Origin of the sequence: Ruania albidiflava DSM 18029 (assembly GCF_000421225.1) — a bacterium.
GTDB lineage: Bacteria > Actinomycetota > Actinomycetes > Actinomycetales > Beutenbergiaceae > Ruania > Ruania albidiflava.
The window spans coordinates 54,964-112,634 of the sequence record NZ_ATWL01000007.1; the positions used below are offsets into that span (position 1 = coordinate 54,964).

49 protein-coding genes (2 of these 49 only partly in view) are annotated in these 57,671 nt (G+C 70.9%); 35 read left to right on the forward strand and 14 right to left on the reverse strand.

The features are described from left to right. A protein-coding gene (locus tag K338_RS21775; RefSeq protein WP_022918028.1) for a sulfatase family protein crosses the window boundary here: on the forward strand, positions 1 to 1,354 show its 3' portion. 125 nt of this gene lie to the left of the window's left edge; 1,354 of the gene's 1,479 nt are visible here — the last part of the coding sequence; the start codon falls outside the window, past its left edge; its stop codon occupies positions 1,352 to 1,354. Positions 1,355 to 1,440: 86 nt separating this feature from the next. Here the strand turns inward: K338_RS21775 and K338_RS0109970 are convergent, their stop codons facing one another. Both K338_RS0109970 and K338_RS0109975 read right to left on the reverse strand, forming a co-directional pair. Next, the gene (locus tag K338_RS0109970; protein WP_022918029.1) at positions 1,441 to 2,676 is read right to left on the reverse strand and encodes a CynX/NimT family MFS transporter; all 1,236 of its coding nucleotides are present in this window, start codon (positions 2,674 to 2,676) and stop codon (positions 1,441 to 1,443) included. An 8-nt stretch (positions 2,677 to 2,684) separates the two neighbouring features. Beyond that, complete coding sequence (locus K338_RS0109975; protein WP_022918030.1) at positions 2,685 to 3,188, reverse strand: nucleoside deaminase; 504 nt, start codon at positions 3,186 to 3,188, stop codon at positions 2,685 to 2,687. Positions 3,189 to 3,214: 26 nt separating this feature from the next. Between K338_RS0109975 and K338_RS21780 the strand changes: the two genes are divergently transcribed. The 3 genes from K338_RS21780 to K338_RS0110000 all read left to right on the forward strand — a co-directional run bounded on the left by K338_RS21780 (position 3,215) and on the right by K338_RS0110000 (position 6,109). Continuing rightward, positions 3,215 to 4,411, forward strand: a complete 1,197-nt coding sequence (locus K338_RS21780; protein WP_040653526.1) for an MFS transporter — start codon at positions 3,215 to 3,217, stop codon at positions 4,409 to 4,411. A 295-nt stretch (positions 4,412 to 4,706) separates the two neighbouring features. Then, positions 4,707 to 5,051, forward strand: coding sequence for a DUF488 domain-containing protein (locus K338_RS0109995; protein ID WP_022918034.1), 345 nt, complete (start codon positions 4,707 to 4,709; stop codon positions 5,049 to 5,051). Then, positions 5,048 to 6,109 carry a pirin family protein gene (locus K338_RS0110000; RefSeq protein ID WP_022918035.1) on the forward strand — a complete coding sequence of 354 codons (1,062 nt, stop codon included), beginning with the start codon at positions 5,048 to 5,050 and terminating at the stop codon, positions 6,107 to 6,109. The genes K338_RS0109995 and K338_RS0110000 overlap by 4 nt, the downstream gene beginning before the upstream one ends. A 24-nt stretch (positions 6,110 to 6,133) precedes the next feature. Here the strand turns inward: K338_RS0110000 and K338_RS21785 are convergent, their stop codons facing one another. Then, a complete protein-coding gene (locus K338_RS21785; RefSeq protein ID WP_022918036.1) occupies positions 6,134 to 6,700 on the reverse strand; it encodes a YbjQ family protein in 567 nt (188 codons plus the stop codon). 158 nt (positions 6,701 to 6,858) lie between these two features. On the opposite strand from K338_RS21785, the gene K338_RS0110010 reads away from it, so the two are divergent. The 3 genes from K338_RS0110010 (at position 6,859) to K338_RS0110020 (ending at position 10,103) form a co-directional block, all read left to right on the forward strand. Beyond that, on the forward strand, positions 6,859 to 8,025 hold the full coding sequence (locus K338_RS0110010) for a Gfo/Idh/MocA family protein (RefSeq protein ID WP_022918037.1): 1,167 nt from the start codon (positions 6,859 to 6,861) through the stop codon (positions 8,023 to 8,025). A 207-nt stretch (positions 8,026 to 8,232) separates the two neighbouring features. Then, positions 8,233 to 9,618, forward strand: coding sequence for a dihydrolipoyl dehydrogenase family protein (locus K338_RS0110015; RefSeq protein ID WP_022918038.1), 1,386 nt, complete (start codon positions 8,233 to 8,235; stop codon positions 9,616 to 9,618). 68 nt (positions 9,619 to 9,686) lie between these two features. Next, positions 9,687 to 10,103 carry a QcrA and Rieske domain-containing protein gene (locus K338_RS0110020; protein WP_022918039.1) on the forward strand — a complete coding sequence of 139 codons (417 nt, stop codon included), beginning with the start codon at positions 9,687 to 9,689 and terminating at the stop codon, positions 10,101 to 10,103. 19 nt (positions 10,104 to 10,122) lie between these two features. Here K338_RS0110020 and K338_RS0110025 read toward each other — a convergent pair whose 3' ends face one another. Beyond that, the gene (locus K338_RS0110025) at positions 10,123 to 11,574 is read right to left on the reverse strand and encodes a helix-turn-helix domain-containing protein (RefSeq protein WP_022918040.1); all 1,452 of its coding nucleotides are present in this window, start codon (positions 11,572 to 11,574) and stop codon (positions 10,123 to 10,125) included. A 127-nt stretch (positions 11,575 to 11,701) separates the two neighbouring features. On the opposite strand from K338_RS0110025, the gene K338_RS0110030 reads away from it, so the two are divergent. Continuing rightward, positions 11,702 to 13,606 (forward strand): phosphoenolpyruvate carboxykinase (GTP), encoded by a 1,905-nt coding sequence (locus tag K338_RS0110030; RefSeq protein ID WP_022918041.1) that lies wholly within the window; start codon positions 11,702 to 11,704, stop codon positions 13,604 to 13,606. 18 nt (positions 13,607 to 13,624) lie between these two features. Here K338_RS0110030 and K338_RS0110035 read toward each other — a convergent pair whose 3' ends face one another. After that, on the reverse strand, positions 13,625 to 14,287 hold the full coding sequence (locus K338_RS0110035; RefSeq protein ID WP_022918042.1) for a DsbA family oxidoreductase: 663 nt from the start codon (positions 14,285 to 14,287) through the stop codon (positions 13,625 to 13,627). Positions 14,288 to 14,330: 43 nt separating this feature from the next. Then, entirely contained in the window at positions 14,331 to 16,982 is a 2,652-nt protein-coding gene (locus K338_RS0110040; protein ID WP_022918043.1) for an HNH endonuclease signature motif containing protein, read from the reverse strand. Between the two features lie 225 nt (positions 16,983 to 17,207). On the opposite strand from K338_RS0110040, the gene K338_RS25540 reads away from it, so the two are divergent. Further along, positions 17,208 to 17,744 carry a hypothetical protein gene (locus K338_RS25540; protein ID WP_022918044.1) on the forward strand — a complete coding sequence of 179 codons (537 nt, stop codon included), beginning with the start codon at positions 17,208 to 17,210 and terminating at the stop codon, positions 17,742 to 17,744. A 136-nt stretch (positions 17,745 to 17,880) separates the two neighbouring features. Here the strand turns inward: K338_RS25540 and K338_RS0110050 are convergent, their stop codons facing one another. After that, positions 17,881 to 18,720 (reverse strand): LysR substrate-binding domain-containing protein, encoded by an 840-nt coding sequence (locus tag K338_RS0110050; protein WP_022918045.1) that lies wholly within the window; start codon positions 18,718 to 18,720, stop codon positions 17,881 to 17,883. A 241-nt stretch (positions 18,721 to 18,961) separates the two neighbouring features. On the opposite strand from K338_RS0110050, the gene K338_RS21790 reads away from it, so the two are divergent. Beyond that, positions 18,962 to 20,554 carry an MFS transporter gene (locus tag K338_RS21790; protein WP_245542939.1) on the forward strand — a complete coding sequence of 531 codons (1,593 nt, stop codon included), beginning with the start codon at positions 18,962 to 18,964 and terminating at the stop codon, positions 20,552 to 20,554. Positions 20,555 to 20,581: 27 nt separating this feature from the next. Here the strand turns inward: K338_RS21790 and K338_RS0110060 are convergent, their stop codons facing one another. Then, positions 20,582 to 23,041: an ATP-dependent DNA ligase gene (locus K338_RS0110060; RefSeq protein WP_022918047.1), complete on the reverse strand. Its 2,460-nt coding sequence runs from the start codon at positions 23,039 to 23,041 to the stop codon at positions 20,582 to 20,584. Between the two features lie 109 nt (positions 23,042 to 23,150). On the opposite strand from K338_RS0110060, the gene ku reads away from it, so the two are divergent. The 13 genes from ku to K338_RS0110125 all read left to right on the forward strand — a co-directional run bounded on the left by ku (position 23,151) and on the right by K338_RS0110125 (position 37,544). After that, positions 23,151 to 24,101: a non-homologous end joining protein Ku gene (gene ku / locus K338_RS0110065; RefSeq protein WP_022918048.1), complete on the forward strand. Its 951-nt coding sequence runs from the start codon at positions 23,151 to 23,153 to the stop codon at positions 24,099 to 24,101. 192 nt (positions 24,102 to 24,293) lie between these two features. Next, positions 24,294 to 26,138 carry an ABC transporter ATP-binding protein gene (locus K338_RS0110070; RefSeq protein WP_027286684.1) on the forward strand — a complete coding sequence of 615 codons (1,845 nt, stop codon included), beginning with the start codon at positions 24,294 to 24,296 and terminating at the stop codon, positions 26,136 to 26,138. Beyond that, entirely contained in the window at positions 26,138 to 27,955 is a 1,818-nt protein-coding gene (locus K338_RS0110075) for an ABC transporter ATP-binding protein (RefSeq protein WP_022918050.1), read from the forward strand. The genes K338_RS0110070 and K338_RS0110075 overlap by 1 nt, the downstream gene beginning before the upstream one ends. A 24-nt stretch (positions 27,956 to 27,979) precedes the next feature. Continuing rightward, positions 27,980 to 28,666 (forward strand): hypothetical protein, encoded by a 687-nt coding sequence (locus K338_RS21795; RefSeq protein WP_022918051.1) that lies wholly within the window; start codon positions 27,980 to 27,982, stop codon positions 28,664 to 28,666. A 53-nt stretch (positions 28,667 to 28,719) separates the two neighbouring features. Beyond that, positions 28,720 to 30,387, forward strand: a complete 1,668-nt coding sequence (locus K338_RS0110085) for a hypothetical protein (RefSeq protein ID WP_027286685.1) — start codon at positions 28,720 to 28,722, stop codon at positions 30,385 to 30,387. Then, entirely contained in the window at positions 30,384 to 32,231 is a 1,848-nt protein-coding gene (locus K338_RS24460; RefSeq protein ID WP_022918053.1) for a metallophosphoesterase family protein, read from the forward strand. Before K338_RS0110085 ends, K338_RS24460 begins: the two co-directional genes overlap by 4 nt. Before the next feature lie 40 nt (positions 32,232 to 32,271). Continuing rightward, the gene (locus K338_RS0110095) at positions 32,272 to 32,955 is read left to right on the forward strand and encodes a vitamin K epoxide reductase family protein (protein WP_022918054.1); all 684 of its coding nucleotides are present in this window, start codon (positions 32,272 to 32,274) and stop codon (positions 32,953 to 32,955) included. Further along, positions 32,955 to 33,677: a metal-dependent transcriptional regulator gene (locus K338_RS21810; protein WP_022918055.1), complete on the forward strand. Its 723-nt coding sequence runs from the start codon at positions 32,955 to 32,957 to the stop codon at positions 33,675 to 33,677. Before K338_RS0110095 ends, K338_RS21810 begins: the two co-directional genes overlap by 1 nt. Before the next feature lie 57 nt (positions 33,678 to 33,734). Next, positions 33,735 to 34,208 (forward strand): hypothetical protein, encoded by a 474-nt coding sequence (locus tag K338_RS0110105; RefSeq protein WP_157612346.1) that lies wholly within the window; start codon positions 33,735 to 33,737, stop codon positions 34,206 to 34,208. A 178-nt stretch (positions 34,209 to 34,386) separates the two neighbouring features. Next, positions 34,387 to 34,764, forward strand: a complete 378-nt coding sequence (locus tag K338_RS0110110; protein WP_157612347.1) for a hypothetical protein — start codon at positions 34,387 to 34,389, stop codon at positions 34,762 to 34,764. A gap of 38 nt (positions 34,765 to 34,802) precedes the next feature. Continuing rightward, positions 34,803 to 35,837 carry a peptidoglycan-binding domain-containing protein gene (locus tag K338_RS0110115; protein WP_169579542.1) on the forward strand — a complete coding sequence of 345 codons (1,035 nt, stop codon included), beginning with the start codon at positions 34,803 to 34,805 and terminating at the stop codon, positions 35,835 to 35,837. Next, positions 35,822 to 36,508, forward strand: a complete 687-nt coding sequence (locus tag K338_RS21815) for an ABC transporter ATP-binding protein (protein WP_022918059.1) — start codon at positions 35,822 to 35,824, stop codon at positions 36,506 to 36,508. Before K338_RS0110115 ends, K338_RS21815 begins: the two co-directional genes overlap by 16 nt. Continuing rightward, complete coding sequence (locus K338_RS0110125; RefSeq protein WP_022918060.1) at positions 36,495 to 37,544, forward strand: hypothetical protein; 1,050 nt, start codon at positions 36,495 to 36,497, stop codon at positions 37,542 to 37,544. Before K338_RS21815 ends, K338_RS0110125 begins: the two co-directional genes overlap by 14 nt. Here K338_RS0110125 and larB read toward each other — a convergent pair. From larB to K338_RS0110150, 5 genes are all read right to left on the reverse strand, one after another. After that, positions 37,541 to 38,227 carry a nickel pincer cofactor biosynthesis protein LarB gene (gene larB / locus K338_RS0110130; RefSeq protein WP_022918061.1) on the reverse strand — a complete coding sequence of 229 codons (687 nt, stop codon included), beginning with the start codon at positions 38,225 to 38,227 and terminating at the stop codon, positions 37,541 to 37,543. The genes K338_RS0110125 and larB overlap by 4 nt on opposite strands. Then, positions 38,224 to 39,144 (reverse strand): ATP-dependent sacrificial sulfur transferase LarE, encoded by a 921-nt coding sequence (gene larE, locus K338_RS0110135; protein ID WP_022918062.1) that lies wholly within the window; start codon positions 39,142 to 39,144, stop codon positions 38,224 to 38,226. Before larE ends, larB begins: the two co-directional genes overlap by 4 nt. A 5-nt stretch (positions 39,145 to 39,149) precedes the next feature. Next, complete coding sequence (gndA, locus tag K338_RS0110140; RefSeq protein WP_022918063.1) at positions 39,150 to 40,592, reverse strand: NADP-dependent phosphogluconate dehydrogenase; 1,443 nt, start codon at positions 40,590 to 40,592, stop codon at positions 39,150 to 39,152. Positions 40,593 to 40,690: 98 nt separating this feature from the next. Next, on the reverse strand, positions 40,691 to 41,731 hold the full coding sequence (locus tag K338_RS0110145; RefSeq protein WP_022918064.1) for a Gfo/Idh/MocA family protein: 1,041 nt from the start codon (positions 41,729 to 41,731) through the stop codon (positions 40,691 to 40,693). Next, entirely contained in the window at positions 41,728 to 42,552 is an 825-nt protein-coding gene (locus K338_RS0110150; protein WP_022918065.1) for a sugar phosphate isomerase/epimerase family protein, read from the reverse strand. Before K338_RS0110150 ends, K338_RS0110145 begins: the two co-directional genes overlap by 4 nt. A 122-nt stretch (positions 42,553 to 42,674) precedes the next feature. On the opposite strand from K338_RS0110150, the gene K338_RS0110155 reads away from it, so the two are divergent. The 7 genes from K338_RS0110155 to K338_RS21835 all read left to right on the forward strand — a co-directional run bounded on the left by K338_RS0110155 (position 42,675) and on the right by K338_RS21835 (position 50,029). Beyond that, positions 42,675 to 43,688, forward strand: a complete 1,014-nt coding sequence (locus K338_RS0110155) for a LacI family DNA-binding transcriptional regulator (RefSeq protein ID WP_022918066.1) — start codon at positions 42,675 to 42,677, stop codon at positions 43,686 to 43,688. A gap of 70 nt (positions 43,689 to 43,758) precedes the next feature. Next, complete coding sequence (gene uxaC / locus K338_RS0110160; protein ID WP_040653578.1) at positions 43,759 to 45,180, forward strand: glucuronate isomerase; 1,422 nt, start codon at positions 43,759 to 43,761, stop codon at positions 45,178 to 45,180. Between the two features lie 8 nt (positions 45,181 to 45,188). Continuing rightward, positions 45,189 to 46,580, forward strand: coding sequence for a mannitol dehydrogenase family protein (locus tag K338_RS0110165; RefSeq protein WP_022918068.1), 1,392 nt, complete (start codon positions 45,189 to 45,191; stop codon positions 46,578 to 46,580). A 103-nt stretch (positions 46,581 to 46,683) separates the two neighbouring features. Then, complete coding sequence (locus K338_RS21820) at positions 46,684 to 47,625, forward strand: PDDEXK family nuclease (RefSeq protein WP_084480927.1); 942 nt, start codon at positions 46,684 to 46,686, stop codon at positions 47,623 to 47,625. Between the two features lie 175 nt (positions 47,626 to 47,800). Next, on the forward strand, positions 47,801 to 48,934 hold the full coding sequence (locus tag K338_RS21825) for an LLM class flavin-dependent oxidoreductase (protein ID WP_022918069.1): 1,134 nt from the start codon (positions 47,801 to 47,803) through the stop codon (positions 48,932 to 48,934). 31 nt (positions 48,935 to 48,965) lie between these two features. Further along, positions 48,966 to 49,442, forward strand: a complete 477-nt coding sequence (locus tag K338_RS21830; RefSeq protein WP_022918070.1) for a MarR family winged helix-turn-helix transcriptional regulator — start codon at positions 48,966 to 48,968, stop codon at positions 49,440 to 49,442. Next, positions 49,439 to 50,029 carry a CE1759 family FMN reductase gene (locus tag K338_RS21835; protein WP_022918071.1) on the forward strand — a complete coding sequence of 197 codons (591 nt, stop codon included), beginning with the start codon at positions 49,439 to 49,441 and terminating at the stop codon, positions 50,027 to 50,029. Before K338_RS21830 ends, K338_RS21835 begins: the two co-directional genes overlap by 4 nt. Positions 50,030 to 50,104: 75 nt before the next feature. Here the strand turns inward: K338_RS21835 and K338_RS0110190 are convergent, their stop codons facing one another. Then, the gene (locus tag K338_RS0110190) at positions 50,105 to 50,545 is read right to left on the reverse strand and encodes a Dps family protein (protein ID WP_022918072.1); all 441 of its coding nucleotides are present in this window, start codon (positions 50,543 to 50,545) and stop codon (positions 50,105 to 50,107) included. Between the two features lie 219 nt (positions 50,546 to 50,764). Between K338_RS0110190 and leuS the strand changes: the two genes are divergently transcribed. The 5 genes from leuS to holA all read left to right on the forward strand — a co-directional run. Continuing rightward, on the forward strand, positions 50,765 to 53,683 hold the full coding sequence (gene leuS, locus K338_RS0110195) for a leucine--tRNA ligase (protein WP_022918073.1): 2,919 nt from the start codon (positions 50,765 to 50,767) through the stop codon (positions 53,681 to 53,683). Positions 53,684 to 53,708: 25 nt separating this feature from the next. Further along, on the forward strand, positions 53,709 to 54,299 hold the full coding sequence (locus K338_RS0110200; protein WP_022918074.1) for a hypothetical protein: 591 nt from the start codon (positions 53,709 to 53,711) through the stop codon (positions 54,297 to 54,299). 120 nt (positions 54,300 to 54,419) lie between these two features. Further along, positions 54,420 to 55,220 (forward strand): ComEA family DNA-binding protein, encoded by an 801-nt coding sequence (locus K338_RS0110205; protein WP_245542940.1) that lies wholly within the window; start codon positions 54,420 to 54,422, stop codon positions 55,218 to 55,220. Beyond that, the gene (locus K338_RS21840; RefSeq protein ID WP_022918076.1) at positions 55,217 to 56,638 is read left to right on the forward strand and encodes a ComEC/Rec2 family competence protein; all 1,422 of its coding nucleotides are present in this window, start codon (positions 55,217 to 55,219) and stop codon (positions 56,636 to 56,638) included. Before K338_RS0110205 ends, K338_RS21840 begins: the two co-directional genes overlap by 4 nt. A 124-nt stretch (positions 56,639 to 56,762) precedes the next feature. Continuing rightward, a protein-coding gene (gene holA / locus K338_RS0110215; protein WP_027286693.1) for a DNA polymerase III subunit delta crosses the window boundary here: on the forward strand, positions 56,763 to 57,671 show its 5' portion. The gene runs 129 nt beyond the window's last position; only the first 909 of its 1,038 coding nucleotides appear in the window; it begins with the start codon at positions 56,763 to 56,765; its stop codon lies beyond the right edge, outside the window.

The following is a 57,671-nucleotide window of genomic DNA, read 5'->3' on the forward strand; positions in this document are numbered from 1 at the left end:
GATGGACGCGGTCTACTGCACGAACTCGATCTGCACCCCTTCGCGGGCGAGCATCCTCAGCGGTACCTACAGCCACGTGAACGGCTGCCCGTCGATCTTCTCCGAGTTCGACTACCGGGTGCCCACCTACGTCCAGGCCCTGCAGCGGGACGGGTACGCCACCGCACTGTTCGGCAAGTGGCACCTGGGGGAGTCCGAGGCGGCACAGCCGCGAGGGTTCGACGCCTGGCAGGTGTTCCCTGGGCAGGGCGAGTACGTGGACCCGCAGATGTACACCGCCGAGGGTTCCCGGGTGGTGCCCGGGTATGCCACGGACATCGTCACCGAGCTGAGTCTGGACTGGCTCTCCTCGGTGCCGCAGGACCAGCCGTTCTGCCTGATGGTGCACCACAAGGCACCGCACCGTCCCTGGGTGCCGCACCCCCGGCACCAGGACCTGTACCCGGCCGGCACCATCCCGGAGCCGGACACCCTGCTCGACGACCACGCCACCCGCAGCCGGGCCGTGCAGGAGGTGCGGATGACCATCGCTGACGACCTCACCAGCGACGACATCAAGGAAGAGGTCCCCGCCGAGCTCCGCGGGCCGGAGCAGACCGAGGCCCGTGCCCGGTGGAAGTACCAGCGCTACATGCGCGACTACCTGCAGACCATCCAGGCGATCGACGACGGTGTCGGGCGGTTGCTGGACCATCTCGACGAGCACGGGCTGGCGGAGAACACCGTGGTGGTCTACACCTCCGACCAGGGCTTCTTCCTCGGCGACCACGGCTGGTTCGACAAGAGGCTGATGTTCGACCAGTCGCTGCAGATGCCGATGCTGGTCCGCTGGCCCGCCGAGATCCCGGCCGGCACGCGGTGCGAGGCGGTGGTCACCAACGTCGACTTCGCTGCCACCTTCCTGGACATCTGCGGGCTGTCGCCGCAGCAGGCGCTGCCCGCTCAGCAGGGACGCAGCTTCCGGGACCTGCTCCGCGGTGCGCAGGTGCCGGACTGGCCGGAGACGATGTACTACCGGTACTGGGAGCACGACGACCCGAACCACCACGTGCCCGCGCACTACGGGGTGCGCAGCAAGCGGTACAAGTACATCCACTACTACGGTGACGGACTGGGTTCACCGGGTTCCTCCGAGCACCGCTTCCCTGAGGAGCTCGAGCTCTACGACCTGGAACGCGACCCTGAGGAGCTGTGCAACGTCGTCGACGATCCCGCCTACGCCGACGTGCTGGCGCAGATGCGCGCCGAGCTGGCCCGGCTGCAGGAACGCTACGGCGACCTGCCCTACCAGGGCCCGCACACGCCACGACCGGACTGGAGCACCGGGGTGCAGCACTTCAGCGGCACCGCCTGAGGTCGGGCCTGGGGGCGCCGGGCCAGTCGCGGCCGGGAGGTCCGGCCAGCCACGGCCCGGACCTCAGGCCAGCCGCGGCCCGGACCTCAGGCCAGCCGCGGCCGGGCCGCGCCGTAGGCGGAGACCAGCTGCACCAGCTGCAGGCACAGCAGCACCGCCAGCGGGGTGGTCCAGCTGCCGGTGACATCGTGCAGCGCACCGAGCACGAACGGTCCGAGGGCGGCGAGCAGGTAGCCGAAGGACTGCGCCATCCCGGACAGCGACGCTGCGTGCCGGTGGTTGCGGGTGCGCAGGCTGAAGGAAGCCAGGCAGAACACGATCCATGAGCCCAGCGCCATCCCGATCAGCATCGACCACAGCAACGCCCAGGCGGGTAGCAGCAGCATCCCGGCCAGCCCGGTGACGTTCAGTGGCACCAGCACTGCGACCAGCCCGCGCTGGTCCCGCTGCCAGCGCTGCAGCACCGCCGCAGTGGTCAGGTTGCCGACGATCCCACACAGCTGCAGCACGCTCAGGTGCACCCCGGCCGCGTTCGCGCTGATCCCCTGGGCCTGCTCGATCTCCGGCCACCAGGTGATCACCACGTAGTACAACGTGGACTGGGTGCCCATCGCCACGGTGATCATCCACGCGGTGGGGGAGCGCCAGGGGGACCAGCGGTGCTCGCCGCCGGTGCTGCTGGCGGCGCTGCTGGCCGTGCCGACTGGCTGCCGGAGCGCCTTGACCGAGGTGCTGCCACGCAACCGGGGACTGAACACTGCGAACGCGATCAGAGCGAGCCCGGCCCACATCCCCAGGGCCAACCGCCAGGTGGCGTCCGTCCACCCGGCCACCGGCACCGCGACCCCGGCGGCCAGTGCGGCGAACACGGACTGCACTGCGGAGTACGCACCGGTGTAGCGGCCGGCGTCGAGCGGGAAGTCCCGTTTCAGCAGGGACGGCAGCAGCACGTTCGCCAGCGCGATCGCCAGCCCGAGCAGCACTGTGCCCAGCCACAGCAGCGGCAGCCAGGGGACCGACCGCAGCACGATGCCGGCCGCGAGGATGAGCAGTGCCGCCCCGAGCGTGCGCTCCAGCCCGAACCGGGTGGCCACCTGCGGGGCGATGGGGGAGAACACGGCGAAGCAGATCAGCGGCAGGCCGACCAGGGCGGAAGCCAGCATCGAGGAGAAGCCCAGGTCCGCCTGGACGTCCCCGATCAACGGCCCCACCGCCGTCAGCGAAGCGCGCAGGTTGGCCCCGATGAGCAGGATGCCCACCAGTGCGATCCCGATGCCGAGCTGACGCTGACCAGTGGTGCGAGCCGCGGCTGTTCGGGACACGGGACCTCTCAGAGCTCAGCGCCTCCGATGCCGTGCAGGCGTGCGTGCAGCAGGCGGACCTCCTCCGCCAGCCGTTCGTCCGGCCCCGCCACCGGCACTGAGGGCGCAACAGTGGTGATCGGCAATACTTGCACGGGTGGGCCTGGGATGCCCCAGCTGTCCAGCCAGTGGCCGAGCTGGGCAGAGCTGGAGGCGTACACGATGCGCCCCAGGCCGGCCCAGGCGTGCGCTGCGGCGCACATCGGACAGTGCTCGCCGGAGGTGTAGACCGTGGAACGAGCCCGCACCTGAGGACTCATGTGGGCGATCGCCCACCGCACCAGAGCGAGCTCCGGGTGTGCGGTGGGGTCGCCTTCGGCGATCCGGTTGCGGTCGGCGCGCACGACGGCGCCACTGGCGTCCACCAGGACCGAACCGAAGGGTTCGTCACCGGCGGCCAGGGCCTCACGGGCCAGTGCCACGCAGTGCCGCAGGTGCTCGCGGTCCTGCTCGGTCAGAATCGAGTTCTCCATCCGGCAGATGGTAGACCGGTGCTGTGATGAGCGGATCGGTGTGGCGTCTGCCGGGGATGCGGGCGGTCGCCGTGATGAGTGCGGTGAGCTTCGCCGGCTTCGGTGTGCTGTTCGCCACGGTGCCGCTCTGGGCGGTGCGTGCGGGAGCGGATGCCGCTGGGGCGGGGGCGATCAACGGCATCCTCATGCTCGCCACAGTGGCCACCCAGACGCTCATCCCGTGGTCGCTGCGCCGCCTGGGCTGGGCGGTGACGCTGACCATCGGGCTGCTGGCGCTCGGGCTGCCGTCGGTGCTGTTCCTGCTCAGCGGCCAGCTGTGGTGGCTGATGCTGCTGTCTGCGGTGCGCGGGCTGGGGTTCGGGGTGCTCACCGTGTGCGGCTCGGCGGCGATCGCTGAGCTCTCCCCACCGCTGATGCGCGGCCGGGCGATCGGCGCGTACGGGCTGGCCATCTCCGCCCCGCAGATCCTGACCATGACCGGTGCTCCGTGGCTGGCCGAGCAGGCGGGGTTCGGGGTCGTCTTCGCCCTGGGCACGCTGCCGGTGCTCGGGGTGCCGTGGGCGCTGGTGCTCGGGCGTCGGTTGAACCGCCCGGCCACCGACGACGGCGGGCCGGACGAGCAGAGAGCCGCCTCCGGCGAACCGGGCAGCCGGTGGGTACTGCTCGGCGCACTGGTGCTGCCGGTGGTGATCCTGTTGCTGGCCACTGCCTCCGGGGGTGCCCTGCTCACCTTCCTGCCGCAGATGCTCGCCGATGCGGCGCTGGCGCTGCTCGGGCTCTTCGTCCTGCTCACGGTGGCCACGTTGAGCCGGTGGTGGATCGGTGGTCTGGTGGACCGGCGTGGATCGGCGGGCCTGACCTGGCCGTTGCTGGCCGCTGCTGCCGGTGGGCTGGTGCTGATCGGGACCGCGCTGCCTGGTGAGGGTGGCCGGGCTGTGGTGCAGGTGCTCGCCGGGTCGGCATCGGTGGGCATCGCCTACGGCGGTCTGCAGAGCCTGACCTTGGTGCACGCCTTCGAACGGGCCGGCCCGCGGCGCACCCGCCTGGCCAGCACAGTGTGGAACATCGGCTTCGACTCCGGCACCGGCCTCGGCTCGGCAGTGGTCGGCGCGCTCGCAACCGGCTTCTCCTACCTGGTGGCGTTGGTCGTGGTGGCCGCGGCCTGCCTGATAGCCGCACTGCTCACCGTCATCAAGGAGGCAAGAGACCGCCGACGCCTGTAATGCTTTTCTTGCAGGAGGAAGTCGATGGTGAACGTGGAGCAGCTGAGCACTGTGCTCGCTGCGGCGGCGAGCCCGCAACGGATGCTGATCGTGGCCGAGCTTGCCGCCGGTGAGGGGGCACCGCACTGAAGCTGGTGGCCCTGCAGCCCTTCTCCTACGTGCTGGACGCGGAGGCGGTCGTGTCCGCCCCACAGCGCCCCGGGCAGACGATCGTACGCATCCTCACCGAGGTCGGCTGAGCGCCTGCAGCGGCCACCGGGAGGCGGGCGCCGGGCTGGCGAGAGATGATGGCGGCATGCGTAGTGCACGTGTGTATGACGAGGTGAGCGACGACGACGGCACCCGGGTGCTGGTGGACCGGGTCTGGCCGCGCGGGATGCGCAAGGAGGATCCGCGGGTGGGCCACTGGTTGAAAGACGTGGCGCCGAGCACCGAGCTGCGCAAGTGGTACGGCCACGAGGAGGAGAAGAAGGCGGAGTTCGCCAAGCGCTACCGGGCCGAGCTGAAGGAAGAGCCGGCTGCCAGCGCACTGGCGGACCTGCGCGACCTGGCCGAGGAGGGACCGGTCACGCTGGTCACCGCCACGAAGGACCTGAAGCTCAGCCAGGTGCCGGTGCTGCTGCAGATGGTCGGCAAGTGAGCAACGTCGAGACCAAGCCGTCGGAGGTGGTCTGTGCTGCCGACGACGGCGCAGCCTCCTCAGATGCTGCCCCCACCATCCGGGTGCTCACCCCACGCGAGGTCCCGCTCGGCGGACCGCGGGCCATGTCGGTGCGGCGCCCCCTGCCGCAGCGGGCGCTGTCCCTGATCGGCGCCTGGTGCTTCCTGGACCACTACGGCCCGGACGAGGTCGCCAGCACCGGCGGCATGGACGTGCCGCCGCACCCGCACACCGGGCTGGCCACGGTGAGCTGGCTGTTCTCCGGGGAGATCACCCATGCCGACAGCGCCGGGCACCGGGCGGTGGTCCGGCCCGGAGAGCTGTCGCTGATGACGGCAGGATCCGGGATCTCTCACTCCGAACGCAGCAGCGGGCCGTCCCCCGAGCTGCACGGGGTGCAGATGTGGGTGGCGCTGCCGGAGGAGTCCCGGTTCGGTCCGCGCCGGTTCGACCACTACACCCCGCCCGTGCGCACCGGCCCGGGCTGGTCCGCGCAGGTGTTCCTGGGCACGGGGTTCGGCGACACTGCACCGGTGCCAACCGCCACCCCGATGCTCGCCGCGGAGGTCCGGCTGGAACCGGGGCGCACGCTGGACGTGGACGTCGCTGCGGACTTCGAGCACGGTGTGCTGGTGGACACCGGTGAGGTCACGGTCGACGAGCAGCCGGTGCCGGCCGACCACCTGGCCTACCGCCGGGCCGGGGAGCGCCGGTTGCAGCTGGCCGCAGGGGACCGAGCAGTCCGGTTGGTGTTGTTCGGCGGCCCGCCGCTGGGTGAGCAGATCGTCATGTGGTGGAACTTCGTGGGTCGCAGCCACGAGGAGATCGTCGCGTTCCGGACCGCCTGGCAGGAGCAGATCGGTCGCCCCGAACGGCGCGCCGACTCATCTGAGCACCTCTACGGAACAGCAGGCGAGACACAGACTGTGGCTCCGCCGTCGTTCGGGCTGCCCGAGGACGACCCGGGTGCCCCGTTGCCTGCCCCGGTGCTGCCGAACGTGCGCATCCGCCCGCGCGAGCAGCCCGGTGGACGCTGAGCGCGGGCGGGTGCGAGCGGGAAGCTACTGGCCGTAGCCCTGCTGGCCGTACCCAGGGGCCGGCGGCGGCGGGGGCGGCGGCTGCTGACCGTACCCCTGCTGGCCCTGTGGCGGCTGCGCCTGTGGCGGCTGCGGCACCTGCGCGTCGTACCCGGCGGCTGGCGGCGGCGGGGGCGTGACCGGCTGGGAGGCCGAGGGGCCCTGCTGCGAACCACCGTCGGCGAACTGCGCGGACTGCGGGGTGTGCCCCTCCTCGTCCTCACCGAGCGGCACCACGTACACCGCAGTGCCGTAGGCGCAGACCTCGGAGAACGCCTGGGCGATGTCGCCGGTGTCGAAGCGCATGCCGATCACCGCGTTCGCGCCACGTCGCTGCGCCTCGGTGGTCATCCGGTTCATGACCTCCTGACGGGACTCGTAGACGAGCTTGGTGTACTCAGTCACCTCACCGCCGCCGATGGAGCGGAAGCTGGCGACGAAGTTCTGCCCGATGTTGGCGGAACGGACCGTCAGGCCCATCACCTCGCCCATCACGGCCTCGACGCGGTAGCCAGGGATCTCGTTCGTGGTGACAACGATCATGGGTGCCATCTTTGCACCTTGGGGCAAGTGCCGGGGCGCCGGCGGCTGGGGACCTCTCCCCGTGCAAGCAGGTTCGCGGGTCAGGTCGGCAACTTTCGGCAACCGGCGGGCGCGTGCGAGGTCGCCGCCTAGGCTCGGGGTGGTTTCGCGAGCAGAGAGGACGCGCAGTGACGCGAGAGGTCAGACTGGGAATCGTGGGCTACGGGGCCCAGGGGTCGGTGTACGCGCAGATGATCGCCGGCGGGCAGGTGCCGGGAATGACGCTCGGTGCGATCGCGGACCGGAACCCGGCGCGTCGGGAGGTGGTGGCCCGCGAGCACCCGGACACGCCGCTGCACGAGGGACACGAGGAGCTGATCGCCGGCGGGCAGGTAGATGCGGTGATCACCACGCTGCCGCACTACGACCACCCGGCGGTGGCGATAGCGGCGCTGGATGCCGGGCTGCACGTGCTGGTGGAGAAGCCCGCCGCGGTCTACACCAAGCAGGTCCGCGAGCTGATCGAGGCTGCCGAGGCGAAGCCGGAGCTGACGTTCGCCATCATGTTCAACCAGCGCACCAACCCGCTGTACCGGCGGATCAAGGAGATCATCGACGCTGGGGAGATCGGTGCGATCCGGCGCAGCACCTGGACGATCACCACCTGGTGGCGCCCGCAGGGCTACTACGAGCAGTCCGCCTGGCGGGCCACATGGGGCGGTGAGGGCGGGGGAGTGCTGGTGAACCAGGCGCCGCACCAGCTCGACCTGTGGCAGTGGATCTGCGGGGTGCCGAAGTCCGTGTTCGCCAAGGCCGGGTTCGGCTTCCGCCGGGACATCGCCGTGGAGGACGAGGTCACCGCCGTGGCCGACTACGGCGACGGTGTGACCGGTGTGTTCATCACCGCCACCCACGACCTCGTCGGCACCGACAGGTTCGAGATCCTCGGCGACCGGGGCAAGATTGTGGTCGACGGGTCGAGCGTGGCCACCGTGACCCGGCTCAGCCAGGACGAGGTGGACATCTCGGCGTCGATCGCCCCCGAGGACGTGCGCAAGATGTTCCGCGGCGAGATGCATCTGGAGCAGTACCAGGAGACTGAGGAGATCTCCTTCGACTCCGCCTGGGGCTCTCAGCACGGGGAGGTGCTGCGCAACTTCGCCGCACACATCCTCGACGGCGAACCTCTCCTGGCTCCCGGAGCGGACGGGATGCACGGGGTCCGGTTGGCCAACGCCATCCACCTGTCCGCCTGGCTCGGCAAGGAGGTCCCGATCGACTTCGACGAGGAGCTCTACCTGGCTGAGCTGAACCAGCGGATCCGGGCGGAAGGAACGTTCCCCGAGCGGAGCTGACCGATGGCGAGGATGGCACCATCGTGCCGTGGCCACATGTAGCGCTCCTCCTGCCCGGGCTGCCGCTGGCTGCCATGGCCGCCGGCTGGCTGCTCAGCCGCTCCCGCCTGCCGGTCCGCCGCCGCGTGGCGAGCTGAGCTCCCAAGTGGCCGACCTCCCGTTCCCGCGTGACGATCGAGGGGTGAGCACACGACGAAGGGAAGGGCCATGACCGAGCGAGCAGACGTCGTCGTGATCGGGATGGGGCCGGGCGGGGAGCACCTCGCTGGCGAGCTGGCTGCCGACGGGCTGGACGTGGTGGGCATCGAGGCGAACCTGGTCGGCGGGGAGTGCCCCTACTACGGCTGCATCCCGACGAAGATGATGATCCGGTCGGCTGACGCGCTCGCCGAGGCACGGCGGGTGAACGAGGTGGCCGGCCAGGCCGAGGTGCACCCGGACCTGTCCCCGGTCGCCACCCGCATTCGCGACGAGGCCACCACCGACTGGGACGACTCCGTAGCCGCCGACCGGTTCGTGAGCCAGGGCGGGCGGCTGGTGCGCGGCCATGGCCGCCTCCTTGCCCCACGCACGGTGCAGGTAGGTGGCGAACAGATCCACACACGCCGCGCCGTCGTGCTGAACACCGGCACCGCCCCGGCGATCCCGCCGATCCCGGGCCTGGAGGACGTGCCCTACTGGACCAACCGGGACGCGGTCCGCGCCACCACCGCCCCGGAGTCGATGGTGGTGCTCGGCGGCGGGCCGATCGGGGCGGAGCTCGCGCAGGCGTTCGCCCGGTTCGGCACCCAGGTCACTGTGGTGGAGATGGCCGACCGATTGCTGCCCGGGGAGGAGCCCGCGGCGAGCGAGGTGCTCGCCGAGGTGTTCCGGGTCGAGGGCATCGAGGTGCTCACCGGTGACGGCGCATCCTCCGTGCGTAGCGACGGCGAGGTGCTCACGGTGATGGTCGGTGAGCGGGAGCTGCACGCGGAGCGGCTACTGGTGGCCGCCGGCCGGGACCTGGGACTGGACCGGCTCGGGCTGGAAACCCTCGGCGTGGACACCTCCGGGCGCGCCGTGGCCGTGGACGAGTTCTGTCGGGTCATCGGCGGCGACGGTGAAGCGCTCGAGGCGCTGTACGCGATCGGGGACATGACCGGCGAGGGCGCGTTCACGCATGTGTCGATGTACCAGGCCGGCGTGGCCCTGGCGCACCTGCGCGGGGAGGACACCGAACCGGCCGAGTACCACGCGGTGCCTCGGGTGACCTTCACCGACCCGGAGGTCGGCGCCGTCGGGCTCACGCAGGCGCAGGCGCGGGAGCAGGGCATCCCGGTGCGCAGCACGAGCGTGGCGGTGTCCCAGTCGTCCCGCGGCTTCATCCACGGGCCGGGCAACGACGGCGTGATCAGCCTGCTCGCGCACGCCGAGTCCGGGATGCTGCTCGGGGCCACGTCGGCCGGCCCGCGCGGGGGAGAGGTGCTCGGGCTGCTCACCGTGGCTGTGGCCCAGCGGCTCAGCGTGCACGCGCTGAGCAGGATGATCTACGCCTTCCCCACCTTCCACCGGGCTGTGCTGGACGCGGCCCAACAGTGGCTCGCAGAAGCATGACCGGACCGGCGACGGTGTCGGCTGCGGCGCGGTCCGGGACCGAGAGTTCCCGGCCTACACTGGCGAGCATGGTGCGCCCTGGAAGTTGCCTCGCTCGTCGTCAGGTACTGGCCGCCACCGGTGCCGGTGCTGGGCTGCTCGCGCTTGCTGCCTGCACCGAGGACCGCAACGCTGTGGACGCCCCGGAGGCGGGCGTGGTGCTGCTGAGCGTGAACGAGCTGGAGGTCGGTCAGGCGAAGGTGGTCACCACCAGCGACGGCGTCGAGGTCGCCGTGGTCCGTGAGGGCGAGCAGGAGGTGCGTGCGTTCAGCGCGATCTGCACCCACCAGGGCTGCACAGTGCGCGCCGAGGAAGAGGACCTGCACTGCCCGTGCCACGGGTCGAAGTTCGCGCTCACCGACGGGTCGGTGATCAGCGGGCCGGCCGAGGAACCGCTGCCGGAGTTCCCGGTGGGGATCCAGGACGGGAACGTCGTCACCCAGTAACGTGCTCCCGGGCCCTGCGCTACTCCGGCTCCGGGGCGTTCGCCTCGAGGAAGTGGTACACCTCGGTGTCGTCCACCCCGGGAAACCTTCCGGCGGGCAACGGGCCGAGGATCTGGGCATGGGAGACGGCACTCGGCCAAGACGCCTGCTGCCAGCGCTCGCTGAGTGCTTCGTCCGGGAGCCGGCAGCAGCTCTTCTCCGGGCAGGTGGAAGTGGCCCGGCGCTTGGTCTCCCGGCCGCGGAAGTGCTTCGCGTGCGCGAACGGTACCCCGAGGGTGATGGAGAACTCACCGGAGTCGGTAGCCCCGGTCTGCGTGGAGCACCAGAAGGTCCCCTTCGCCGTGTCCGTGTACTGGTGGAACTCGGTGGTGCGGGTGCGCCGGGCGAACGCGGTCCGGGCGGCCCAGTGCCGGCACACCGGTTGCCCCTCGATCGCACCGGTGACGTCGGCGGTGAACGTGACCCCGTCGTTCTCGTATCCCTTGAACAGGGCGCCGTCCTCGTTCACCCGCAGGTAGTGCACCGGCAGGTCCAGGTGCGAGGTGGCCAGGTTGGTGAACCGGATCGCCGCGAAGTCGTGCGTGACGCCGAACGCGTCCCGGAAGTCTTCGATCGCCAAGTCCTTCGCCCGCAGCCGTGGCTGGAGGAACTCCAGTGCTGCGCTGCGCGGGATCAGGCAGGTGGCGGCGAAGTAGGCGATCTCCATCCGCTGGTGCAGGAAGTCGCCATAGCTGGTGGGTTGGGTGTGCCCGAGCAGCCGGTGCCCGATCGCCTGCAGCGCTAAGGAACGCAGACCGTGACCGCCGGGGATGGAGGCCGGCGGCAGGTAGATTCGGCCGTTCTCCAGGTCGGTGACAGTCCGGGTGGAGTGCGGCAGGTCGGGCACGTGGATGATCTCGAAGCCGAGTGAGCGGGCCAGGGTGGAGACAGTGGAGTGGGTGAGCGCCCCGGAGATGTACCCCGCCTTGCGGATCACCTCCTCACCGAGCTCCTCGATCTCTGGTAGGTAGTTGTTCGCCGCCCGCATCGCCAGGCGCATCTTGGTGTTTGCCCGCCGAGCTTCTTCCGGGGTGGCGATCGCCTCAGCGGCACGGCGGGCCAGCTCGCGGTGCAGCGCGACCAGGGACTCCAGCACCGGGATCGGCAACGACTTCGTGGGGCGTACCGCCGGGGCTCCGAGCGCCGCGAACAGCGGGGATGACTGCGCGCGGTGCAGCTCGATCTCCAGGGCCGCCCTCCGGTCCGGGGGAGGTGCGGACTCCAGCAGCTCAGCCGCTGTGGTGCCCAAGGTGGCGGCGATCGACTGCAGCAGCGACAGCCGTGGTTCCCGTCGTCCGTTCTCGATGTGGGACAGCTGGCTGGCGGTGGTACCGGTCGCCTCGGCGAGCTGGGCGAGGGTGAGGTCGCCGCGGGTGCGGAAGTGTCGGATGCGCTTGCCGAGGGTGACCGGGTCGGTGCGCTCGTCAGCCATGAATTGACGATACGGCAACTTATGTAGAAATTGCAGCAATTCTCACCTTCAAGAGCGCGCGGAGATGCAGAAGAGTCCAGGTATCGCCTTGAGGAACCACGGCGACCATCGCGACGAAAGGCACCTCATGCGCAGCGCCCTCGACCTGCAGGACCGCACCACGCCCGGCGCGGAGGCTTCGCACCAGAAACCACTGCCCACGCCGCACCGGAAACCGGGGCACACGCTGCCACGCGGTCTGGGTGCGGCGCGCGACTTCGTGGCCGAGGTGGCGGACCTGACCGAGCCGGATGCCGTCGTCTGGTGCGACGGCAGCGAGGTGGAGCGAGACCGGCTGAACGAGGAGCTGTGCGCGGCGGGCACGTTCGTCCGCCTCGACCCGCAGCTGCGGCCCAGCTCCTTCCTGGCCCGCTCTGACCCGAAAGACGTCGCCCGGGTGGAGGCCGCGACGTTCATCTGCGCCGAGGACGAGGCGGACGCCGGACCCACCAACAACTGGCGCGACCCGGCGCAGATGCGCGCCGAGCTGGCGCACGTGTTCGCCGGGAGCATGCGCGGGCGCACCATGTACGTGGTGCCGTTCTCCATGGGGCCGGTCGGGGGACCGACCGCCAAGGTGGGCATCGAGATCACGGACTCGCCATATGTGGTGGTGAGCATGCGGATCATGACCCGCATGGGTGAGGCGGCGCTGGCCCAGGTCGAGGCGGGCGACGAGTGGGTGCCCGCGGTGCACTCAGTGGGGATGCCGCTGGTGGGCGATGACGGTTCGGAGCGCGCGGACGTGCCGTGGCCGTGCAACGAGACGAAGTACATCAGCCACTTCCCGCAGGACCGGGAGATCTGGTCCTACGGGTCCGGGTACGGCGGCAACGCGCTGCTCGGGAAGAAGTGCTACGCGCTGCGGATCGCCTCGGCGCTGGCCCGGGACGAGGGCTGGCTCGCTGAGCACATGCTGCTCATCCGGCTCACCCACGCCGACGGCCGGCGGTTCCACGTGGCGGCGGCGTTCCCCTCCGCCTGCGGGAAGACGAACCTGGCGATGCTGCGTTCGGCGCTGCCGGAGTGGACGGTGACCACGCTCGGCGACGACATCGTCTGGCTACGCCCTGGCGAAGACGGTCGGTTGTGGGCGATCAACCCGGAGGCCGGGTTCTTCGGGGTGGCACCGGGCACCGGGGTGCGGACCAACCCCACCGCCGTCGAGACGCTGACCCACGACGTCATCTTCACCAACGTGGCCCGCACCGATGACGGCGACGTGTGGTGGGAGGGTCTCACCCCCGAACCACCGGACCACCTGGTCGACTGGCTCGGCGAGGACTGGACGCCACAGGTTGCGGCTGAGACCGGCCGCCCTGCCGCGCACCCGAACTCGCGGTTCACCGTGTCGGCGGCGCAGTGCCCGATCATCGACCCGGACTGGGACGACGGTGCGGGAGTGCCGCTGGACCTCATCCTGTTCGGCGGCCGGCGCGCGACGAACGTGCCGCTGGTCACCGCCGCCAGGGACTGGGAGCACGGCGTGTTCTTCGGTGCCAGCATCTCCTCGGAGCGCACGGCAGCCGCCGAGGGGACGATCGGTGACATGCGCCGGGACCCGTTCGCGATGCTGCCGTTCTGCGGCTACAACATGGCCGACTACTTCGGCCACTGGCTCGCGGTCGGTGCGCAGCTGGGTGCCCGCGCGCCGCAGATCGCTGCCGTGAACTGGTTCCGGAAGGGGGCGGACGGCTCGTTCCTGTGGCCCGGGTTCGCCGAGAACGCCCGCGTGCTGGACTGGCTGCTGCGGCTCGTCGAGGGCGAGGTGACCGGCAAACAGACGCCGCTGGGCCTGGCGCCGGCGGACGGTGAGCTGCACCTGCACGGCCTCGACCTCTCAGCTGAGGACCTGGCCGAGCTGGAACGCGTGGATCCAGCCGCCTGGCACGCTGAGGCGGACAGTATCGAGGAGTACTTCGTGCAGTTCGGCGACCGGCTGCCGGAGGCCCTGCGGGACCAGCTCGCCGCGCTGCGGGAGCGGCTCGGGTAGGCGCGACGGAGGTGGGCGTCAGGCGCGGGCGGCGCCGACCTCGGCGGCGACACGGGAGAGCACGTCGCTGAAGGTGTCAGCGCTCTGCGCACCGGAGACGCCGTACTGTCCCTCGAAGACGAAGAACGGCACGCCGCGCACCCCCATCTGGCGGGCGTGGTTGAGGTCGCGCTGTACGTCGGTGGCGTGCCGGTCGGCGGCCAGGTCTGCCAGCAGCAGCTCCCGGTCCAGGCCGACCTCGGCGGCGAGGTCCGCAAGGGTGGCGTCACGTCCGATGTGCTGGCCCTCGGTGAAGTAGGCGCGGAACAGCCGCTCCAGCAGGGCGCCCTGCCGTCCGTGTTCGGCTGCGTGGTGCAGGGCCTCGTGCGCCCGAAGCGTGTTCGTGTGGCGGACAGTGTCGAAGTTGAACGTGACGCCGGCGGCTGCGCCGGTGGCGGTCACCTGTCCCAGCATCTGCTGCACCTGCTCGGTCGGCATCCCTTTGTGCTGCACGAGGAAGTCCACCTCGGAGCCTTCGTAGTCCACCGGGGTGTCCGGTGCGAGCTCGAAGGAGTGGTACCGGACGGTGACCTCACCGTCGTGCTTCTCGATGGCCTGGCCCAGCGTCCGGTTGCCGATGTAGCACCAGGGGCAGGCGATGTCGGACCAGACGTCCACGGTCAGCGATGGTGCAGCGCTCATGTGTGGTGCAACCCGAGCGGCGGTGCGGACATTCCGGTTGCGGTCAGAACGGCGGCTCAGCTGGCCAGCTGCTCGTCGGCGTCGAGGCGCTGGTGGTGCGCTGCCAGCTGGCACGATGCGAGCTGGCCGGGGCAGTGCTCTCCGGTAGCCAGCGATGCACATCGGCATCGACGTCGGCACCGGCCGGAACGGTCTGCGAAGGCAGGTCGTCGAGACCCACCAGGGACTCCTCCTCGCAGATCGTCATGGCGTAGTCGTCGCGCAGGTGGTGGCCGATGGCGGTGTAGTCGGCGTGCTCCGGTGCCCGGGTGTAGACGTGTCCGGTGGGTGCGTGCCAGGTGGTGATCCCGGTGCGCGGGTCGCGCTCCACAGTGAAGATGGTGGCGGTCTTCACCTGATGGTGGTGCGTGCACAGAGCGTGCAGGTTGGTCTCGACGGTCTGTGCCCAGGCGGGCAGAGAGTCGTCGAAAGGGACGATGTGGTCGAGCTGGCACCGCCAAGCCGGGACCCGGCAGGTCGGGAACCGGCAGGTCTGGTCTCGCTCGACGACCCGGGACCGCAGTCGGCGGGACGGGGCATAGGCGTCCGTGCAGATCAGGCCGAGCTCTTCCTCGACGAGTGCGCAGTTCGGAGGTCGGTTGGCGGCGTCAGCGGGGTGCTCACGCAGCCAGCGCAGGAGGGTGTGCGCACTGGTGCCATCGGGCAGGTGTGGTGCCCGCGGCGGCGGGATCAGCCCCCACATCGGGTCGAGCCTGGGGAGGTACCGGCACAGCCAGGTCCACTCGGCATCGAGCTCGTCCGGATCGCTCATATCATCGGAATCCTCTGGATCGGTGCTGTGGAGTCCGGCGTCCGAATCAGGTTCCTCCGGTGAACCGGGGGATCGGGGCGGGGAACTTCGAACGTCGAGGACCTGACGCCAGATCTCTTCGTCCTCCGCCCGCGATCGGTGGTCCTTCCACGGACCGGCGGGGCCGAGGATCGCATCGAGCTCCTTCATGGTGGCATCGGGGCCGAGGCGCTCAAGCAGGTCGCACCGCTCGGACCAGGTGGCCCCTGGGTGCGCGCCCAGGCTGACCAGCACTCCCGGTGCAACGGCGCACGGTCCCGGCAGAGCGTGCTGCAGGTTGGGGCGGCGTGGGTCCGGGCTGCTCGCTGAACCCGCGGCTGCCTGCGCACGTGCTGCAGATGCTTCTGAAGAAAGCTCGTTGGGACTGTGGGGCGGGAGGGCGGTACCAGCTGGTGCTGCCGAGCGTGCCGCGTTCGTCGAACCGCTCCGGTGCTTGCCGGACCGTGAGTGTGGCGGTGGAGCGCCGGATGCTGTGCTGCGTCCCGGCGACCGAGACCTGAAAAACGAGGACCCGCTGGCCCCGCCACGGGGCTGGTCGGTGCCGTCGGTCCGGCCCGCCGCAGCGCCGGCCCGTTCGGCAAGTGAGCGAGCGTGCCCCGCGTCGATCGGGCCGTAACCGTGCAGCAGGGCTGGGGTGTGCTCGTCGCCGGAGAGCACCGGGGCGGTGATGGACAGGTGGATGTGCGGCAGCCGCCCGTGGTGGGTGGGCAGGTTGCTGCCAGCGCGCAGCTGTCCGTCGGCCAGCATCGTGGTAAAGATCTCGGTGAGCGCATCGGCGCGGCGGGCGTGGATACTGCGGTCGTCGTCGGCCGCGCGCTGGGCGGCGATCGCGTCCAGGCAGGTGTAGATGCTCAGGCCGTCCTCAGCGGGCAGGTAGACCCCCAGCCAGGACATCCCGTGCGGCGCCGGCTCGAACGTCACGCACCGCTCCTTGACCTCCTTCTCGTGCCGCTCCTTCGCCTTGCTCGGGTCCGCCGCGATCACCGCCGCTGCCATTGCCTTCTTCAGCTGGGGCGGAGTGTGCGTGGGCGCCAGCTCGATGCCGTAGTCCTCGATCACCATGCGCTCGCGCTGTTCCATCCCGGCCACCGCGGCGGTGATCACATCGACCTTCCGGGCGGATACCTCTCCGCTGGCCAGCGCCTCGCGGAGCCGAGGGGACTCCTCCAGTGCGAGCGCGCGGGAGATGATCGAGCCGGCAGCGTAGGAGGTCGTCGCCAGCCGGCAGGAGATCTCGTCGTGCGTGGCGGTCAGTGCCCCGGACGAGCCCCCGCGCTGGTCGAGGAACTCTCCGGCGAACCGCGCTTGCAGGCCGGAAAGGTAGGCCATCATCCGGTCGCAGGCCGCGACCAGCTCCACCCGGGCGGCCTGGTCCCGGCCGCTGCTGTCCTGCTCGGCCGCCTGTTCGAGCGCCGTGGCGAGCGACGCTCCTGGAGCAGCAGCACCGAGCACGGCAGCGGTCTGCGAGTGGCTGACCCCCGGGTGCCAGGCGGCCTGTGCGCGATCAACCTCCTGTGCGGCGGCCACCACCTCGGTGAGCCCGATCTCTGGGCCGACCGGCAGGGTGACGAAGTGCTGGCGCTCATCCTCATCGCTCGGCTCGTCCCCGGGGGTGGCGTCGTCCTCGGCCGGTGGGTCCTCGTCGGCGATGGCACAGGTGTCCTCGGCTGGTGGATCGCCGGCCTCGTCGGCGGTGGCAGCCTCATCCTCGACTGGCCGTTCGCCGGCTCCGTCGTCGATGCCCGCCTCGTGTTCGCAGCTGGCGGCCCCGTTGGCGTTCTCCGCACGCGGTTCGACGCCGGAGGAGGGAGCCTCCGGGTCGATCTCGTCGTCGTCGAACGGCATAGAACAAATGTATCAATTCTCGTCGTGGCTGTCAAGTGGTCGGCTGTGCTCCAGGTGTCGGATGGGCGCCGGTCCCCAGCAGATCTGTGGCGCCCATCCGACTGCTTCACACGTTCTCATCGACCACTGACACTGCCGTGAGATGGGGAGTTCTCCCCGGTCGGGCACTCCGGCACACAGATAGGGTTGGCGGCAGCATCCGCGTCACGAAAGGCACAGCTGGAAATGACTCAGTACCAGGGCCCCCAGGGGGATCCGCAGGCATACGGCCAGCAGCCCGGCTACCCGCAGCAGGGACAGGCGGGCGGCGGCCAGGCCTCGACGCCGCAGCAGCCACAAGCGCCAGGAGGCTACGGTCAGGCCTCGGCGCCGCCCCCTCCGGCGCACGGATATGGGCAGCCCTCCGCACCGCAGCAGCCTGGTCTCGGTCAGCAGCAGCCCGGCGGCTACGCCTACGGTGGGCAGTACCCGACCGCCGGGAGCTCTGGCCTGTTCGACACCACCTTCGCGGTCTCGAGCACCCAGCGGACAGCCAAGCTCGCCTACCTGGCTGTCATCGTCTTCTCCGGTGTGCTCGCTCTGACCGCCATCCTTGATGCCATCGCCGAGTTCTCGGCAATCCGGTTCGGCGGCATCGCCTCGGTGCTGGGCGGGCTGACGAGTCTGATCTTCTACGGCGCGCTGGCCTTCGGGGTGCTGACCGTGGGGCGGTTGGTGATCGACTTCTTCGTCCAGGAGGACAAGAAGCGCCAGCAGGGCTGAGCCGCTCGGCGCGCAGTGTCGACGGCGCAGCAAGGGCTGCGTCGTCCAGCTGCGGTGTGCGGGGCCTCAGCGAGCCTGCTGGACGGCGGAGCCAGCGATCGTAGGTCCCGCACCGGGGTTGACGTGTCCGGGTTGATCAGTGTCGCCCCAGGATCGCCTCCGCCAGGGCCTCGACCGGGTCCCGCGGGGCGTTCGGATTGTCCACCAGCACCATGTCCACATCGCCGAGCTCTGGTAGCGCGCTCGAGGCGGGCATCACCACCAGGTCCGAGGGCACCAGGCTCTGTGCCAGCACGGTGATGCCGAGCCCGGCGCGCACGGCGGCCAGCATCCCGTTGATCTCCCGGGTGGTGCAGGTGACTCGCCAGGTGCGCCCAGCGCGTTCCAGCACACTGGTCGCCGTATCCCGGGAGAGGCTGGGGTTGGGGTAGGTGATCAGCGGCACGATGTCCGCCTCGCCCAGTGCGGCACCGGGCAACCCGACCCAGGTGAGCCGGTCGCGCCGCACCAGTCGGCCCACCCCGTCACCCGGGTTCTGCTTGATGAACACCAGGTCCAGGTGGCCGGCCAGCAGGCGACGGTGCAGCACCAGCGACTGCGCGATGGTCAGCTCCATCGTGACCCTGGGGTGCAGCTGACCGAAGTCGCGCAGGATGCGCGGCAACTGGGTCAGGGCCAGGTCGTCCGCAGCGCCGAACCGTAGTCGTCCGCTCATCGCCGACCCGGTGAAGTAGGCGGACGCCTGGTCATGGGCCGCCAGGATCGTCCGGGCGAAGCCCGCCATCGCCTGGCCGTTGTCGGTGAGGGTGACCTCGTGGGTGTCCCGCTGCACCAGCCGGCGGTGGGCCGCGCGCTCCAGGCGGGCGACGTGCTGGCTCACCGTCGGCTGGCTGATGCCCAGGCGCGCTGCCGCTGCGGTGAAGTTCAGAGTTTCACTGACCGTGAGGAACGTTCGAAGCTGGACCGGGTCGAACAAAGGGATCGTCTCCTCGTCGTATCGATTCGACCATCGTACGACCGGTCATTGTGAGACGCAATGGCAATTATAGGCGCTATAGGTTGGATAAATGACGTGTGGCTGCCTAGCGTGGTACTGCACCACCTTCCACACGCCCGAACTCTCAGCATCGGCAGTGATTCCCGTGCACTCGGCCAGCTCGGCTCCGACCTGTCCGCCCACCACCACCGACGACACACCTGATTCCGCGACCCCATACGTGACTGCCACCGAACTCGACACCGACACCTGCTCCGACCCCACCACCGACAGCGACGCGCTCTCCGCCCGCGAGGCCCGTGCACAGCGCATCCGAGCCCGGCGGCACAACCGACCGGCCAAGGTGCGCCCATCCCGGCGGCACCGCCACCTCGGCCTCGCCGCTACCCGCGCCGGCACGCCCACGCCCACGCCCGGATCCACGCCAAGGCCCACGCCCAGGCCCAGGCCCAGCACGATGGTGCGCCTGGCAACCACCCGCCGTCCCGCCTGGGCGAGCCTCTCCGCGCGGCAACGCCGCCTGCGCACCCAGGCTGCGCCGTCGTCAGAGACCGGACTGGTGGACGCGCTCAAGGTGCGCAACTACCGCCTCTACGTACAGGCCCAGCTGCTCACCAGCACCTGCGGCTGGGCAGCCCGGGTGGCCCAGGACTGGCTCATGCTCGAGCTCACCGGTTCTGCGGCCCTCGTCGGGCTCACCGTGGCGATGCAGTTCACCCCGATGCTGCTCTTCGGACTGTTCGGCGGTGTGCTGGCCGACCGGTACGACCGGCGGAAGATCCTCACCATCACCCAGTCCCTGTTCGGCCTCTTCACCCTCGCCGTCGGCGTGCTCACCCTCGCCGGGGTGGTGCAGGCCTGGCACGTGCTGGCCTCCGCGTTCCTCGGCGGGATGGCGATCGTGGTGGACAACCCCGCCCGGCAGGCGTTCGTGCACGAGATCGCCGGCCCGAAGCTGCTCCGCCCCGCGATCAGCATGAACACCTCCATCTTCCAGCTCGGTGCGCTGATCGGCCCGGCGTTCGCCGCGGCGCTGATCGCCCTGGTCGGCAGCGGCTGGGCGTTCGTGGTGAACGCGCTTGCCTGCTTCACCGCAGCGTCACTGATCCACTCGATGCGCCGGGCGGAGATGTTCGCCGTGCCGGTGGTGCGCCGCGCCAAGGGTCAGCTGCGTGCCGGCCTGGCGCACGTCGCCGAGCACCCAGAGATCCTCTGGGCGTGCGTGCTTGTGGGCTTCGTGGCGCTCACCGGTGTGAACATGGCCACCGTGCTCACCGCCTACGCCGCCGAGGTGATCGACCTGGGCGCCAGCGGTTACGGCATGCTCACCTCCACGCTCGCACTGGGTGCCATCACCGGGGCGCTGCTCGCCGGCCGGGCCCGACGGCTGCGGTTGCGCACGCTCGTCGGTGGGGCCGCCACGCTCGGTGTGCTGCAGCTGGTCGCCGCCCTGGTCGGCAGCACTGCGCTGTTCCTGCTCGTGCTGTACGCGATGGGCGCCACCAGCCTGCTCTACCTGACCCGGTCGAACACCCTGGTGCAGACCAGCGTGGACCCGACCATGCGTGGACGGGTGCTGTCGCTGTACGTGCTGATCAACATGGGCGCGCAGGCGGCGTCCGGGGTGATCATCGGCTGGGTGTGCGAGTGGGGCGGCCCGCACGCGGGCCTGGCCGCATGCGCCGCCGGTCCGCTGCTCGGTGCGCTGGTGGTGGGCACGATCCTCGCTCGCCGTGGACACCTGCGCCCGGCGCTACGGCTGCCCCGACGCTCCGCCCGCTCCTTCGTGTACCTGGTGCGCCGGCCGGTCTGACCGACTCTCAACCCACGTCCGGCGGGCTCAGTCCGCATCCGGCGGGCCTATGTCCGCCGGGGTGAGGTCCGGGCGCCAGCCCCGCCAGCGCGGGTGCCGCAGGCGGCCGGTCGGCGTCCACTCGCCGAAGAGCACCTCGGCCACCCGCACCGGCTGCAACCAGCGGGCGTCCCGGGCATCGGCAGCAGGCACGTCCGCCACGGCGGGCGCCTCGACCTCCTCCGGGGTGAGCATCGCCACCCAGTCACGGGTCTGCGCGGCCGAGAAGCCAGTGCCCACCCGCCCCACATACCGCAGCCCGCCGGCCCCGGTCGGCACGGCCAGCAGCAGCGAGCCGATCTGGCCGGCACGTTCCCCACGCCCAGGTCGCCAGCCGCAGACCACCACGTCCACCGCCTCAGTGTGCTTGATCTTCACCCAGGTGGACGAGCGGCGACCGGGCAGATACCGGCCGGCCGGGTCCTTGGCCAGCACCCCCTCGAGCCGGTACGCCCGGCTGGCGGCCAACGCGGCCTCCAGGTCGCCGTCGAACGCCTCGGGCACCTGCACGTGCTCGGTCGGTTCCACCAGCCGGGCCAGCAGGTCCCGACGGTCGGTGTAGGGCTGCCGAGTGAGGTCCTGCCCGTTCACCTCCAGCACGTCGAACACCAGGTAGTGCACCCGCTGGTGCCGGGCCGCCGCAGCGATCTCCGCCGACCGGGCCGCCTGCATCCGCGGCTGCAGCAGCGCGAACGAGGGCCGCCCCTCGGTATCCAGCGCGACCACCTCACCGTCCAGCAGGGCGGAGTCCGCGTGCACGCCCAGTTCGGCCAGCTCCGGATAGCTGGGAGTGATGTCGCGACCGCTGCGGGCCCACAGCTGCACTCCGCCGTCGACCACGTGGGCGAGCACGCGCTGTCCGTCCCACTTCATCTCGATCGACCAGTCGGAGCCCACGTCGCCTGGTGAGCCCGGGGTGGCGAGCATCGGGCGCACGACGGCGGAGCTCGTCTTGGCGGGGGTGGGCTCACCCGGGGTGCGGGTCCGGGTGGCGGAACCGGTGACGGCGGTGCTCACCCTGGGCGGTGCGTGCTCGGCCCGGTCCCCGGCCCGGCTGGGGGAGCGGCGCGGCGCACCCGGTTTCATCGCGTGCACCAGCCACTGGCGCTCCTTGGCATCGGTGCAGATCAGCGCGAACTTCGCCGGCTCCTGCTCGGCCAGCGGCCCGTCGGCGCGACCGTGCAGGGTCACGATGATTTCCTTGCCGAGCCACCACTTGTGGATCTCGAACGTGCCGGTGTCCCAGACGGTCATCTCCCCGGCGCCGTACTCCCCGGCCGGGATCGTGCCGGAGAAGGTGAGGTAGTCCAGCGGGTGGTCCTCGGTCTGCACCGCCAGGTGCTGCCGGGCCGGGTCGGTGGGCAGCCCCTTCGGCACGGCGAAGCTGGTCAGCACCCCCAGGTAGGACATCCGCAGGTCCCAGTGCAGCCGGCGGGCATGGTGCTCGTGTACCACGAACACCTCCTCACCCGGCTCGGCCACAGCGTCCGGCACCGGCTCCGGGGTGCGGTCCGCGCGCCGCTTGCCGCGGTAGTCGGCCAGCGCATCGGCAGTGTCCACCCCGGCCAGGCCCGCGGCCATCAGGTCCCCGTCCCGCTCCAGCCGGGCGACTACCTCCTGCGGGGTGAGCTGGTGCAGGTCCGCGTCCTCCAGCTCCGCCCAGGTGCGGGGTGCGGCCACGTGCGGGGTGAGCGTGCCCCGCAGGGAGTATGGCGCCACTGTGGTCTTGTTCGCGTGGTTCTGGCTCCAGTCGATGAACACCTTCCCCGTGCGGTCGGCCCGCTTCATCCGGGAGATCACCAGGTCCGGGTGATCCGCCTCCAGCGCCTTGGCGAGCTCCTGCGCCACAGAACGGACCTGATCAGCGGAGGCTCCGCCGTCGAGCGCGGCATACACATGGATGCCCTTCGAGCCGGACGTGACCGGCACGCTGGCCCACCCCATCCCGGCCAGGATGTCCCGCACCCAGCGGGCCACCTCGGCCACCTGCACCAGCTCCACGCCCGGACCTGGATCCAGGTCGAACACGATCCGGTCCGGTGGGCGCACCACGCCGGCTGAGTCGAAGCGCCACTGCGGCACGTGCAGCTCCAGCGCCGCCATCTGTGCCATCCACGCCAGCGAGGCCCGGTCGTTGACCAACGGGTAGGTGCTGCGGTGGTCGGAGTGCTGCAGGTCCGCCCGCACCACCCACTCCGGGGTGCCGGAGTCCAGGTTCTTGGTGAAGAACGCCTCGCCGGGCGCCTCGGCCGTCCCCACCCCGTTCACCCAGCGCTTGCGGGTGACCGGCCGGCCCGCACAGTGCGGCAGCATCGCGCCGGCCACCTGCAGGTAATAGTCGATCACCTCCGCCTTGGTGGTGCCGCTGGCTGGGTAGAGCACTTTCTCCAGGCTGGTCAGCTGCAGTCGCCGGCCGTCGAGCTCGGTCAGGGTGGAGCTGCGGGCCATCACCCCATCCTTGCCTGCTGGCGTTCACCGCGCATCACGTGTTCACTAGGAGACCACGGCAGATCCCCGTGCCTACGATGCTGGCAGGCCACGGGGGAGAGGAGCGGCGATGCGGGCGATCTGGAAGGGTGCGGTGACCTTCGGGCTGGTGAACGTGCCGGTCGCGGTCTACAGCGCCACCGAGAGCCACGACGTGCGTCTGCACCAGGTGCACGACGCCGACGGCGGCCGCATCCGCTACCAGCGGCGCTGTGAGAAGTGCGGTGAGGTGGTGGCGTACGAGCACATCGACAAGGCGTTCACCGACGGCGAGGCCTCGGTCGTGCTCACCGAGGACGACCTGGCCACGCTGCCCGCCGAACGCAGCAAGGAGATCGACGTCCTGGAGTTCGTACCGAACGACCAGGTCGACCCGATCATGTTCGGCTCCGCCTACTACCTGGCGCCCACCTCCTCCTCGGCCAAGCCGTACGTGCTGCTCCGCCGCACCCTGCAGGAGACCGACCGCACTGCGATCGTCTCCTTCACCCTTCGGCAGAAGACCCGGCTCGCTGCGCTGCGGGTGCGCGGGGACGCGCTGCTGCTGCAGACGCTGCTGTGGGCCGACGAGATCCGCGAACCGGAGTTCGAAGGCCTGGACGATGCCAAGGTCAGCGAGCGGGAGCTGGACATGTCTGCCCAGCTGGTGCGCAGCTACGAGGCCGATTTCGACCCCGCCAGCCACACCGACGAGTACCAGGTGCAGCTGCGCACGCTGATCGAGGAGAAGCTCGCCTCCGGGGATGTCGTGCAGGCCGCATCCGGTGCGGAGGAGGACACCGGTGGTGAGGTGCTCGACCTGATGGAGGCGTTGCGCCGCAGCGTGGAGGCCAGCCGGTCCGCCCGGGCCGGTTCGAGCAGTGGACCCGGCGCCACTGGTGGTCGCAGCGGATCGTCAGGGGGCCGTTCGAAGAAGGCTGCCGGCGGCAGTGGCTCGTCGAAGCGATCCGGGGCCTCGAAGCCGTCCGCTGCGGGCGGGCGCGGGAAGAAGAAGGCAGAAGCCGAGGAGAAACCTGCCTGAGAGCGCTTACCCGATCATGGCGTGCCCCCTGCCTTTTGTCGCCCGGCTGGAGTAGGCTCGACGATTGCCCGGTTCGGGGGGTCTGTCCCACCTCACCGGCCGGCGCCCGACCGATCCTCGATAGACCCAGGAGGTCATCGACTCACCATGCCCTCTGGCCATACCACGGCTGACCGGAACCTCACGGCGTCGATGCCACCGAGCACCGCGGTGGTCGCCACTCTCGCTCGACTGTATCCCTTCCTCCGACCTGCTCTGCCCCGGCTGGTCGCAGGCATGCTGTGCGCACTCGGTGCCAGCCTGTGCGCCCTGTCCATCCCGCAGGTGCTGGAGTGGGCGGTCAACGGGCCGCTCCTGGGCTCCGCTGCCGGCGGTGACCGTGCCGGGGTGTGGTCCGCTGTGCTGCTCGTGCTCGGGCTCGGTGTGCTCGAGGCCGGGATGGTCGCCGCCCGCCGTGCCTTCATCCTGTTCCCCGGCACCCGGGTGGAGGCCTCGATGCGGATGGCGCTGTTCCGCCACCTGCAGGACCTGCCGCTCGCCTTCCACGACCAGTGGCCCGGCGGGCAGCTGCTGTCCCGCTCGATGGCAGACCTCGGCCAGCTGCGCCGCTGGATGTCCTTCGGGCTGATCATGCTGGTGGTGAACACCACCACCATTGGCGTCGGTGTGGGGCTGATGGTGCACATGGGCGGCATCCTCGGGGTCGCCTACCTGTGCGGTGCGCTGCCGGTGGTGTACTTCTCCTACCGGTTCTCCCAGCGGTTCCGCCGCATCTCCCGGCTCAGCCAGGACCAGGCCGGTGACCTGGCCACCACAGTGGAGGAGTCGGTGCACGGCATCCGCGTGCTCAAGGCCTTCGGCCGCGGCCGGGAGGCGTACCAGAGCTTCTCCGCCCAGGCTGACGAGCTGCGCAGCACCGAGCTGTCCAAGGCCCGCACCCTCGGCGGGTTCACCTTCGCGATCACCACCATCTCCGAGGCAGTGCTCGGCGGCTGCCTGCTGCTCGGTGTCTGGCTGGTCGTCGACGGCCAGCTCAGCGTCGGCGCGCTGCTGGCGTTCTTCGCCACTGCCGCTGTGGTGAACGGGCCGGTGGAACAGCTCGGCCACCTGGTGTCGATGACCCTGTACGCGAAGACTGCGGTGGACCGGTACTTCGAGGTGCTGGACACCGAGAACGAGCTGCGCGACCCAGCGCGCCCGATCCGGCCGGAGAAGGTGGTCGGCGACCTGGTCTTCGACGACGTGCACTTCCAGTACCCGGACGAGCCCACCCCGGATCAGGCCTGGCGCGATCCGGCCCGACCGAGCGAGGCGCCCCGGACCGAGGTACTCGACGGCATCGACCTGCACGTACGCCCCGGGGAGACGATGGCGCTGGTCGGCCTGACCGGCTGCGGTAAGACCACGATGATCTCGCTGGTGCCCCGGCTGTTCGACGTCACCAGCGGCAGCGTTCGCGTGGACGGTGTGGACGTGCGTGAGATGAGCCGCCACGACCTGCGTGAGATCGTCTCCATCGCCTTCGAGGACGCCACCCTGTTCTCCGCCACGGTCCGGGAGAACGTGCTCCTCGGCGCCCCTGAGGGGCAGCGCAGCGAGGCGGACCTGGACCGGGCGGTCACCGTGGCGCAGGCAGACTTCGTCCGCGACCTGCCCCACGGACTGGACACCACGATCGGGGAGGAGGGGCTGAGCCTGTCCGGCGGCCAGCGCCAACGCCTCGCCCTGGCCCGCGCCGTGGCCGCCCGGCCGAAGATCCTGGTGCTGGACGACCCACTGTCCGCGCTGGACGTGTCCACGGAGGAGGCGGTCACTGCACAGCTGCGGCAAGAGCTGGCTGAGACCACCACGCTGGTGGTCGCCCACCGGCCCTCCACGGTCGCCCTGGCGGACCGGGTCGCAGTGCTGCAGGAGGGGCGGATCACCGCCGTCGACACGCACAGCGACCTGCTCGCGCAGAACGCGCACTACCGATTCGTCATCTCCAGCCTCAGCCCGGAGGCGGAGACCGGTGCCGAACCGAAGGCGGTGGTCTGATGCCCCCGGCTGCACCGATCCCCCAGGGGGTCGCTGACGAGGAGAACAGCTACCTGGACCGCACCCGGTCCCGGGAGGTCCGGCGCCGCTCGCGGCGGCTGCTGGGCAGTCTGCTCGCACCGGTACGGAAGATGTTCGCCCTCACCGTGGTGCTGGTGGTGCTCGCCCAGGCGGCGAAGGTGGCCGGCCCGGCGCTGATCGCCTGGGCCGTGGACCGCGGGCTGCCGGCCGCGATGGACGGTGACTGGGGTCCCGTCCTCGGTTTCGCCATCGCCTACGTGGTGTGCGCGATGGTCGCTGGTGGCGGTACCGCCGGGTACATCCGGTTCGCCGCGAACGTCAGCCAGGCGATCCTGCTGGACCTGCGCCAGCGGGTGTTCCGGCAGACCCAGCGTCTCTCCCTGGAGTTCCACGAGAGCTACACCTCCGGGCGGATCATCTCCCGGCAGACCGCCGACCTGGAGGCGCTGCGCGAGCTGCTCGACAACGGCATCACGTCACTGGCCTCCGGTCTGCTGTTCATGACCTTCACCGGCATCTCCCTGGTGCTGCTGGACTGGCGCGCCGGCCTGGTGCTGCTGGTGGCGGTCGTGCCGGTGTGGCTGGTCACCCGCTGGTTCCAGAAGCGTTCCCAGGTGCTCTACCGCATCTCCCGGGTGGCCTCCGCACGGCTGATCGTGAACTTCGTGGAGACGATGACCGGGATGCGCGCCGTGCAGGCGTTCCGCCGGGAGCAGGCCAATGACGTGGTCTACGGCGAGCTCACCGAGGACTACCGGCGCAACAACGTGCGCACTATGGGCCTGAATGGTATCTACGACCCGGCATTGCAGCTCATCGGCAACGTCACCGTGGCGGTCGCACTGGCCATCGGTTCCTTCCGGGTCCTGGACGGCGGTATGGAGGTCGGCACGCTGCTGGCCACCCTGCTGTACACCAAACGGTTCTTCCAGCCTGTGCAGCAGATGGGCATGTTCTACAACTCCTTCCAGTCCGCCTCCGCAGCCCTGGAGAAGATCTCCGGGCTGCTCGAGGAGGTGCCGACTGTGCGTGCCGCGGAGCAGCCGGTCACGCTGCCGAAGGCCTCCGGGCACCTGCGCTTCGAGCACGTCCGGTTCGGCTACGGCGAGGAGACCGTGCTGCCGAACCTCGACCTGGACATCCCCTCCGGGCAGATCATCGCCCTGGTCGGGCAGACCGGCGCCGGCAAGTCCACTGTGGCCAAGCTGGTCGCCCGATTCTACGACGTCAACGACGGCCGGATCACCCTGGACGGGGTGGACCTGCGCGAGGTCGCCCCGCGTGACCTGCGCCGGGCGGTGGTGATGGTCACCCAGGAGGCCTACCTGTTCTCCGGGACGGTGCGGGACAACATCGCCCTGGCACGGCCGGACGCGCCGGACGCGGACATCGAGGCCGCCGCCCGCGCCGTCGGTGCGCACGACTTCATCACCGCGCTGCCGGACGGCTACGACACGGACGTGAACAAGCGCGGCGGGCGGGTCAGCGCCGGACAACGGCAGCTGATCTCGTTCGCCCGAGCGTTCCTGGCCGACCCGGCAGTGCTCATCCTGGACGAGGCGACCAGCTCCTTGGACATCCCCGGGGAGCGGCTGGTGCAACGCGGTCTGCAGACCCTGCTGGCGGACCGGACGGCACTGATCATCGCCCACCGGCTGTCCACGGTGGCGATCGCCGACCGGGTGCTGGTGATGAGCCAGGGAGAGGTGGTCGAGGACGGCTCCCCGGAGGAGCTGATCAGCGGCACCGGCTCGTTCGCCGCACTGCACAAGGCCTGGCAGGACTCGCTCGTGTGAGGCAGGCAGTGCCAGGATGAGGACATGAGCAGCGCCGATCCGCAGTCGCCCGGTGAACCAGAGATCTCCGGTGTGCCCACTCCGTCCCGCTGGCGGTTCGCGGACGGCGTTCCCCCGGTGTGGTTGCGCCGCGTCACCGTGGCGCTCGGGGTGCTGGTGGTGCTGGTGCTCCTCGGTGTGGTCGGCAGCATCGTGCTGCCCGGCTGGTGGGCCGCCGTGGTCACCGGTTGGGTGCAGGGCATCACCAGTGCCGGCATCCTCGTAGGGCTCGCCTGCGGGGTGGTGTTCACTGCCCTGCCTGCTGCGATCATCTGGTTCGCCGTGCGCTCGCGTTGGCAGTGGCGCACCCGGCTGATCGTCGCCGCTGCTGCCGCAGTGCTCGCGCTGCCGAACGTGCTCACCCTGGTGATCGACGTGGGCCGCACATCCTCCGCCTACGACGCCCGCCTGGACATGGTCATCGGTGCCCCCGCGTTCACCGGTTCCACGCTCATCGGAGCCCTGCTGGCGCTCCTCGGCGTGGTCGGTGGGGTGCTCGGCTGGCGCTGGCTGCGCTGGTCCCGGGCCGAGCTGCGCAGCAGCCGGGGTGAGCAGACACCGCGCCGCGGGCTGCTGCGGCGGGGCCGGGGGAAGGCCGCCGGTGGCAACCGGAGTGAGAGCGACGCCACGCCCGCCAGACCTCAGGATGCCCAGGGCGGGGGCGTACAGTAGGGACGCCGCGGGGGGCGCGGACCTGACCTTCCCTACGTGATCTAGGGGGACTCGTGCGATTCCGACCTGCGACAGCCTGGGCTGCGCTGACCGCGCTCACCCTGGGGCTCGCCGGGTGCACAGGGACCACCACAGTGGACCCCGACCCCACGTCACCGCCGCCGGAGCCAGAACCCGCTGCCGTGGCGCAGCGGCCGGAGCAGGAGGCCAGCCTGGTGCAGCAGACCGACCCCGCAGCGCTCGCGCTGAGCAGCAGCGAGGAGTTCTTCACCTCCGCGAAGGCGGTCGTGCTCGCCTCGGCGGAGAACGAGTCCGCTGTGCTGCGCGCCTCCTCGATCGGGATCGCGCTGGGTGCCCCGGTGCTCCTGACCGGTGCCGACGCCGAGGACCTGGAGGCCGAGCTGCTCCGCCTCGGGGTGCGCACGCTCATCCCGGTCGGGGCCGTGGACCTCGACGGTATCGACCTGACCAGCCTGAACGTCCAGCCCGACCCCGGGGACACTGACGAGCTGACCGAGCTGATCGGACAGCACCTGGACACCTCGTTCACCGACGTGCAGACGCCGGAGGCGGAAGATGTCGCCCAGTCGGTGGCCGGGTTGGAGCCCGGCGAGCTCTACCCCGCGGTGGACCTGGACGGGCACGGTGGCGGCGAGGCTCCCGAGCGTAGCGGGCACATGCCCCCGCTGCTGCCCGGTGAGGGCGTCGAGGGGCTGCACGTGCTCGCCGACGGACAGGACTACCAGGCCGTGGCCGTGGCCAACTCCCGGGCCGCAGGTGCGAAGGTGGCGATCGTCTCCGGCGACCCGCGCAGCTCCGTCGCCGAGGTCAGCGGCCTCGGTGATCCGGAGGCGGTGGTGGGCTACGGCACCAGTTACGGCGACGAGACCACCTTCGCCTGGCAGGCTGCCACGGCCGCCACTGGCGACGAGCTGCCCGGCGGTGGGCAGCTGGTCTTCGACGACAAGCGGTACATCGCCCTCTACGGGCACCCCGGCACGCCGAGCCTGGGCGTGCTCGGGGAACAGGGCACCGACGAGACCATCGACCTGGCAGCCGGCGAGGCAGCCGACTACGACGACCTCACCGACGCCACTGTGGTGCCCACCCTCGAGGTGATCGTGACCGTGGCCGCTGGCTCCGCCGGTGCGGACGGCAACTACTCCAGCGAGTTCCCGGCTGAGGACTTCGTGCCGCTGGTCGAGGCTGCGGCCGAGGCCGGGCAGTATGTCGTGCTCGACTTCCAGCCTGGACGCTCCAGCTTCCTCGACCAGGTCCGCCAGTACGAAGAGCTCCTCGCCTACCCGAACGTGGGTGTGGCGCTCGACCCGGAGTGGCGGCTGACCGACGACCAGGTGCCGCTGGAGCAGATCGGCTCGGTCGGCGTCCAGGAGGTCAACGAGGTGGTGAACTACGTGGCCGACTTCACCCGAGAGAACGCGCTGCCGCAGAAGATGGTAGTGCTGCACCAGTTCCAGCAACGGATGATCACCCACCGGGAGGACCTGGACACCAGTCGCGGTGAGGTGGCGCTGCTCATCCACGCCGACGGCAACGGCGACCCGCACGACAAGCGCGCCACCTGGCGTAACGTGCGCACCGACGCGCCGGAGGGTGTGCACTGGGGCTGGAAGAACTTCATCGACGAAGATGACCCCATGCTCACTCCCGCACAGACCTACCGCATCGAACCCCAACCGGACTACGTGAGCTATCAGTGAGCACCGAGGCCCAGGCGCAGCGGCACCGGGTGGAGTGGTGGCACCGGCTGCGCCCGATGACCCGGCGCGGGATCCGGGCTGGCATCACTGTGATGGTGACCGGTCTGGTCGCCCTGGTCATCGGTGTGCTCAGTGCGCACTACACCGGCTCCCTCGGCCCGCACGAGGCGGAGTACACGGTGCGGTTGAACAACGAGATCCGGGTGGACATGGGGCCGCTCGGGGCGCTGATCATCGACTCGCCGCTGCCGCTGCACCTCGGTGTGGACGTGCAGGTCAAGGAGATCCCGATCGGGCTGGCCGCACCCGGGGCCAACCCGGTGGCCGGTCTGACCGCTGACCTGCAGAGCTACACGCAGTTCTTCGCCAACCCGGAGCCGGCGATCCGGGAGGCCGCTGACGGGCTGATCACCAACGCACTCGGCCGGGTGGCGCTGCTCTGGTCCATCCAGCTGACGCTCGTGGCCTGCCTGCGGCTCGCCGGGCACGGCCTGCTCCGGGAGACGATGAAGAACGCGCTCCGGCAGCCGGGCGTACCGCCGCTGACGATCGCAGTGGTGGTGGCCCTGGTGCTGGTGCCGCTGGTGGACGCCACCCGGGGCTCCGGCAACGTGGGACGCACCTCCGCCGTGCTGGACGGCACCCCGCTGGAGGATGCCCGGATCACCGGCAGGTTGGCGACCATCGTCGACTACTACGGCGGCTACGTCGTGGACGCGATCGACAAGAACAGCGAGTTCTACGCCGGAGTGCAGGCCAACCTCACCTCCGCCTTCGAGGCCGAACGGGCCGCGCAGGCAGGCGATGAGGACTCGGCCGGCTCGGCCGACGGCGCCGGCGAGGACGCGACCGACGCGCACGGGCTGTCCTCCCCGGAGCCGTCGGAGCCGTCGGAGCCGTCGGAGCCCGGTGCCGGAGCGGGCGGCGGCGAGAACCCCACGAGCGTGGCCAGTGCGTCCGCGGAGGAGACCGAGCAGGATGAGGCCCCGGCAGGTGAGCCGACCTCGGACGGCGAGGCTACGCCGTCGACTGAGGACCAGGCGGTCGCAGACGCTGAGACGGACCTGATCACCGGGGTGATGGTCACCGACCTGCACTGCAACATCGGCATGGCCGAGGTGATCGGCACAGCGGTGGCCGAGTCCGACGCCGACCTGATCATGAACGCCGGGGACACGGTGATGGCCGGCACCTCGGTGGAGTCCTACTGCATCAAGGCGTTCGCGGACGGCTTCGGTGACGACGTGCCCGTGGTCTTCGCCGACGGCAACCACGACTCCCGCACCACCACCGAGGAGGAGGTGGCGGCCGGCTGGATCCCCCTGCTCGGCGACCCGGTCGAGGTCGCCGGACTGCGGTTCCTCGGCGACACCGACCCCACGCTCAGCTCGCTCGGTGTGCCCACCCGGCAGACCCGGGACGAGACTGTGCTGGAGATGGGCGACCGGCTCGCTGCCACCGGCTGCGACCTGGCCGACGACGGGCAACCGGTGGACGTGCTGCTGATCCACAGCCCGTACGCGGGTCGGCAGATCCTCGAGTCCGGGTGCGCACCGGTGAGCCTGTCCGGCCACCTGCACCAGCAGGTCGGGCCGCGCCAGCTCGGCTGGGGCACTCAGTACGTGGGTGCCAGCACCGGTGGCGCAGGAGCCGGTAAACCCACGATCGGCCCGCTGAACAACCCGGCCACGATCACGGTGATCCGCTGGGACCCAGAGACCCAGCTGCCGGTCGACTACCGGGTGATCACCATCGGCACTGACACCTCGGTGGAGCTGGGGGAGTGGGCGCTCTGGCCGTCGCAGCCCACTGAGTTCGTCAGCGGACAGGAGCCGGACGACTGAGATGGGCGATACTGAGGACACACCCACAGCGAGGAGCACCGTGAGCAGCGAGCACAGGTCCGGCGACGTCGCGGACGTCGCCGACGACCTCGCTAATGCGGGCGGTGCCGAAGATGTTGTGGCGGGAACCGGGGCTGGCCGTGTCGCCGCTGTGCGGCGCAGCTACGTGGTGCTGGTGCTGGTCACCGGCGTGCTCGGCACGTTCGCCTCGCTGGAGCTGATGCTGGACCACATCCGCATCCTCGCCGACCCGGACTTCACCCCTGCCTGCGACATCAACCCGCTGATCGGTTGCGGCATCTTCCTGGAGAGCTGGCAGGCGAAGGTGTTCGGCATCCCGAACCCGGTGCTCGGCCTGCTCACCTTCCCGGTGGTGCTCACCACCGGGGTGCTGCTCGCCAGCCGGGTGGCGCTGCCGCGCTGGTACTGGCGGTGCCTGCTGGCCGGCGCCACTCTCGGTATCGCGTTCGTCACCTGGCTGCAGGTCGTGGCGATCACCCAGATCGGTGCGCTGTGCCCGTACTGCCTGGTGGTCTGGGCCGTGGTGATCCCGTTCTTCGTGCACACTGTGGCCGCGACCATGGCGGGCGGTGCGCTGCCGGCCGGGGAGGGGCTGCGCTCCTTCGTGACCAAGAACGCCTGGTTGATCACCGCACTGTGGTACCTGCTCGTGGTTGCCGGGGCGCTCCTCGGGCTCGGTGACGCCTGGCTCACGGTGTTCTGATGGCAGATGTGCACGGCCGGTCCTGCCACGGGCTGGCGCTCCTTCCCGGTGCCCGGTGCCACCACCGGGAGGTCGGACCTGCTGAGGCGATCTCCCTGGAGGAGGTGGACCTGCCGGAGTCAGTGGTCACCCAGGACTACCTGAAGGCGATCTACAACTTGGGCGAGTGGGGTGAGCCGGGTGCCACCGCCTCCGAGCTCGCCGCGCGGCTGGGTGTCGGTGCGCCGACAGTGACCGAGAACGTGCAGCGGCTCGCCGCCGCCGGCCTGGTCCACTACCAGCCCTACCGGCGGGTCACCCTCACTGACGCCGGGCAGCTGGCAGCGTTGGCGATGGTGCGCCGGCACCGGTTGATCGAGACCTACCTGGCCCTCGCGCTGGACTACCGCTGGGACGAGGTGCACGAGGACGCCGAACGTCTGGAGCACTCCGCATCCCCGCTGCTGATGCGCCGGATGGACACACACCTCGGCGCGCCGCTGCGGGACCCGCACGGTGACCCGATCCCCCAGCTGGACGGGCGGGTGGTCACCCCACCAGCGCACCGCCTGGACGACGTTCCCCCGGGTGTGCGGGTGCGGATCGCCCGGATCAGCGATACCGAGCCAGACCTGCTGCGCGAGATCACCGGTGCCGGGCTCGGCCTGGACGACGAGCTGGCCGCCGGGGACGGCACGCTGAGCGCGGCGGCGACTGGTGCGGTCTGGGTGGTGGCGGACTAGCGCTCAGCGGCGCTCTGCACTCTCGGTCGGATGCGGTGCCGGTCGCAAAGCGAGCGCTTGCCGACTGCGTTCTTCGTGCGTATGGTCGAAGTGACGGGCGGCACCGAAGCCGCTCCGAGGGAAATGGGGAGTGTCATGGTCGACAGTGTGAAGACCCGCCTCTCGTCAGTTGTTGCGGTCCTTCTTTTCGGGGTTGGCGCGGTGGTCGTCACCTCCAGTGCGGCGCAGGCCGACATGCCGGACTGCGGCGTGTATCCGGCGACTCCGTCGCCGGCTACGAGCGTCATCACGTTCAAATCGACTACGACGTGCGGCTCCACGCCAGAGGCGGCGTACGCACAGGCGAAGCTCGAGGGGGCCGCGACGAAATTGGCACCGGCGGCCACCTCCAGTTCCGGTACGACGACTCTTGTCTCGTCTTCTTCTAGGTCCTGCACGGTATCGGGATCGTACCGGACTTACGGCTGGGGCAACGATATCTACACGAATGTCGAGGAGCGGGCGAGCATGTACACGTATATTTCGTGCTGAGTCTGCGTTGCGAACCCCGTTCTTGGGCCACTTCGGCGCGCTCGTATTTGTGATTGGCGTACTCGCGGGTTGTTCGATCACGCGGGGTGAACCTGAGCCTAGCGTTCCAGCGCCGTATACGGGTGGGCCGATCTCTGAGGCGGAGTATGTGCGGATCGTAGCCTCGATTCGCGAGTGCATGATCCGCGAGGGTTATGAGGTTGGTCCGGTGGAGATGCGTCCCGATGGAATCTCGTACGGTTTTGCCGTTACCGGTGGCGCTCCCGGCGATATGTCCGCGCATGACGATCGGTTAGCGTGCGAGGCGAATTTCAACCTGCCACAAGCCGAGGTGGCGTATGTGAATCAGCACACGTTGACCGGTGCAGAACGTGAGCGCACCTTTGCGGAGTTTGTGGCGTGCATGGACGAGGCGGGCTTCCCTGGCGTGACGTCCAGTGACACGATCCAGGGGATCAACGAGCGAGTCGTGGCCACACAGGGGTCGGCGAAGTTCGATGAGGGTGTGATCTGTCTGGACCAGTACGGCGGGCGACTATATGGGGCGAACCGATAGTGCGGCGTGCGGGGCGGGGCTACCTGATGCTGGTGGGTGTGCTCGTGATCGGCGCGGTCGTCGCCACCTGGGTGCTGGTTCGTGGTAGTGCAAGCGACCTGAAGGAGCTGACCCCGCAGGATCGTGCGGTCCTGGTTCCCGTGCAGGAGACCACGGTGGACTTCTCCGCACCGGCGACCCTGTCGGCCCAGGTGGCCCCGGGACGGAGCATCCCTGCGCCGCCGCTGGCCGGCACGGTCACCGGGGTCGAGGTGGCGCCGGGCGATGTGCTCAGCGGCGAGGAGAAGCTCTACGCGGTCGATGGTGTGCCGGTGGTGGCCTACTCCGACGAGGGAGTGCTGTTCCGCCCGCTGAGTCGCGGCGATCGCGGTCCGGACGTCGCCACCGCACAACGTTTCCTGAACAGCCTGCTCGATGCCGATCTGGACGATGATGGCGTGTTCGGCACCACCACCCGGTCCGCGGTACAGGACTACGAGCGCCGGATCGGCGTCCAGGACCCCACCGGTGTTCTCGATCCCGGATGGTTCGCACACCTGCCCACTGAGTCGTTCGAGGTCGCTGAGGTGGACGTCCAGGCCGGGGCACCCGCTCCGGCCGCCGGTCAGCCGGTGGCCACCGGTACCGCGTCCCTGGCGGATGTCACGATGACCAGCGCCTCCGCCGGCCCGGCCGGCGAGTATGAGCTGCTGGTGCGGGGTGAGGCGGTGCCGGTGGAGCGCGCCGAGGACGGCAGCTGGCAGGTGACCGATCTGGACGCCGCAGCATCGGTGGTGCTCGCCGATGCCGGTGCCGTCGACCAGGTGTCTGTCACCGGGCAGGTCCGGTTGCTCGACGGACAGGCGGGCCAGGCGGTGCCAGCGGCCGCCATCATCACCGACTCGACCGATAGCACCTGTGTGGCAGCGACGACCTCGAGCACCATCGATGGCGCGTCTGACCTTGCCGTGGTGGAGGTGCTCGGCAGCTCTGTCGACGGCCTGGCACAGCTTCGCCCCACGCTCCCCGAGGGCGCGCGTGTGCTGGTGAACCCTGTGCCCGTGCTCGGAGACGTGACATGTCCCTCGAGCTGACGGGCATCTCCGTGCGCTACCGGGGCGCGGTGCGTCCGGTGCTCTCCGACTGGGACCTGCGGGTGCCGGCCGGGGAGTCGGTGGCCTTGATCGGTCCTTCGGGGGCGGGGAAGTCCACGGCACTGGCGGTGGCCGGGCTGTTGCTGGCACCGGACGCTGGGCAGGTGCGGATCGCCGGACAGGTGCGCACCACCCGGGATGCGGCGCTCGTGCTCGGCCAGGAGGTGGGTTTGGTGCTGCAGAGCGTGAACCTGCTACCGGCTAGATCTGCTGTGGACAACGTGATGCTGCCCGCGCTGGTCAGCGGCGGCACGCGTGCTCGAGCCCGGCCCCGAGCAGTCGACCTGCTGGCCTCGGTGGGGATCACCGAGCCGGAACAGCGCGCCCGCACCCTGTCCGGCGGGCAGGCGCAGCGCGTGGGGGTCGCACGGGCGCTGATGGTCGCCCCCGCCGTGCTGATCGCCGACGAACCGACCGCCAACCTGGACCTGGTCACCGGCCGGGAGATCGCGCGCGCACTGCTGCGGGCAGCCGAAGGCACCACAGTGCTGCTGGCCACCCATGATCCCGAGGTTGCCGCGATGGCCGACCGGGTGGTCGAGCTGCGACCGGCCACCGACCACGCTGCCAGGGACGGCACCGATCCGGAGCAGCGCCGTGTGGCGTCCTGACCAGCTCCTCGGTGAGGCGCTGCGCAACCTCGGCACGGCGCACCGCATCCTCGGCGTGGTGATCGCGCTCGTGCTCGCCGGCGTGAGCGGGTACGTCATCGTCCAGGCCGACCGGGCGCTCAACCAGGAGGAGCAGCTCCGGGCAGCCGGATCGCTGGTGTGGGTGGCCACCGCGACCGACGAGACCGTCCCGCTCTCCGGAGCTGTATGCACCCGGGCGGGTGCTTGGCCGGGCGTGGCGGCGGCCGGAGGGCTGGCGGTGCGCTCACCCGGACCGTTGTATGCCTACCACGGGGGCCTGGAGCTCCCCGTCCAGGCGGTGACACCCGGAGCGGTCCAGGTGTTCCTCCCCGAAGCACCGTGGGCCATGCCGACCGTCGGCGGCGAGCTGGTCCAGACCGGCCAGGTCGGGGCAGGGCAGTGGCTGCTGGCCGCGGACGGGAGCAGAGCGGTGCGCCCCGAGCACCAGGTGGAGCAGGCACCAGTGAGCGTCCTCACCTCCAACGTCACCACAATGGTCCTGGCCGACACACCGGTCAGCACCTGCTGGGTGCGGATGCAGCCCGGAGCCGTGTCGGCCGGAGGTGATGTGCTCGCGGCCGCGTTCCCGGGTGGGACCGCGACCATCGCCCGTTTCCTGCCGGAGGCCACCGGGGTGCTCACGCCTGCGCAGCAGTGGCAGGCGGCACTCGCCCTGCAGCCGTGGCTCATCGGCGCCCTGATGATCACCGCCGCCGTGCTGCTGGTGTCCTGGTCGCGGCGGAGTCAGCTCGCTGTCTACCGCACGTTCGGCACGCCACGAACCGTAGTCATGGTCATGCTCGCCGCGGAGCTGGTGCTCATTGCCCTCCCCGCCGGCGCAGCAGCGGCGCTGGCGGCGACCATCACCGCCGCCGCCACCGGGGTACCCCTCCAGGTGCTGGGCATCGCGGCACGCTACGCCGCGGCCGCGCTGCTGATCGGGACGGCTGCCAGCACCCTGCTGGCCGCCACCCTGCTGCGCGGCAGCCTGACCGAGACCCTCCGGGACCGCTAGCCCCCGCGCGGTGCGGCGGCGATCTGCGCCGCCAGGTGGCCGGCCCCGTAGCCGTTGTCGATGTTTACTACCGCGACCCCCGGCGCGCAGGCGTTCAGCATCGTCAGCAGCGGGGCGATCCCACCGAAGGCCGCCCCGTAGCCGACCGAGGTGGGCAGCGCCACCACCGGTACCTCCACCAGCCCGGCGACCACTGAAGGCAGCGCACCGTCCATGCCCGCGGCCACGATGATCGCATCCGCGTCACGCAGGTCCTCCATCCGCGCGAGCAGCCGGTGCAGCCCGGCCACCCCGACGTCGGCGACCAGCTCGCTGCGGCGGCCCAGGTAGCGGGCACTCAGCTGCGCCTCCCGAGCCACCGGCAGGTCGGAGGTGCCCGCGGTCAGGGTGAGCACCAGGCCGCCGGTCGGCGGTGGCGGATCCGCCGGCCAGGCGAGCAGCCGGGCGTCCGGGTGATGCACTGCGTCCGGTAGCACTGCGAGCACAGCAGTGGCCTGCTCGGCACGGGCCCGGGTGAACAGGGTGCTGCACGCACCGCCGGTCTCACGCAGCTGGGTGGCGATCGCGGTGAGCTGCTCGATGGACTTGCCCTCGCAGTAGACCGCCTCCGGGTAGCCGCGGCGGCGGTACCGGCCGGTGTCCAGGTTCGCCACGCCGTCGATGCCGGGCCGCTGACTGGTCATGACACCGGCTTGGGCACCGGCGTGCCGGGGGCACCGGTGCGGCCGGCGTTCAGGATCGACATGGTGAACGCCCCGGACTGGATACCGCGCAGGTCCACTGCTGCGAAGCGGAAGCCGGCACCGGTGACCAGCTCGTGGATCGCCGACCGCAGCGCCGGCGTCGCGGCCCGCTCGATCTCCTCGGGTACCAGCTCGATCCGGGCGATCTGGTCGTGGTGGCGCACCCGGGAGTCACTGAAGCCCAGGCGCCTGAGCCCGGCCTCCACCTCCTCCACCTGGTGCAGCTTCTCCGGGGTCACCTCGTGACCGTGCGGGATGCGGGAGGCCAGGCACGGTGCGGCCGGCTTGTCCGCGCACGGCAGTGCCATCGCCCGGGCGATCTGGCGCACCACCGCCTTGCTGGCACCAGCCTCGGCCAGCGGGCGCAGCACCCGGTGGTTCGTCGCCGCCCGGGCACCAGGCCGGTCCGGGCGGCGGGCGTCGTCGGCGTTCTCCCCATAGGCGACCGCCGCCAGCGCGTGCTCAGTGACCACCTCGTCGGAGATGCGGGTGAACAGCTCGTCCTTGCAGAAGAAGCACCGGTCCACATCGTTGGCGCGGTACCCGGTACTGTCCTGCTCGTGTGTGGCCACCTCCACCACCCGGGCGCCGATCACCGCCGCCACCTCGTGCGCCGCAGCACGCTCGTCAGCGGCCAGGCTGGGCGAGATGCCCAGGATCGCCACCACCTGCTCAGGTCCCAGCTCGGCCACCGCCAGGGCGAGCAGCACCGCCGAGTCCACCCCGCCGGAGTAGGCAACCCCCACCCGGCCGGCCCCGGCCATCGCCGCCCGAGCGCGGGCGGCGATGGCCGCTGCGTCCGGTTCGAGCCCGGCCAGGGCCTCGCGCAGGCTGCTGCTCACCGGCGGAGTGGTCATCAGACTCAGTCCAGCTTCGTCTCGCTACGGTCAGCGGACCACTCGGTGTGGAACGTGCCCTCAGCGTCGGTTCGCTGGTAGGTGTGCGCACCGAAGTAGTCCCGCTGCCCCTGGATCAGCGCCGCAGGCAGACGCTGCGCGCGCACCTGGTCCAGATAGGCCAGCGCAGCCGCGAACCCAGGCACTGGCACCCCTGCCTGCATGGCCGTGCCGATCGCCCGCCGTGCGCCCTCGTTCGCCTCGGCGATGCCGTCGATGATGCTCGGTGCGGCGAGCAGCGTGGGCAGGTTGTGCCCGGCGTACTCCGCGCGGATCCGCTCCAGCAGGCGGGCCCGGATGATGCAGCCGGCCCGCCACAGGGAGGCCACCGACGCCACGTCGATGTTCCAGTCGTAGGTCAGGCTCGCAGTGCGGATCAGGTCCAGCCCCTGGGCGTAGGCGACCACCTTCGCCGTCCACAGCGCCTTGCGCACGTCCTCCACCAGCTGGGCGCGGTCCGCCGGGTCGAAGGAGTGTGCCGGCCCGGGCACGTGCTCCTGCCCAGCGGCACGCAGGTCCGCGTGCCCGGAGACCGAGCGTGCGAACACGGACTCGGCGATCGTGTTCACCGGAACGCCCAGCTCCAGAGCGATCTGCACCGTCCACCGGCCGGTGCCCTTCTGCCCTGCGGAGTCGGCGATCACGTCCACCAGCGCCTTCCCGGTCTTCGCATCCACCTGGTCCAGCACCTCGGAGGTGATCTCGATCAGGTAGGAGTCCAGGTCGCCGGTGTTCCACTGGCGGAACGTCGCGGAGATCTCCTCGATGCTCAGTCCTGCAGATCGCAGCACGTCGTAGGCCTCGGCGATGAACTCCATGTCGGCGTACTCGATGCCGTTGTGCACCATCTTCACGAAGTGCCCGGCACCGTCGGGGCCGATGTGTGCGCAGCACGGCTCGCCGTCGTACTTGGCGGAGATGTCCTCCAGCAGCGGGCCGATCGCCTTGTACCCCTCGGCAGACCCACCGGGCATGATCGAGGGCCCGTTCAGCGCACCCTCCTCACCACCGGAGATGCCCACGCCGAAGAAGTGCAGGCCCTTCTCCCGCAGTGCGGCCTCCCGCCGGCGGGTGTCCTCGTAGTGCGCGTTCCCGCCGTCCACCACGATGTCGCCCGGCTCGAGCAGCTCGGCCAGGGCGTCGATCGTGGCGTCGGTGCCCTTGCCGGCCTGCACCATGATCACCACCCGGCGCGGGCGCTCCAGGCTGGCGACGAAGTCGGCGAGCTCAGTGGCCGGCACGAAACCCTCGTCACCGTAGGCAGCCATCAGCTCCTCGGTGCGGGCCGCGGTGCGGTTGTACACCGCCACCGTGTAGCCGTGGTGGGCGAAGTTGCGGGCCAGGTTGCGGCCCATCACCGCGAGGCCGACAACGCCGACCTGGGCGGTGGCTGCAGGGGTGCTGGTCATAGGTGGTCCTTCCGGATCGGTCCGTTCAAGGCTTGTCGGTACGCCCCGATCGTGCCAGGTTGGCACTCCGCGGTGCGCGGCTGTCTCATCGGCGCGGGTCAGGGGATGGCCGCCGGGGCACGGCGACCAACCAGGTTCGGGGAGGCGTCATAGACGGCGGCGATCGTCTCGACGAGCGCCAGTCCGGCTGCCGGGCCGATCCAGAACGGGTCGGCCTCGCCCAGGCGGGTGTAGAAGTCGTCGATGAGTAGGCGGTGCGAGTCGCCCCAGTAGGAGCGTCCCACGTTGCCCGGCACAGCTGCGGCCACAGTCTCGGTGCGGCCATCGGTCCAGGTCACCGTCAGGTTTCCAGCCATGACGGCGGTGGCTCGCTCGGCGTGCACGGTCAGGCTGACTGGGGCGTTCAGCGGGTAGGTGTTCGTGGCGAACAGCGTGGACCCCGCGCCACCGGCATGGCGGAGCACGAGCTCGGCGGTGTCCTCCACCTCGATCGCCTCGGCCAACGCGTAGGTGGCGGCGTGCCCGCGCACCTCCTCGGCGGGTCCGAGCAGCCAGAGCAGCAGGTCCAGGGTGTGGATCGCCTGGTTCATCATGACCCCTCCGCCGGCCCCGGCCCAGGTGCCGCGCCACGGGCGAGCCTGGTAGTAGGCGGCGGTGCGGTGCCAGTTCACGTCCGCCTTGGCGGCGTGCACCTGCCCCAGCGCGCCGGTGGTGACCAGCTCGTGCAACCGCTGGTTCGGCGGGTTGTACCGGTTCTGCAGCACCACCCCGGTGCGCACCCCGCTCGCTGCGGCTGCCTCGGCAGCCGCAGCGAGCTGCCTCGCCTGGGCGACCGAGGCAGCCAGCGGCTTCTCCACGAGCAGGTGAGCTCCGCCGTCGAGCACATCGAGAGCGACCGGCAGGTGCTCGGCGTGCGGGGTGCACACGTGCACCACATCGGGGTGGGTGGCAGAGAGCAGCTCGGTGTGGTCGGTGAACGCGGGCACGCCCAGGGCACCAGCCACCTCCTCAGCCCGCTCCGCCACTGTGTCGCACACCCCCACCACCGGGATGTCCAGACGGGTGAGCGCATCGACGTGGATCGCGGAGATGTCGCCGCAGCCGACGATGGCGGCTGTAGGCCTGCTCGTGCCGGTCATGAGTAGGCGATCTTCTCCTCGTCGAGGATGGCGGTGAAGGCCCGGTGCGCCTCGCTGAACAGGTTCGGTCCGGAGAACCCGCCGAACGTGCCGACGGCGCTCAGGTGCGGCTCCAGGGAGAAGAACCCGTCGAACCCGTCGGCGGCCAGTGCCCGCATCGTCTCCCGCACCTGGCCGTCGCCGGCGCCGGCGGGCACCACGGTGCCATCGGCCAGTAGCGCATCTTTGATCTGCACGTACTCCAGGTGCTCCCGCAGCAGCTCGTAGCCCTCGCTGAACGGGCGCACGCCCACCTGCACGAAGTTCGCCGCGTCCCAGGCCAGGCGCAGGTGCGGGTTGTCCACGCTGGTGACCAGGTCGGCGCACCGTGCCGGGACGTCGCCGTAGATGCCCTTCTCGTTCTCGTGCACCAGCACCAGGTCTGCCTCAGCGGCGATGGTGGCCAGGGCGTCCATCCGGCGCAGCACCTCGTCGCGCACGCTGGTCGGGTCCTGGTTGCCGGTGAAGAAGGAGAAGATGCGGATGTAGCCGGTGTCCAGTGCCTGGGCCACGTCCACCGCCCGGCGCATCCGGTCGGTGTGCGGGCCGAAGTCCTCCTCGATGCCGATCTTGCCGATCGGGGAGCCGATGGCCGAGACCTGCAGCCCGGCTGCGGACAACGTGCTGCGCACCTCCTCGACCTGGGCGTCGGTCAGGTCGAGGACGTTCGTGTCCCAGGCGCTGCGGAACTCCAGGTAGTTCAGCCCCAGCTGGGTGATGGTGGCGACCTGGAGATCGAGGTCGGGGTCGATTTCATCGGCGAATCCGGACAGTGTCCACATGCTGCCCAGCCAACGCCTGCACCGTCCTGCCGGGCAAGCGGTTGCCGCTTGTTGCAGCCTCGGGGCCGGGTGCGCAGTGTGCGCCGGGCTGGCCGCTGCGTGGCGCGGATAGTCTGGCTGGTATGCCTGAGCCGGACCCGGATGCCACCCCTGCGGTGACCATCTATGACGTCGCCCGTGCGGCCGGTGTGGCACCCTCCACTGTGTCCCGGGCCTTCTCCCGGCCCGGGCGGGTGAACGCCGAGACCGGGGAGCGGATCCGGCAGATCGCTGCGCAGCTGGGCTACCGGGCCAGACCCCAGGCGCGGGCCACTTCGCCGACGCGTTCCTCGATGCTCGCTGTGGTGCTGGCCGACCTGGCGAACCCGGTGTTCTACGAGCTGGTCCGTGGCGCCGGGTCGGCGTGCGAGGCTGCCGGGTACACGATGATGCTGGCCGAGACCGCGGAGTCGGCGGTGCGGGAGCGGGCCACGCTGGAGCGGGCGCTGGAGTCGGTGGACGGGCTGGTGCTCACCGCTTCCCGGATCTCTGACTCGGCCATCCGGCAGGTGGCGAAGGTCAAGCCGGTGGTGGTGGTCAACCGGGTGGTGCCGGGGGTGCCGTCGGTGGTGATCGACGTGGAGCGGGGCACGTTCCGGAGCGTGCAGCACCTGGTGGAGCTCGGCCACGAGACGGTCACCTACCTGTCCGGTCCGGAGGCGTCCTGGGCGGACGGGATGCGCTGGCGCGGGTTGCGCCGGGCCGCTGAGGAGCTCGGTGTGCGGATCCGGCGCACCGGTCCGTTCGCGCCCACGGTGAACGGCGGGGTGCAGGCGGCAGCGACCTGGGCGCAGCACCGCAGCAGCGCCGTGGTGGCCTACAACGACCTGGTCGCCATCGGCTTCATCCGCGGGGCGGGTCGGCTCGGGGTGAGCGTGCCGGGGGAGGTGTCGGTGGTCGGCTTCGACAACAGCGCCATGGCCGAGCTGGTCAGCCCGGAGCTGACCACTGTGGCGGCGCCGTTGCACGCGCTCGGGCGAACTGCTGCGCAGAACGTGCTGGCGATGGTCGGCGGGGCGCGCTCGCAGGCCCCCGAGCCGATGCAGCTGCCCACCCGCCTGGTGGTGCGGGAGACCACAGCGCCGGTCGCCGGCTGAGACCTGACGGGCCAGGGCAACAGGCGGCAACGTGTTGCCACAGCGCGCGGGAACCGGTTTCGTGGGCGGCGTGTCGACTTCAACCCCTGCTCTGGAACTGCACCCTGACCGGCTGCTGCCGGCCGACCCGACCCGTCGCGGCGTCGCGCGGTCGCTGTACCAGTCGGTCAAGGACCTGCCGATCATCTCCCCGCACGGGCACGTGCCACCGGCCTGGATCGCCGATGACACCCCGTTCCGCGACCCGACCTCGCTGCTGATCACCCCGGACCACTACATCAACCGGATGCTGCACGCGCACGGCATCCCGCTCAGCGACCTGGGCGTGGGCCGCGGCCCGCTGGACGAGGCGGACGCCCGCGCCGCCTTCCGGGCGCTCTGCGAGCACTGGTCGGCCTACCGGGGCACGCCGGTCCGGTACTGGCTGGAGGAGGAGCTCGGCGGCATCTTCGGGGTGCAGGTCCGCCCCAGCGCAGCGACTGCCGACCAGATCTACGACCAGATCGCCGATCGGCTCGCGCAGCCCGACTTCCGGCCGCGGGCCCTGATGAAGACGTTCAACATCGACGTGCTCGCCACCACCGACGATCCGTGCGACGACCTGTCCGAGCACGCCCGCCTGGCCGCCGACCCGACCTTCGACCACCGGGTGGTGCCCACCTTCCGTCCGGACAAGTACCTGGACGCTGCCCTGCCGGACTGGAACGCCGACGTCGACCGTCTCGGTGCGGTCTCCGGCGAGGACACCTCCACCTACGCCGGTTTCGTCGCCGCGCTGGAGAACCGGCGCCGCTACTTCATCGAGCACGGGGCGGTCTCGGCCGACCACGGCGTGATCGATGCCGTCGCCCTGGACCTCGACGACGGCGAAGCCTCCCGGCTCTTCTCCGCCGCCCGGGCGGGCACGGCCACCGAGGAGCAGACCACGGCACTGCGGCAGCACATGCTCACCGAGATGGCACGGATGTCCTGCGAGGACGGTCTGGTCATGACCATCCACCCCGGCGTGCGGCGCAACCACCACACCGAGACGTTCCGCACCTATGGTCCGGATGTCGGCTGCGACATCCCGATCGCCGTGGAGTACACCGACTCCCTGCGTCCGCTGCTGGACGCCTACGGCACCCACCCGAACCTGCACCTGGTGCTGTTCACCATCGACGAGACCGTCTACTCCCGCGAGCTCGCACCGCTGGCCGGGTTCTACCCGTCGGTGTACGTAGGCGTGCCGTGGTGGTTCATCGACGCTCCGGAGGCGATCCGCCGGTTCCGGTCCGCGGTGACCGAGACCGCCGGGTTCTCCCGGACCTCCGGATTCATCGACGACACCCGCGCGTTCTGCTCCATCCCGGCCCGGCACGACATGAGCCGCCGCCTGGATGCGGGCTACCTCTCCGAGCTGGTGGTCGAGCACCGGTTGGCCGAGGACGAGGCGCACGAGGCCATCTACGACCTGGTGGTCACCAACCCCACCACCGTGTTCAAGCTCTGAGGAGAGAAGTGACCCAGCGACTGTGCCGCGGACTGCCCGGTACGCCAGAGACTGCCGCCCCGGTGCGGATCGTCCACCTCGGGGTGGGCAACTTCCACCGCGCCCACCAGGCCTGGTACACCCAGCACGCCCCGGACGCCGCGGACTGGGGGATCGCCGCCTTCACCGGCCGCCGCCCGGACCAGGCCGAGGCGCTCGCACCGCAGGGCGGCCTGTACTCCCTGATCACCAAGGGTGCCGACGGCGACCAGGTGGAGGTGATCTCCTCGATCGTGGCCGTGCACGCCGCCAGCGAGCACGAGACCTACCTGGCGTACCTGGCCAGGCCGAGCACCGCCGTCGTGAGCATGACGGTGACCGAGCACGGCTACCGCCGCGACGCCGACGGGCACCTGGACACCTCCGCTGCGGACGTGGCCACCGACGTGGCCGCGCTGCGGGCGGACCCGCGCGCGGTGGTGACGTCGATGCCGATGCGGCTGCTCGCCGGGCTGCTCGCCCGCCGGGAGGCCGGTGCCGGGGCGCTGACCATCCTGCCGTGCGACAACCTGCCGGACAACGGGGAGGTCACCCGCACCCTGGTGCTGGACGCCGCCCGAGCCGTGGACGCCTCGCTCGTGGGCTGGGTGGAGGAGCACGTGGAGTTCGCCACCTCGATGGTGGACCGGATCACGCCGGCCACCACCGACGCCGACCGGGAGCTCGTGCGTGAGCGGATCGGCTACGAGGACGCCTCCCCGGTGCCCACCGAACCGTTCGCCGAGTGGGTGGTCAGCGGGCAGTTCCCTGCCGGGCGACCCGCATGGGAGGACGCCGGCGTGCAGTTCGTGGCCGACGTGGCCCCGCACGAGCGCCGCAAGCTGTGGCTGCTGAACGGCTCGCACTCCCAGCTGGCCTACGTAGGCAGCGTGCGCGGGCACGAGACCATCGACGCCGCGATCGCCGACCCCGCCTGCCGCAGCTGGGTGGAGCAGTTCTGGGACGAGGCACAACGCGGGCTCGGGCTGCCGGAGCAGGAGGTGGCCGCCTACCGAGCGGCGCTGCTGGACCGGTACGCGAACCCGCGGGTGCGGCACCTGCTCGCGCAGATCGCCATGGACGGCTCGCAGAAGCTGCCGGTGCGTACCCTGCCCGCGGTGAACGCCGAGCGCGCTGCCGGGCGGGTGCCCACCGGGGGAGCGACCACGCTCGCCGGCTGGGTGCTGCACCTGCGCGGTGTCGGTGCCCCGGTGAACGACGCCGGTGCCGGGCCCGCACAGGAGGCTGCGAACGCCGGGCCGGTGGCCGAGGTGGTGCCCGCGGTGCTGGAGACGCTGCAGCCCGGCCTCGGTGACGACGCGGACCTGGTGGCCGCCGTAGTAGCCCAAGCGGAAGCCATCCCCCTCCCGCAAGGTCACTAGAACCCGGGCACCCGTGCCCGCTTCTTATTGACATTGCGGACGGTGGGCCGGGTTGTCCACAGGGGGTCGCCGCTCGGTCGGCGCGCACCGGCAGGCTGGGGTTGTGGTCACTGAGACGGTGCCGGCCTCCCGGCGAGCGTGGCGGCGGGCTCGCGCCCGGGAGCTCGCTGCGCCGTTCGGCGGTCTGGTGCACCGCCGAGACCTGCGCGCTGCGGGGATCGGCCGGGACGAGGTGCGCAGCGAGCTCCGCGGCCAGCGGTGGACGGCGCTGGGCCGGCACACGATCGGCATCGACACCGCGCTGGTGCCCCAGGACTGGCCTGCGCGAGCCGCGTGGGCGGTGTGGGAGACCGGCTCCGGGGCGGTGCTCGACGGCGTCTCCGCACTGCTGGCCGCCGGGCTGGAGAACTACACCGAGGACCAGATCGTGGTCGCCGTGCCGCGGGGTACCTGCCCGGTGCGGCTGCCCGGTGTACGGGTGCGCAGCCACCGGGTGATCACCCCGGCGCCGGTGCCCGGACTGCCGCGGCTGGCCGTCGAGGCCGCAGTGGTGAACGCGACCACGTGGGCGGTCAGCGAGCGGCAGGCCGCGCTGATCGTCATCCTCGCCGTACAGCAGCGGCTGACCACCGCCGAGCGACTGACCGCAGAGGTGCACAGTCGGCGCCGGGTCCGCCGCCGCGCCTTCCTGCGTGACCTGCTCCGGGAGGTCGGTGGCGGGGTGCAGGCGCTCGGCGAGCTGGACTTTGCCCGGTTGTGCCGCCAGCACGGCCTGCCGGAGCCCTCCCGGCAGCGGGTGTGCCGGGCCCCGCGCGGGCGGATCTACCTGGACGTGTGGTGGGAAAGGCTGTCGGTCGGGGTGGAGATCGACGGGGTGCAGCACCAGCAGGGGTTGAACCCGGTGGAGGATGCCCTGCGGGACAACGAGGTGCGCCTGCGCGGAGGGCCGGTGCTGCGGATCCCCTCTCTGGCCCTGCTCACCGACCCGGGGGTGTTCATGGGGCAGGTGCGGGAGCTGCTGACCCGCGCGGCCATAGCTCGGTAGCTCGCCGCCGCTGCCGGCTCGCAAGGTCACGTGGATCCGGGCACGGGTGCCCGCTTCTTATTGACCTTGCGGGGGAGGGGGAGTGGTGCCGGTCACAGCGGGAATACCTCCAGCCGGCATGCGTTGCACGGTGCAGAACTTCATGCAAACGCATACACTTTGGAAGGTGAACAGGATGCAGTTCGGAGTCTTCACCATCGGTGACGTCACACCCGACCCCACCACGGGCCGCGTGCCGACCGAGCACGAGCGGATCCAGGCGATGGTGGCCATCGCGAAGAAGGCCGAGGACGTGGGCCTGGACGTGTTCGCCACTGGGGAGCACCACAACCCGCCGTTCGTGCCCAGCTCGCCGACCACGATGCTCGGCTACGTGGCCGCCCAGACCGAGCGGATCCTCCTGTCCACCGCCACCACGCTGATCACCACCAACGACCCGGTCAAGATCGCCGAGGACTACGCGATGCTCCAGCACCTGGCCGACGGTCGGGTGGACCTGATGCTCGGGCGTGGCAACACCGCCCCGGTGTACCCCTGGTTCGGCAAGGACATCCGCCAGGGCCTGCCGCTGACCGTGGAGAACTATCAGCTGCTGCGCAAGCTCTGGGACGAGGAGGTGGTGGACTGGGAGGGCCGGTTCCGCACCCCTCTGCAGGGTTTCACCGCCACCCCGCGGCCGCTGGACGGGGTGCCCCCGTTCGTCTGGCACGGCTCGATCCGCACCCCGCAGATCGCCGAGCTGGCCGCCCGCTACGGGGACGGCTTCTTCGCCAACAACATCTTCTGGCCGAAGGAGCACTTCCAGGCGCTCATCGGCCTGTACCGGGAACGCTACGAGCACTACGGGCACGGCAGCGCCGACCAGGCGATCGTCGGCCTCGGCGGGCAGATCTTCATGCGGAAGAACTCCCAGGACGCGGTGCGTGAGTTCCGCCCGTACTTCGACAACGCCCCGGTGTACGGGCACGGGCCGAGCCTGGAGGAGTTCACCGACGCCACCCCGCTGACCGTCGGCAGCCCGCAGGAGGTCATCGACAAGACGCTCACGTTCGCCGAGTCCTTCGGCCACTACCAGCGCCAGCTGTTCCTGCTGGACCACGCCGGCCTGCCGACCACGACCGTGCTCGAACAGCTCGACCTGCTCGGCGAGATCCTGCCCACGCTGCGCGCCGAGTTCGACAAGAACCGCCCCGCGCACGTCCCGGACGGTCCCACCCACGCCGCCCGGGTGGCGGCCGCCGGCGGTCCGGTGGACCTCACGCCGCAGGTGGAGATCGACCTGCACTCCGGCAGCGCAGTGCGCCGGTGACCGACGGGATGCGGACCCCGAGGAGGTTGCGATGAGTGCACGCAGCGCTGCCCAGGCCTGGGAGTCGCTGTTCCGGGCGCAGGTGCACCTGATGCGTCAGTTCGAGGCGGCGAAGGACTTCCACCCGCTGACCTCACGGGAGTACGACGTGCTGTTCACCCTCTCCGGGAGCGAGGCACCGATGCGGTTGCGGGACCTGAACGCGCACGTGCTGCTCAGCCAGCCGAGCCTGTCCCGGATGGTCGACCGGCTCGCCGCGGCCGGTCTGGTACAGCGCAGCACCGCTGACGACGACGGACGCGGCGTGCTCGTCTGCCTCACCGGGGCAGGGGCGCAGCTGCAGAAGGAGATCGGCCGCCGGCACGTGCGCAGCATCGCCGCGCTGGTCGACCCGGTGCTCACCGAGGAGGAGCAGGCCGTGCTCACCACGCTGACCGGAAAGCTGAAGGGTGCGGCCCGTGGTGCAGCACCACGGGCCGCCCGGGGCACAGGAGAGAAGGAGAGATGACCGACCTGACCAGCACCACGGGTGCCATCGACGTGGTGGCGGTCAGCGGGGGAGTGGGCTTCCCGTCCAGCACCCGTCGGCTGACCGACGCCCTGTTCGCTGCGGTGCAGCAGGCCGCCGCCGTGCAGCAGGTGGCGGTGGCCGCCCGCACCGTGGAGGTGCGTGACCTGGCCGTGGACGTAGCGAACGCGACCGTGGCCGGACTGCCCTCGCCGGAGCTGGACCAGGCGCTCGCCGCGATCGAGCGTGCCGACCTGGTGATCACCGCCAGCCCGGTCTTCCGCGGGTCCTACGCCGGCATCTTCAAGTCCCTGTGGGACATGGTGGACCCGGTGGCGATGCGCGGCAAGCCCGTGCTGCTCGGCGCCACCGGTGGCAGCACCCGGCACCAGCTGATGATCGATCAGACGATGCGGCCGCTGTTCGCCTACTTCGGGGCGTTGATCGTGCCGACCGCGGTCTACGCGGCCACCGAGGACGTGGACCTGGGACCGAAGCGGGCACCGGAGCTGGCCCGGCGGATCGAGCAGGCCGGCGCAGACGCGGTTCGGATGCTGCCCGCGGCTCGGACCACCCAGCCGCACTGACCCCCTAAGGCGAAATTGCTCGTCGATCCGGTCACGCTCAGTAGCCAGATCGACGAGCAATTTCGCCTCTCGGGGTCAGTCGCCGGCTGCGGCGCGGAACATCCAGGCGTGCTTGTCCAGCCCGGTGGCGACCTCGATGATGATGTCCTGGCTGAGCAGGTCCGCCTCCAGGTCCTCCAGGGTGGCCTTCATCCGGTCGCTGGCGGCCTGCAGCCGGTCTTCGAACTGGCGGATCACCTTGTCGGTGGCCAGCGTCCCGCCGTCGAGCTTGTCCACCTCGGAGCTGGAGGCCACGGTGTCGGCGCGCCCGTCCGGTGGGGTGCCCATCGCGGCCATCCGCTCGGCTACCGTGTCCGACCAGGTGCGCAGGTCCGCGATCACCTCGTCCAGCTGCAGATGGACGGACCGGAAGTGCGGTCCGTAGATGTTCCAGTGCGCTTGCTTGCCCTGCAGGGCAAGGTCGACCAGGTCGACGAGGGCAGCCTGCAGGTGGTTGGTGACAGTCTGGTCGGTCACAACGATCTCCTTCTCGTCCCGAGCACGATGGCGGGGGCGTGCCCGCCCCATGTACTGAGCCTATGCCGCCACCTGCCTGCTCGCCCGGTGAGCGGTGTGTGCTGCGCTACGCTGGACGGGCTCGCCCGAGCTGTACCTGCGCGCGCCCGCGCTGGGCCCGGCGCGCCCGTGCGCCGCACCCGAGCCGCGAGCGGCCGCCCGTCCTTGTCGAGGAATCTGATGACTGAACCTGTTGCTGCCACCGCGACCCCCGCCGTCGACCAGCCGGCGCACCGGTACACCGCCGAGCTCGCCGGCCGGATCGAGCAGCACTGGCAGGACCGGTGGGAGGCCGAGGGCACCTTCCACGCCCCGAACCCGGTGGGTGACCTGGCGGACGGACAGGTGCGGCCGGAGAAGTTCTACCTGCTGGACATGTTCCCCTACCCGTCGGGCAAGGGGCTGCACGTCGGGCACCCGCTCGGCTACATCGCCACCGACGTGGTCGGCCGGTTCAAGCGGATGACCGGCTCGAACGTGCTGCACGCCCTGGGCTTCGACGCGTTCGGCCTGCCCGCCGAGCAGTACGCCGTGCAGACCGGGCAGCACCCGCGCACCACCACCGAGGAGAACATCGCCACGATGCGCCGGCAGCTGCGCCGGATGGGGCTGGCGCACGACGACCGACGCACCTTCGCCACCACCGACCCGGAGTTCGTGCGCTGGACGCAGTGGATCTTCCTGCAGATCTACAACTCCTGGTTCGACCCCGATGCCCCCCGTCGGGACGGGCGTGGTACCGGTGCCGCCCGCCCGATCGCCGAGCTGGTCGCCCAGCTCGCCGACGGCCGCCGCCCGACCCCGGACGGACGGCCCTGGGCCGAGCTGACCCCGGCGGAGCAGGAGGAGCTGCTCGGCAGCTACCGGCTCGCCTACGTGGCCGACGTGCCGGTCAACTGGTGCCCCGGCTTGGGCACTGTGCTGGCGAACGAGGAGGTCACCGCCGAGGGGCGCAGCGAACGCGGCAACTTCCCGGTGTTCCAGCGCAACCTGCGGCAGTGGATGATGCGGATCACCGCCTACGGCGACCGGTTGGTGGACGACCTGGACCTGCTGGACTGGCCGGAGAAGGTCAAGGCGATGCAGCGCAACTGGATCGGCCGCTCCGAAGGTGCCCAGGTGCGCTTCACGCTGGGGGAGGGCACGGGAGGGGCGAGCTCCGCCGTCGAGGTGTTCACCACCCGGCCGGACACGCTGTTCGGTGCCACCTTCATGGTGCTCGCCCCGGAGAACCCGGTGATCGACGACCTGGTGCCGGCCACCTGGCCGGAGGGCACCAAGGAGGCCTGGACCGGCGGGGCGCCCACTCCCGGCCAGGCGCTGGCCGCCTACCGGGAGGCCGCTGCGGCGAAGACCGATCTGGAGCGGCAGGCCGAAGGGCGGGAGAAGACCGGTGTGTTCACCGGTGTGTATGCCACCAACCCCGTGAACGGGGCACGGCTGCCGGTGTTCGTGGCGGACTATGTGCTCAGCGGGTACGGCACCGGCGCGATCATGGCGGTGCCGGCTGAGGACGAGCGCGACTTCGCCTTCGCCACCACCTACGACCTGCCAGTGGTGCGCACGGTGCAGCCGCCAGAGGACTTCACCGGCGGTGCCTACACCGGCGACGGGCCCACCATCAACTCCGCCAACGACGAGATCTCCCTGGACGGCCTGGAGCAGGAGGAGGCCAAGGCGCTGATCACCGACTGGCTGGCCGAGCGCGGCGAGGCTCGCCCCACCGTCACCTACCGGCTGCGGGACTGGCTGTTCTCCCGGCAGCGGTACTGGGGTGAACCGTTCCCCGTGGTCTACGACAGCGACGACCGCCCGGTGGCGATCCCGGACGAGCTGCTGCCGGTGGAGCTGCCGGAGGTGCCGGACTTCTCCCCGCGCACCTACGCCGAGGACGACGCCGACTCCACCCCGGAGCCGCCGCTGGCGCGCGCCGAGGAGTGGGTGAACGTCACCCTGGACCTGGGGGAGGGGCCGAAGACCTACCGCCGGGACACCAACACCATGCCCAACTGGGCAGGCTCCTGCTGGTACGAGCTGCGCTACCTGGACCCCAGCAACGCCGAGGCGTTCGTGGACCCGGAGAACGAGAAGTACTGGATGGGACCGCGTACCGGTGCGGACGGTCTGCCCGGGTCCGGTGGTGCCGACCTGTACGTGGGTGGGGTGGAGCACGCGGTGCTGCACCTGCTCTACGCCCGGTTCTGGCACAAGGTGCTCTACGACCTGGGGCACACCTCCAGCCTGGAACCGTTCCACAAGCTGTTCAACCAGGGCTACATCCAGGCCTACGCCTACACCGACTCCCGCGGGGTGTACGTGCCCGCCGAGGAGGTCGTCGAGCACATCGATGACGACGGCGAGTCCACCTTCACCCACCAGGGCACCCCGGTCCGGCGCGAGTACGGCAAGATGGGCAAGTCCCTGAAGAACATGGTCACCCCGGACGAGATGTATGCCGCCTACGGCGCCGACACCTTCCGGGTGTACGAGATGAGCATGGGTCCGCTGGACGTCTCGCGGCCGTGGGACACCCGCGCGGTGGTCGGTGCGCAGCGGTTCCTGCAGCGGCTCTGGCGCAACGTGGTGGACGAGGACACCGGCCAGGTCACCGTGGTCGACGAACCCGCCGACACCGAGACCGCCCGACTGGTGGCCCGCACGGTGGACGAGGTGCGCACCGAGATGGCCGCGATGCGCCCGAACACCGCGATCGCCCGGCTGATCGTGCTGAACAACCACCTCACCGGGATCGAGGCGGTGCCGCGGGAAGCGATCGAGCCGCTGGTGCTGATGGTCGCCCCGGTCGCCCCGCACATCGCCGAAGAGCTCTGGTCCCGGCTCGGGCACCCCCACTCCCTCGCCTACGAGCCGTTCCCGGAGGCTGACCCGGCGCTGCTGGTCGCTGAGACCGTCACCTGCGTGGTGCAGGTCAAGGGCAAGGTGCGCGACCGGCTGGAGGTCTCCCCGAGTGCCACCGAGGAGGAGCTGCGCGAGGCGGCCCTGGCGGCACCGGGGGTGCAGCGGGCACTGGACGGGGCCCCGGTGCGCAAGGTGATCGTGCGGGCACCGAAGCTGGTGAACATCGTCCCAGGGAGCTGACCGATGTGTGGTTAGGATGAGCCGGATGTACCCGACGCCGACCATCCCCCTCGCAGAGCACGCCCGCAGGGCCCGGCTGACCGGCCTCTGGGCTGCCGGCACGGGGCTGGCGGCGCTGCTGCTCGTGGCAGTGCTGGCGGGCACCACCTTCGGCCTCGTCCGTGTCGGGGACCAGCTCACCGGCCCGTCCGACGGCGGGATGTTCCACGGTGGCGAGGTGTTCTTCGCCTGGGCGGTGACGAACGCGCTCGCCGTGGTGGGCATCGTGCTGCTCGGTGTGGCCGCCCTGGTGCTGGACATCGTCATGCTCACCAAGCTCCGCGCCCTACGAGCTGCGGGGGCTGCGACGGCCGTGACCCGTCCGCTGGAGGTGGCCGTCCTGACCGGCAGCGGCCTGGTCTCCACACCGGTGGGACTGCTGCTCCTGCTGGTCCCGAACATCGTCTTGGGACCCGGAGCAGCGACCCACGCGGTCCTGGTGGTGCTGCTGGCGCTGATGCTCCTGGTGCCGATCGTGGGTCGGATCGTCGAGGGGGTGCTCTCCCGGCGGCTGCCCAGGGACGTCACCGGGCACGGGGTCGGTGCCCGGCCCCACGCACCCTCGGTGCCGCGATGAGCCCGCCGATGCGCACCGCGGACTGAGACAGCGGCGCTCCGGCAACGCTGCTGCCCGGTTGTCCCCAGCCCACCCCAGGGCCGTAGGCAGCCTCCCGCATGCTGTCCCTACGGTGCGGGAGTGACTGCGCAGCGCCCTCGAGACCGGCTCCGGCGGTTGCGGCTGGCCGCCTACGCCCCGGAGGCCTCCGGGGCGGCCGAGCCGAGCGGTGACGGCGCACGCCACCGTGCTGCCGCCGGGGAGGGGGCCCGGCGGCACGTCACCTGGGCGATCCGTCCCGCTGTGCTCGCCCGGGTGGGGCTGGCCGTCGTGCTGCTCGGGGCGCTGGTCGCCGGGGGCGTGCTGCTCACCGGGGTGCTGACCGCTCCGGCAGACCCTACGGAACCCGCCGAACCCACGTTGCCGTTGCCGCAGGCCTCGCCCACGTCGGCCGGTGACGGCGCAGCCGCACCGTCGGCCGGGCCGGTCGCCACTGCGCAGGTCGTGCTGGTGCACGTGGCTGGAGCCGTCACCGCACCGGGACTGGTGCAGCTGCAGCCTGGCGACCGGGTCGCCGACGCCATCGACGCAGCCGGCGGCGCCGTGCCGGCAGCAGACCTGGACCGGGTCAACCTGGCCGCCCCGGTGGCCGACGGCGAGCGGCTGTACGTGCCCGCTGCCGGGGAGACACCGCCCGCCGTGCCCGGCGCACCGGCTGGTGCCGGTGAGGCCGCTACGGCCGGAGGCTCCGCCGTCGTGAACGTGAACACGGCGGACAGCCAGGAGCTGGAGACACTCCCCGGGATCGGCCCGGCACGAGCTGCCGACATCATCGCCCACCGGGAGCAGGAGGGCCCGTTCCAGAGCGTGGCGGACCTGCTCCAGGTGCCGGGTATCGGCCCTGCCACGCTGGACCGGCTCCGGGACCAGGTGAGCGTGTGAGCACGCACCAGGCACAACCGGATCCGTGGTCCGGACCAGGGCAGCCCACCGCTGTCCCGGCGGCAGGTCTGGACCTGCGGCTGGTGCCCGCCGCCGTGCTGGCATGGCTGGTCTGCGGTGTGGGCATCGGGCTGGTCGCAGACGCCGTCTGGGTCGGGGTGCTCCTGCTGCTGCTGGTCGCCGCTGGGCTGCTGCGCCGGCTGCGGCGGAGGGTGCGGGCCCGGCACCGGCAGGCAGGTGACGAAGCGCTCGCGGCCTGGGTGCTGGCACTGCTGCTCGCCGCGGCACTGCTGGCCACGGTCGCGGTGCGCGGTGCCGACCGGGCCGACCAGGTGCGCGCGCTGGACGGTACCGAGGCGAGCGTGACGCTCCGGGTGCAGCGCGAGGCGCGCCCGCACGAGGACGGTGCACTCGCGGACGCGTTGCTGCTGGCCGTGGACGGGCGAGGAGGCACGCTGCGCACTCCGGTGCTGGTGCTCGCCGATGCGGCCTGGCTCGAGCTGCCCTTCGGTGCGCGCGTACAGACCCAGGCACGGCTGGCCGGCACCGGACCGGGAGAGGACCGCACGTTCCTGGTGTTCCCCGAGACGGTCGAGCGTGTGCAGGAGCCGGTCGGCTGGCGGGCGCCGGTGGCGCAGATCCGGGCCGGGCTGGCCGAGCTGTGCGCAGAGTTCCCGCCGGCCGGTCGCGGACTGGTGCCGGGTATCGCCCTCGGAGACACCCGCGCCCTGCCGGCAGCACTGGCCGCAGACATGCGCACCACCGGCCTGACCCACCTGACTGCCATCTCCGGGGCGCACGTGGCCCTGCTGCTCGCCGTGCTCATGGTGCTGCTGCTGTGGGCACCCAGGTGGCTGCGGGCAGGAGCCGGTGCGGTAGCGCTGGTGGCGTTCGTGGCGCTGGTGCGGCCCGAGGGCAGTGTGCTGCGCGCCGCGGTGATGGGCGGGGTGCTGCTCCTGGGGCTCGCGCTGCGCCGGCCCCGGTCCGGGCTGCCAGCGCTGTGCGTGGCGGCGGTCGTGCTGCTCGCCGCCGACCCGTGGATCAGTCGCTCCTACGGGTTCGCCCTGTCCGTGGCGGCCACTGCCGGACTGCTGCTCCTGGCCCCACCGTTGAGCGCTCGGCTGTCTGCTTGGCTGCCCCGACCGTTGGCGCTGGCGATCGCGATCCCGGTGGCCGCCCAGCTGGTCTGCCTCCCGGTGCTGGTGCTGCTGCAACCTCGGCTACCGGTCTACGGTGTGCTCGCGAACATCCTGGCTGCACCTGTGGTGCCCCCGGCGACGGTGCTCGGCGTGGGTGCGGCGCTGCTCGCACCGGTGGCACCGGGACCGGCGTTGGTCTGTGCGCAGGCCGCGTCCTGGTGCGCGGAGTGGATCGCCGTGGTGGCGCGAGCGTGCGCGGCGCTGCCCGGGGCCGGGTAGGGGACGCGCGGTCCGGGTCGGGCCCGGACGCTGGGCCAATCCGGGTCGGGTAGGGGTGCTCGGCAGTGGGCGCCGGGTGGCGGCCGGGTGCCAGGGTGTCCTCGGTCCGTGGCAGGCTAGGGCCGTGCCTCCCTCCCGTCGCCGACCCGCTCCCTCCGGACCCAGCTGGCGTGATGTGCCGCTCGCGCCGGTGGTGCTGGTGCGCGGCGGTGAAGGGCTGCTGGTGGACCGGGCCGCCAACCGCCTGGCTGCCCTCGCGAAGGAGCACGCCGCCACCGCCCAAGGGCTGCCTGCGGCGAGCGTGGAGATCGAGACTACCGAGATCGAGGCGGCCGGCTACACCCGCGGGACGCTGGATGTGATCGCTAGCCCGTCACTGTTCGGGGAGCACCGGCACGTGGTGGTCAGCGGTGCTGAGGCGGCCTCGGACGCGTTCATCGAGGATGGTCTGGCCTACCTGACCACGGCTGGGCACGAGGTCGGCGACGTCACCCTGGTGATCCGGCACGAGAAGGGAGTGCGGGGGAAGAAGCTGCTCGACGCGATCGCCAAGGCCGGCTATCCGGTGGTCGTCTGCGACCAGGTCAAACGGGACTCCGACAAGCTCGACTTCGCCCGGGGCGAGCTCAAGGACGCGAGGCGCAGCGCCACCCCCGCCGCGGTGCAGGCCCTGGTGGAGGCGCTCGGCTCGGACCTGCGAGAGCTCGCCTCCGGCTGTGCGCAGCTGGTCGCGGACACCACGGGCACCATCACCCCCGACCTGGTGGACAAGTACTACGGCGGTCGGGTGGAGGCCACCGGTTTCCGGGTCGCCGATGCGGCCGTCGCGGGGCAGACCACCGAGGCGGTCACCCTGCTGCGGCACGCGCTGGAGACCGGGTTGGACCCGGTGCCGCTGGTGGCCGTGCTGGCGATGAAGCTGCGGGCGCTGGCGAAGGTGTCCACAGTGCGCGGCCGCGGCCACCCCGGCGACCTGGGCATGGCCCCGTGGCAGGTGGACCGGGCCCGGCGCGAGCTGCGCGGCTGGACCCCA

Excerpts from the sequence above, each read along its gene's own strand:
- K338_RS25540 (WP_022918044.1), top strand. The coding sequence starts at position 17,208 with ATGACTCAGTACCAGGGCCCCCAGGGGGATCCGCAGGCATACGGCCAG.
- K338_RS21780 (WP_040653526.1), top strand. The coding sequence starts at position 3,215 with ATGAGCGGATCGGTGTGGCGTCTGCCGGGGATGCGGGCGGTCGCCGTG.
- K338_RS0110070 (WP_027286684.1), top strand. The coding sequence starts at position 24,294 with ATGCCACCGAGCACCGCGGTGGTCGCCACTCTCGCTCGACTGTATCCC.
- K338_RS0110030 (WP_022918041.1), top strand. The coding sequence starts at position 11,702 with ATGCGCAGCGCCCTCGACCTGCAGGACCGCACCACGCCCGGCGCGGAG.
- larE (WP_022918062.1), bottom strand. The coding sequence starts at position 39,144 with ATGACCACTCCGCCGGTGAGCAGCAGCCTGCGCGAGGCCCTGGCCGGG.
- K338_RS21835 (WP_022918071.1), top strand. The coding sequence starts at position 49,439 with ATGACCGACCTGACCAGCACCACGGGTGCCATCGACGTGGTGGCGGTC.
- K338_RS21795 (WP_022918051.1), top strand. The coding sequence starts at position 27,980 with ATGAGCAGCGCCGATCCGCAGTCGCCCGGTGAACCAGAGATCTCCGGT.
- K338_RS21785 (WP_022918036.1), bottom strand. The coding sequence starts at position 6,700 with ATGGCACCCATGATCGTTGTCACCACGAACGAGATCCCTGGCTACCGC.
- ku (WP_022918048.1), top strand. The coding sequence starts at position 23,151 with ATGCGGGCGATCTGGAAGGGTGCGGTGACCTTCGGGCTGGTGAACGTG.
- K338_RS0110110 (WP_157612347.1), top strand. The coding sequence starts at position 34,387 with ATGATCCGCGAGGGTTATGAGGTTGGTCCGGTGGAGATGCGTCCCGAT.
- K338_RS0110200 (WP_022918074.1), top strand. The coding sequence starts at position 53,709 with ATGTACCCGACGCCGACCATCCCCCTCGCAGAGCACGCCCGCAGGGCC.
- leuS (WP_022918073.1), top strand. The coding sequence starts at position 50,765 with ATGACTGAACCTGTTGCTGCCACCGCGACCCCCGCCGTCGACCAGCCG.
- larB (WP_022918061.1), bottom strand. The coding sequence starts at position 38,227 with ATGACCAGTCAGCGGCCCGGCATCGACGGCGTGGCGAACCTGGACACC.
- K338_RS0109975 (WP_022918030.1), bottom strand. The coding sequence starts at position 3,188 with ATGGAGAACTCGATTCTGACCGAGCAGGACCGCGAGCACCTGCGGCAC.
- K338_RS0110035 (WP_022918042.1), bottom strand. The coding sequence starts at position 14,287 with ATGAGCGCTGCACCATCGCTGACCGTGGACGTCTGGTCCGACATCGCC.
- gndA (WP_022918063.1), bottom strand. The coding sequence starts at position 40,592 with ATGACCAGCACCCCTGCAGCCACCGCCCAGGTCGGCGTTGTCGGCCTC.
- K338_RS0110075 (WP_022918050.1), top strand. The coding sequence starts at position 26,138 with ATGCCCCCGGCTGCACCGATCCCCCAGGGGGTCGCTGACGAGGAGAAC.
- K338_RS0110145 (WP_022918064.1), bottom strand. The coding sequence starts at position 41,731 with ATGACCGGCACGAGCAGGCCTACAGCCGCCATCGTCGGCTGCGGCGAC.
- K338_RS0110020 (WP_022918039.1), top strand. The coding sequence starts at position 9,687 with ATGGTGCGCCCTGGAAGTTGCCTCGCTCGTCGTCAGGTACTGGCCGCC.
- K338_RS0110015 (WP_022918038.1), top strand. The coding sequence starts at position 8,233 with ATGACCGAGCGAGCAGACGTCGTCGTGATCGGGATGGGGCCGGGCGGG.
- K338_RS0109995 (WP_022918034.1), top strand. The coding sequence starts at position 4,707 with ATGCGTAGTGCACGTGTGTATGACGAGGTGAGCGACGACGACGGCACC.
- K338_RS0110025 (WP_022918040.1), bottom strand. The coding sequence starts at position 11,574 with ATGGCTGACGAGCGCACCGACCCGGTCACCCTCGGCAAGCGCATCCGA.
- K338_RS0110040 (WP_022918043.1), bottom strand. The coding sequence starts at position 16,982 with ATGCCGTTCGACGACGACGAGATCGACCCGGAGGCTCCCTCCTCCGGC.
- K338_RS21815 (WP_022918059.1), top strand. The coding sequence starts at position 35,822 with ATGTCCCTCGAGCTGACGGGCATCTCCGTGCGCTACCGGGGCGCGGTG.
- K338_RS0110060 (WP_022918047.1), bottom strand. The coding sequence starts at position 23,041 with ATGGCCCGCAGCTCCACCCTGACCGAGCTCGACGGCCGGCGACTGCAG.
- K338_RS21830 (WP_022918070.1), top strand. The coding sequence starts at position 48,966 with ATGAGTGCACGCAGCGCTGCCCAGGCCTGGGAGTCGCTGTTCCGGGCG.
- K338_RS21825 (WP_022918069.1), top strand. The coding sequence starts at position 47,801 with ATGCAGTTCGGAGTCTTCACCATCGGTGACGTCACACCCGACCCCACC.
- K338_RS0110150 (WP_022918065.1), bottom strand. The coding sequence starts at position 42,552 with ATGTGGACACTGTCCGGATTCGCCGATGAAATCGACCCCGACCTCGAT.
- K338_RS0110155 (WP_022918066.1), top strand. The coding sequence starts at position 42,675 with ATGCCTGAGCCGGACCCGGATGCCACCCCTGCGGTGACCATCTATGAC.
- K338_RS21810 (WP_022918055.1), top strand. The coding sequence starts at position 32,955 with ATGGCAGATGTGCACGGCCGGTCCTGCCACGGGCTGGCGCTCCTTCCC.